Annotated in this window: 35 protein-coding genes, 2 pseudogenes and 1 riboswitch; of the genes and pseudogenes, 20 read left to right on the top strand and 17 right to left on the bottom strand. The window is 70.9% G+C overall.

All coding sequences use genetic code 11. From position 1 onward, the window contains the following. Positions 1–412: 412 nt before the first annotated feature. The 3 genes and pseudogenes from ACFW1I_RS17475 to ACFW1I_RS17465 form a co-directional block, all read left to right on the top strand. Positions 413–673, top strand: a pseudogene (locus ACFW1I_RS17475) (hypothetical protein); the annotation flags it as partial. A 217-nt stretch (positions 674–890) separates the two neighbouring features. Beyond that, positions 891–1097, top strand: a pseudogene (locus tag ACFW1I_RS17470) (hypothetical protein); the annotation flags it as partial. Positions 1098–1911: 814 nt separating this feature from the next. After that, the gene (locus ACFW1I_RS17465) at positions 1912–2244 is read left to right on the top strand and encodes a hypothetical protein (protein WP_384670559.1); all 333 of its coding nucleotides are present in this window, start codon (positions 1912–1914) and stop codon (positions 2242–2244) included. Positions 2245–3412: 1168 nt separating this feature from the next. Here the strand turns inward: ACFW1I_RS17465 and ACFW1I_RS17460 are convergent. The 5 genes from ACFW1I_RS17460 to ACFW1I_RS17440 all read right to left on the bottom strand — a co-directional run bounded on the left by ACFW1I_RS17460 (position 3413) and on the right by ACFW1I_RS17440 (position 8642). Continuing rightward, positions 3413–4549, bottom strand: coding sequence for a tyrosine-type recombinase/integrase (locus tag ACFW1I_RS17460; protein WP_384670557.1), 1137 nt, complete (start codon positions 4547–4549; stop codon positions 3413–3415). 453 nt (positions 4550–5002) lie between these two features. Further along, a complete protein-coding gene (locus tag ACFW1I_RS17455) occupies positions 5003–5179 on the bottom strand; it encodes a hypothetical protein (protein ID WP_384670556.1) in 177 nt (58 codons plus the stop codon). A gap of 249 nt (positions 5180–5428) precedes the next feature. Further along, positions 5429–5809 (bottom strand): hotdog domain-containing protein, encoded by a 381-nt coding sequence (locus ACFW1I_RS17450; RefSeq protein WP_384670554.1) that lies wholly within the window; start codon positions 5807–5809, stop codon positions 5429–5431. After that, positions 5806–7470: a flavin-containing monooxygenase gene (locus ACFW1I_RS17445; protein WP_384670553.1), complete on the bottom strand. Its 1665-nt coding sequence runs from the start codon at positions 7468–7470 to the stop codon at positions 5806–5808. Before ACFW1I_RS17445 ends, ACFW1I_RS17450 begins: the two co-directional genes overlap by 4 nt. Positions 7471–7670: 200 nt before the next feature. Beyond that, positions 7671–8642, bottom strand: a complete 972-nt coding sequence (locus ACFW1I_RS17440) for an alpha/beta hydrolase (RefSeq protein WP_384670552.1) — start codon at positions 8640–8642, stop codon at positions 7671–7673. 158 nt (positions 8643–8800) lie between these two features. On the opposite strand from ACFW1I_RS17440, the gene ACFW1I_RS17435 reads away from it, so the two are divergent. The 3 genes from ACFW1I_RS17435 to ACFW1I_RS17425 are packed head-to-tail and all read left to right on the top strand — an operon-like array spanning position 8801 to position 11596. Continuing rightward, positions 8801–9463: a hypothetical protein gene (locus ACFW1I_RS17435; RefSeq protein ID WP_384670551.1), complete on the top strand. Its 663-nt coding sequence runs from the start codon at positions 8801–8803 to the stop codon at positions 9461–9463. After that, a complete protein-coding gene (locus ACFW1I_RS17430) occupies positions 9456–10826 on the top strand; it encodes a glutamine synthetase family protein (RefSeq protein WP_384670549.1) in 1371 nt (456 codons plus the stop codon). The genes ACFW1I_RS17435 and ACFW1I_RS17430 overlap by 8 nt, the downstream gene beginning before the upstream one ends. Continuing rightward, on the top strand, positions 10823–11596 hold the full coding sequence (locus ACFW1I_RS17425) for a gamma-glutamyl-gamma-aminobutyrate hydrolase family protein (protein ID WP_384670547.1): 774 nt from the start codon (positions 10823–10825) through the stop codon (positions 11594–11596). The genes ACFW1I_RS17430 and ACFW1I_RS17425 overlap by 4 nt, the downstream gene beginning before the upstream one ends. A 69-nt stretch (positions 11597–11665) precedes the next feature. On the opposite strand, the gene ACFW1I_RS17420 is transcribed toward ACFW1I_RS17425, so the two are convergent. After that, positions 11666–12259, bottom strand: coding sequence for a TetR/AcrR family transcriptional regulator (locus ACFW1I_RS17420; RefSeq protein WP_079042178.1), 594 nt, complete (start codon positions 12257–12259; stop codon positions 11666–11668). Between the two features lie 352 nt (positions 12260–12611). Between ACFW1I_RS17420 and ACFW1I_RS17415 the strand changes: the two genes are divergently transcribed. The 7 genes from ACFW1I_RS17415 (at position 12612) to ACFW1I_RS17385 (ending at position 23776) form a co-directional block, all read left to right on the top strand. After that, positions 12612–13310 (top strand): transporter, encoded by a 699-nt coding sequence (locus ACFW1I_RS17415; RefSeq protein ID WP_384670545.1) that lies wholly within the window; start codon positions 12612–12614, stop codon positions 13308–13310. A gap of 171 nt (positions 13311–13481) precedes the next feature. Beyond that, on the top strand, positions 13482–15776 hold the full coding sequence (locus ACFW1I_RS17410; RefSeq protein ID WP_384670543.1) for an AMP-binding protein: 2295 nt from the start codon (positions 13482–13484) through the stop codon (positions 15774–15776). 54 nt (positions 15777–15830) lie between these two features. Continuing rightward, the gene (locus ACFW1I_RS17405; RefSeq protein WP_382808062.1) at positions 15831–16928 is read left to right on the top strand and encodes a Zn-dependent alcohol dehydrogenase; all 1098 of its coding nucleotides are present in this window, start codon (positions 15831–15833) and stop codon (positions 16926–16928) included. Positions 16929–16955: 27 nt separating this feature from the next. Then, positions 16956–18419: an aldehyde dehydrogenase family protein gene (locus ACFW1I_RS17400; RefSeq protein ID WP_384670541.1), complete on the top strand. Its 1464-nt coding sequence runs from the start codon at positions 16956–16958 to the stop codon at positions 18417–18419. Positions 18420–18547: 128 nt separating this feature from the next. Then, entirely contained in the window at positions 18548–20095 is a 1548-nt protein-coding gene (locus ACFW1I_RS17395) for a long-chain fatty acid--CoA ligase (RefSeq protein WP_384670540.1), read from the top strand. Positions 20096–20179: 84 nt separating this feature from the next. After that, positions 20180–21523, top strand: coding sequence for an NAD(P)/FAD-dependent oxidoreductase (locus ACFW1I_RS17390; RefSeq protein WP_384670538.1), 1344 nt, complete (start codon positions 20180–20182; stop codon positions 21521–21523). A 93-nt stretch (positions 21524–21616) separates the two neighbouring features. Then, entirely contained in the window at positions 21617–23776 is a 2160-nt protein-coding gene (locus ACFW1I_RS17385; RefSeq protein ID WP_384670536.1) for a SpoIIE family protein phosphatase, read from the top strand. Positions 23777–23809: 33 nt separating this feature from the next. On the opposite strand, the gene ACFW1I_RS17380 is transcribed toward ACFW1I_RS17385, so the two are convergent. After that, positions 23810–24370 carry a TetR/AcrR family transcriptional regulator gene (locus ACFW1I_RS17380; RefSeq protein WP_384670534.1) on the bottom strand — a complete coding sequence of 187 codons (561 nt, stop codon included), beginning with the start codon at positions 24368–24370 and terminating at the stop codon, positions 23810–23812. Between the two features lie 247 nt (positions 24371–24617). On the opposite strand from ACFW1I_RS17380, the gene ACFW1I_RS17375 reads away from it, so the two are divergent. From ACFW1I_RS17375 to ACFW1I_RS17365, 3 genes are all read left to right on the top strand, one after another. Further along, positions 24618–25523 carry an FAD-dependent oxidoreductase gene (locus tag ACFW1I_RS17375; RefSeq protein WP_384670532.1) on the top strand — a complete coding sequence of 302 codons (906 nt, stop codon included), beginning with the start codon at positions 24618–24620 and terminating at the stop codon, positions 25521–25523. 52 nt (positions 25524–25575) lie between these two features. Next, positions 25576–25719, top strand: a complete 144-nt coding sequence (locus ACFW1I_RS17370) for a DUF6126 family protein (protein ID WP_169749492.1) — start codon at positions 25576–25578, stop codon at positions 25717–25719. Between the two features lie 164 nt (positions 25720–25883). Next, positions 25884–26066, top strand: a complete 183-nt coding sequence (locus tag ACFW1I_RS17365) for a hypothetical protein (RefSeq protein WP_384670530.1) — start codon at positions 25884–25886, stop codon at positions 26064–26066. A gap of 28 nt (positions 26067–26094) precedes the next feature. Here the strand turns inward: ACFW1I_RS17365 and ACFW1I_RS17360 are convergent, their stop codons facing one another. After that, positions 26095–26796 (bottom strand): DUF1345 domain-containing protein, encoded by a 702-nt coding sequence (locus ACFW1I_RS17360; RefSeq protein ID WP_384670528.1) that lies wholly within the window; start codon positions 26794–26796, stop codon positions 26095–26097. A 238-nt stretch (positions 26797–27034) separates the two neighbouring features. Between ACFW1I_RS17360 and ACFW1I_RS17355 the strand changes: the two genes are divergently transcribed. Further along, entirely contained in the window at positions 27035–27925 is an 891-nt protein-coding gene (locus ACFW1I_RS17355) for an MBL fold metallo-hydrolase (protein ID WP_384670526.1), read from the top strand. A 9-nt stretch (positions 27926–27934) separates the two neighbouring features. On the opposite strand, the gene ACFW1I_RS17350 is transcribed toward ACFW1I_RS17355, so the two are convergent. The 9 genes from ACFW1I_RS17350 to ACFW1I_RS17310 all read right to left on the bottom strand — a co-directional run bounded on the left by ACFW1I_RS17350 (position 27935) and on the right by ACFW1I_RS17310 (position 40688). Next, positions 27935–29188 carry a cation:proton antiporter gene (locus ACFW1I_RS17350; protein WP_384670525.1) on the bottom strand — a complete coding sequence of 418 codons (1254 nt, stop codon included), beginning with the start codon at positions 29186–29188 and terminating at the stop codon, positions 27935–27937. A gap of 142 nt (positions 29189–29330) precedes the next feature. Beyond that, positions 29331–30668 (bottom strand): flavin monoamine oxidase family protein, encoded by a 1338-nt coding sequence (locus ACFW1I_RS17345; protein ID WP_384670523.1) that lies wholly within the window; start codon positions 30666–30668, stop codon positions 29331–29333. Positions 30669–31141: 473 nt separating this feature from the next. After that, complete coding sequence (locus tag ACFW1I_RS17340) at positions 31142–31363, bottom strand: hypothetical protein (protein WP_384670522.1); 222 nt, start codon at positions 31361–31363, stop codon at positions 31142–31144. A 187-nt stretch (positions 31364–31550) separates the two neighbouring features. After that, positions 31551–32765, bottom strand: coding sequence for an NAD(P)/FAD-dependent oxidoreductase (locus ACFW1I_RS17335; protein WP_384670521.1), 1215 nt, complete (start codon positions 32763–32765; stop codon positions 31551–31553). Between the two features lie 1361 nt (positions 32766–34126). Next, positions 34127–34294 carry a pirin gene (locus ACFW1I_RS17330; RefSeq protein ID WP_384670519.1) on the bottom strand — a complete coding sequence of 56 codons (168 nt, stop codon included), beginning with the start codon at positions 34292–34294 and terminating at the stop codon, positions 34127–34129. A gap of 192 nt (positions 34295–34486) precedes the next feature. Further along, positions 34487–35623, bottom strand: coding sequence for a tyrosine-type recombinase/integrase (locus ACFW1I_RS17325; protein WP_384670517.1), 1137 nt, complete (start codon positions 35621–35623; stop codon positions 34487–34489). Between the two features lie 236 nt (positions 35624–35859). Beyond that, entirely contained in the window at positions 35860–36861 is a 1002-nt protein-coding gene (locus ACFW1I_RS17320) for a proline racemase family protein (RefSeq protein ID WP_384670515.1), read from the bottom strand. 48 nt (positions 36862–36909) lie between these two features. After that, entirely contained in the window at positions 36910–38730 is a 1821-nt protein-coding gene (locus tag ACFW1I_RS17315; RefSeq protein ID WP_384670513.1) for an ATP-binding cassette domain-containing protein, read from the bottom strand. Next, a complete protein-coding gene (locus ACFW1I_RS17310; protein ID WP_384670511.1) occupies positions 38727–40688 on the bottom strand; it encodes an ABC transporter ATP-binding protein in 1962 nt (653 codons plus the stop codon). Before ACFW1I_RS17310 ends, ACFW1I_RS17315 begins: the two co-directional genes overlap by 4 nt. 449 nt (positions 40689–41137) lie before the next feature. Here ACFW1I_RS17310 and ACFW1I_RS17305 point away from each other — a divergent pair, with 449 nt between their 5' ends. From ACFW1I_RS17305 to ACFW1I_RS17295, 3 genes are all read left to right on the top strand, one after another. Continuing rightward, entirely contained in the window at positions 41138–42082 is a 945-nt protein-coding gene (locus ACFW1I_RS17305) for a transglutaminase domain-containing protein (RefSeq protein ID WP_384670510.1), read from the top strand. Beyond that, positions 42079–43566, top strand: a complete 1488-nt coding sequence (locus ACFW1I_RS17300; protein WP_384670508.1) for a class I adenylate-forming enzyme family protein — start codon at positions 42079–42081, stop codon at positions 43564–43566. Before ACFW1I_RS17305 ends, ACFW1I_RS17300 begins: the two co-directional genes overlap by 4 nt. A 95-nt stretch (positions 43567–43661) precedes the next feature. Next, positions 43662–43746, top strand: a riboswitch (ZMP/ZTP riboswitch). A gap of 40 nt (positions 43747–43786) precedes the next feature. Next, positions 43787–44938 (top strand): phosphoribosylaminoimidazolecarboxamide formyltransferase, encoded by a 1152-nt coding sequence (locus tag ACFW1I_RS17295; protein ID WP_384670579.1) that lies wholly within the window; start codon positions 43787–43789, stop codon positions 44936–44938. The last annotated feature ends 51 nt before the right edge of the window (positions 44939–44989 follow it).

The following is a 44989-nucleotide window of genomic DNA, read 5'->3' as shown; positions in this document are numbered from 1 at the left end:
CCTCGCGCGTGGGGGGCGCTTTTTTCTCTTGGGTGTGGGGCGCGCCTTGTGTTTCGCGCTGGTGGGGCCCGCGCGGGGGGGGGGGGGCGCCCCCCCCCCCCCCCCCCCTCTTCCGCGCTTGGCACGCCGTGGTGCGGATGCCGACACACGCGATGCGTCCACTTGGCGCATGGCGGGCGCGCCTCGACCCGGCCCGATGTCGAGTGCCGACCGGCCGAGAACGAGGATTGCATGGGTGGTAGCGATGTCCCTTCGTGCACCACGGCCCCGATGCCGGTGTACCGGCGCGGGGCCTCGGTGCTTCGCTCCTCCCCACTCGTGACGAAGCGAGGAGCACAGACGATGGACTTCACGGGAAGGCGGCACTCAGATGAGAGAAGGACCGTGCTCCTGGCTACGCTGAGCGGGTTCTGTGCCGGGGTGTCCGGGGCGGTCGTCAGCGTCGAACGGGCGCCGGCATCGCACGGGGCGCCAATGTGCCCGAGGGGCCGTGGCCGTCCTCTCGGCCCCCGGCGTAGCGCCGGGCGCCCACGAGGCCGCCGCGCACCGCGGGCTGCGGGGCGTGGATGCCACGTGTCCTCCGGTTTCGAAGGTTCACCGTGAGGCCCGGGCATTCGTGTCCATCGGCTACGACATCCTGCTGATCGGCGAGCCGGGTCACGACGAGGTGGTGGGGCTCTGGGAATCGCCCACGAGAGGATTCAGGTCGTGTCGGGACCGAACGCCCCGGGTCTGTCGAAATGGCAGACCTGGGGCGGGTGGTGTGACTCGCACAGACCACGCCAGCCGTGGACGGGACGACCCGCGTGGCCGACCTCCTGCGTCGGTGGTTCCCCCACATCATGGGTCGGCCGAGCGAAGAAACCTGCTGATCGGCGCAGAACTGGCAGGTGGGATGCACGAAACCTCGCGGAGGACGCCGATCTCTTCATCGTCGCCGGGCACTGAACTCACACAACTCCCGCCAGCTCGTCGACGTCTCCATGGCTCATGGCACCCCCGCTCACCTCGTGGACAGCGGACGGGACGTACAGGTGGACCGGTTGGCGGATGTCACCGTCGTCCGAGTCACGGCGGGTGCCTCGGTCTCTCGGCGTTCCATCCACGGGTGCTCGCGATCCTGGCCTAGTTCGGTCTCGGAGACGTACGCACGGTCGAGGCCGCCCGGGGGCACAGGCGTTCAGCCCCGCCGCGCACGTTGGATCAGACGACAGCCGAGCGTGTGGACGACCGAAAATCGATCCAGTCGACGTCATGAGCGAACCCCTGCTGACCTCAGGCATCCTGGAGCCCCTCCGGAGGCCAAGACCGGATGGACTCGTGCGCGCGGGTTCCGGACGTCCAACGACACATCGTCGGAATGTCAGCGGACTCATACGAGACGCCTTCGATGTGGATGCAGACTACCTCGCCGGGCGCCGCATACCTCCCCGCCTTCTCGCTGCCGCGGCGGGGCCGGACGTCACCGCCGGTCTTCTCCGCACCGCGCACGCGCTGGCGCTCGATCTGAGAGGCGGAAACGCCGTACGCCGACGGTGCTGCCCTGGCAGGATCTCGTCCTCACCGCGGACGTCGACCCGGCGGCGAGCTGGGAGCTGGGCAGCGCGGAGTCCGTCCTCCGCCCGGGCGGCCGTGTGGCCTGGGTGGGCAGCGGCACTCCAGGACTCGTCGGTGCGCTCCGGAAGTGGTTCGGTGACTGGCGTCCCGTGAAGGAACCCATACCAGGGGAGGTCCGCACAGATCGAGGACGTGACCGAAGGGGCAGTGAAACGCCGGACTCGTGGCCCATGCGACGGGTGGTGTCTACCGTCGAGGTGTCTTCGCACCACAGAGAGAGGCTCCGTTCACATGTCGCGCCTTCGCACCCTTCGAAAGACGTTTCTCACTGGACTTGCCGCGGCTGTCTCGGCCGTGGCCCTCACCTTGGCGGCCCCCAGCACGTCTTCGGCCGCGAGCACCGTCCCGTACCAGTTCACGCTGTGCGCGTACGGCAACTACCGGGTGTACGCCGAACTCCCGCAGCAGGCGAACTTCGCCACGACGATCGTGTACCCGGGGAACTGCACGACCATCGCCTTGCGTTCCGGCAGCACCTACGCCAAGGTGCGTGGGTACTTCAACACCAGCAGTTCGACGTTCTATGTCGGCACGTCGTACTTCGCCGCCTCCAAGGGATCCCTCACCTACGCCCTGGGCACCACGGCGAATGGCGGTGAGGGCGCTTACCTCTGGTACAGCGTCTGAGGCGCCCGTGAGCGATGCGCTGGCGCGTGGCGCTGACCGCCCTCCGAGGCGGCCAGCGTCCTGCCGCGTCCAGGACGACGCGGCAGGACGTCGGTACCTGGTGCGCCGCACCGGCTGGCCCCAGCCGTCGTCAAGGTCTCAAGCCCGATCAGGCCCCTGCCGAAGAGGCGATAGTGGACCAGGTCGATGCTGCGCCGGTGCTCGCACACGGTGTGGAGGTCGTGGCGCGTATAGTCGTCGGCCACACAGATCAACCGAGGCCACGACAACACCTGAGCCGCGGCAGTCGCCCCGAGGCGCTCACGGACCAGGTGCTCGAACTGGACCCGATGACCGACGAGCCAGCTCAAGTGGAACAGCCCCTGATTGATCACGCCCATCCGTGCCGCGCTTGTACTCGATCACGACAGGAGCCCCCGTTCGCATCGAGTCCCAACGAGTTTATCCGGCCGGCGTGAGCCGGCCCCGTGCCGTACTCGGACGCCAGGGAAGGGACCCCCAACAGCGCCTCCACGTTCGCCTCGACTAGACGCTGCACGTCCACCTCAGCCCAACGTAAAGCACTGCACACATATTTCCCCGCAAGGCTGCGATCACGGGTCGCGCCCAAACACCGTCGGCCGCGGTCAACACAGCCAGAACTCCACGGGGACCCGCATCGGAAAGCCGCCCTCCAGCCGAATATCCTTCTGGCTGAAGGGCGGCTCTCCGCTGCTGACGGCGGACCACTTTTGCGCGTCGTGCGGCGTCCGGACGTGCGCTACACAAGGTCACTCAGTATGCCCTTGACGGTACCTCTAATGGGTAACGCCCCGTGCCGGCATAACCCGCCGCAAAGCCACTTCCTGGGGAGAATCTGGGGAGTGCCGACGGCCCTGGGGAGCGCGTGGGGAGAATCGACCGCGTGATGCGGCACGCCGCTGAAAGACGCTGAAAGACTCATACGTACAGGTCAGGAGCGGCTTCACCCGCGTCAGCACAGGTCAGCGCCAACCCCCGGACAACTTCATGACGAAGTCCTCCAGGCCCCCGCCGACGAATGGCAGGACGCCAACACCGGCTGTGCCAACACAGCCGAGAAGCCCTCCGTAGCCTTCCGCGCGTCCCGGTCCGATCGATCCCCCCGACTTTTCTCCGTCGATTTCAGGAGCCAGCTCCGCGAGGCGTATCACGCTGCTTCCCAGAGACCGGCATCCAGAATACGGGCGGCCTTGGTGATGCTCCCCGGCATCAGGTGTCGGTACGTGCGGTACGTCTCCTCGATGGACTTGTGCCCCATCCACTCCGCCACGTCAGTGATGGGGATGCCGTTGCCGAGGGCGTTCGAGGCGAAGTAGTGCCGGAAGCCGTACATCCCCACCCCCTCCTCCGGCGGCAGGTCCGCGAAGAGCTTCTTCACCCGGCGTCGCTCCATGCCTTCGGTGAAGTAGCCGCCCGGGCCGCGCAGCAGGTAGCCGTCCTTCGTGGTGCCGTGCTTGGCCGCGTACCGCTCGATCACCTCCCGCACCGACCGCGGCAGGGGTACCTCCCGGAACTCCCCCGTCTTGCGGTGCTTCAGCTTTGCCGGCCTCAGCGTGTTGGAGTGGATCTGCTCTCGCACCCGGTAGACGTCCTGCGCCACGACGTTGTTGACGTTCACCGCCCGCGCCTCACCGTTGCGCAGACCGCATCCCGCCATCATGACGATCTCCAGCGCGAGGTCCTCGTCGGCGACCGTCAGCGCTTTCGTCACGTAGGCGAGAGAGGGGATGGCAACCTGCTCGCGCACATACTCCGGTTCCTGGACCCCCTTCACCGGGTCGTCCGCCATGGCTCCCTTGGCATACGCATCCCGAAGGATGGTCTTCAGGACCCGGAAGATGTTCACCTGGTTTCCCCGGCCGACTCCGTCGTTCTCCATCTCGTCCAGGAAGCGTTCGATCACCATCGGGGTGACCGAGTTCAGCTTCCGCGCTCCCAGGCGGGGGACGATGTGCACGTTGATCGAGCTGTCGACGTGCTCGCCGGTGGAGTAGTCCGTCATCCGGCGCTGCCGGGGCCGCCACTGCTTGGCGTACTCCTCGACCGTCAGCTGGCCCAGTTCACGGCGGGCCGCCGCCACGGACGGAGCCGTGGTCTTCTTTTCCGCATACAGCTGAGTGAGGCGTTCGATCGCGTCGTCCTGCGTGTCGTATCCGGACTCCTCGCGCTGCTTGCCGAGCGCGTCGCGGAAACGGATCGAGTAGGGGTGGGGGCAGCGGGTGGGCTTGGCGCAGCCGCAGTCCTTGAAGAAGGAGCCCATGCCGCGGGCGAGCTGTCGGGCCATGTCGCGAACCATCCGATCCAGCCCAAGAATCATGCTCAGGCGCCTGCTGCGGGTCGAAGGTCAGCAAGTGCGGACACCATGCGGACGCATGCTGACCGTTTGCTGACCTGAGGGGGGCACATGATGCCCCTGACCTGCGGCAACGCCAAATAGTCAGATCTTGGACTTGAACAGAGTACGCAGCACTTGGGACTCCTCGAAGACGGCTCCCTGCCTGCTTTGTGCAGGTCAAGGGCGGTCTCGACTGTACACCGGGACGTGTCGAACGATGTTTGTGAGGAACATCGCTCCGGTCGGGCTGGACGGCTTCCCACCTGGGCTTTCCCTTAGCACCGGCGCCAGTTGAGGCGATCGCCCCGGAACGCACGGGGACTCATGCTGACCCGATGCTGACTTGCCTGATGGCCCATCAGGCATGTGGCAGGTCCGTCCGCGCACACGGACAACGTGCGCCTACGCACCACCGACCTGCCACATCAGCCCGTCGCCGGTCGACCGCTCCGGAAGTCGGCTCGCTGCCCGCCTCCGGCCCGAGGCCGCGCGGAACCGCACCACCAGGCACGTCACCGCCACCACCGCCGACGGCGCGGCTGTCCAGCCGTCGCCGGCCATCGGGACGCCGAAACGCATCACGGAGACGAGTCCGAGATCAGCCTGACGGCCATGGCGGTTCCTTCTTCATGACCGTCGCCGCTCTGAGGGCAAACAGTAGACCCGGGGATGACGTGTCAGCGCGCGCTCGTTCTGACGCCCGTACTTCGCCGTCGTACGCAACCCGCGGGGTCCGAGACCGGCCCGCCGCCGACTGCGGGCCGGTCGCTCGTGGGGGGCACGCGGATCGGACTGCTCAGCGCCGACAGACACCTCCTCCCGAGGCGGTCACGGTGCCGTCGTCGCCGCGTCGGCCGGAATGACCGCCGTTCCTCGCGCCCGAGTGGCCACGATGGGCTCCGCCAGCACCTCGGCCCGGCCGCTGTCGTCGACGGCTCGGCAGATGATCCGCAGCTCGAAGTCGACGGTCCGGCTCCGCCTCCCCTTCGCCGCCAGGCGTGCTTCCGCCTCGACGACGTCGCCGCCGCGAACCGGTGCGAGGAACTCGACCGACGCGTATCCGGCGAACAGGCTCTCGTGGCCGTCGAGGGTGATCGCCAGGTGCGTTCCGGCGTCTCCGAACAGCTTCAGACCGAAGGCCCCGTCGACCAGGTTCCCCGCGTAATGCGCCTCGGAGTACGCGACGTAGCGCTGGTGTACGACCTTCACGCGATCTCCTCGTGGATACGGCCGAGGCGGCGGGCTACGGTCTCGCCGTCCAACGCGATGCCCGGGTAGCCGCGCTTGGCGAGTTCGGTACACATGCGGCGGTACTTGCCGACCCCGCCCACGTAGCCGAGGAAGGTCGTCGGCTTGCCGGTCACGTTCGAGCCCCGGTACCAGGAGTCGGTGGTGGCGTAGAGGGTCTGGGCGACCGTTCCCTCGGTGATCTTCACCCAGTCGTCCTGGGCTTCGGCCGTCGGCTCGATGACCTCGGCACCGCCGGCCTTCGCGTGGCCGATCAGATCGGTGATCCAGTCCACGGCCTGCTCGATCGTGACGACGACGTTGCTCGCGAGCGCGGGGCTCTGCGGTCCCGCGATCATGAAGAAGTTGGGGAACCCGGCGGTCATGACGCCCAGGTAGGTCCGGACTCCGTCGCTCCACGCGTCCTGCAGTCGGCCGGTCTCAGGGGTGGAGACGCCGAGCGCGTACAGCGGGCCGGTGAAGGCGTCGAATCCGATCGCCAGGACGATGGCGTCGACCTCGTGGGAGCCGGCGTGCGTGACGATGCTGTCGCTCGTCATGGTTTCGATGGGCTCGTCACGAAGGGAGACCACCGAGACGTTGGGGCGGTTGAAGGTCTCGTAGTAGTCGGTGCCGAAGCAGCTGCGCTTGGCGCCGAGCGGGTGGAAGCGGGGTTCGAGAAGCTCGGCGGTCTTCGGGTCGCGGACGATCTGGCGGATCTTCTCGCGGACGAACTCGGCCGCGGTCTCGTTGGCCCTCGCGTCGGTCAGGAGGTCGGAGAACTCGCCGCCGACGCCGTTGAATCCGCTGCGCTGGTAGGCCCGTTCGTAGCGCTCGCGCCGTTCCTCGTCGGAGACGTCGAACGCGGCGGCGTCCGGAATGCGGTCGGGAATGCCGCCGAGCGAGTGGCGGCACTCCTCGCGGATCGCCGCGTAGTTGCTCTTGATCTCGTCGACGTACTCCGCCGACAGCGGGGTATTCCGGGCGGGGAACACGTAGTTGGGGGTGCGCTGGAACACGGTGAGGTGCTTGGCCACCTCGGCGATGAGCGGAATGCACTGGACGGCGGACGACCCGGTGCCGATCACGGCGACGCGCTTGCCCGCCAGATCGCTCAGCGGAATGTTCCACCGGCTCGTCGAGACCGTGGTCCCGGTGAAGTTCTCCAGGCCCGGCACGTCGAAGTCCTTGGGCGCCGAAAGGCCGCCCGAGGCGGCGAGCAGGTGGCGGCCCCGCCGGGTCTCGCCGGAGTCGAGGGTCACCTCCCAGAGCCGCGCTTCCGGGAGCCAGGTCGCGGAGGTCACCCGGGTGCCGAAGGTGAAGTGCCGGCGCAGGTCGAAGCGGTCGGCGACGTGCTGGATGTAGCTCAGGATCTCGGCCTGGGGAGCGAAGCGCTCGCTCCACGTCCACTCCTGCAGCAGCTCCTGACTGAACGAGTAGGAGTAGTAGACGCTCTCGACGTCGCAGCGCGCGCCGGGGTACGTGTTCCAGAACCAGGTGCCGCCGACGTCGGGCGCGGCTTCGAATCCGGCGAAGGTCCAGCCCTTCTCGGCGGCCTTGTACGCCGTGTACAGGCCGGAGAACCCGGCGCCGACGCAGAGGAGGTCGACGACGGGGGCGGTGGATGGAGCGGTCTCGGTCATGCGTGTGCCTTCGGTTAGTCGAAATGCGGCTGGCATCCGGCCGTCAGGGCCTCGCCCTGGGCGGGGGTCCACACCCCCTCGATGCATCGACGTGCACGTTCTAGTCATTTGACTTAGTCAGATGACCAGGTGAATGTAGCCAGGGGTCCCCTTGCCGTCAATAGTCGAATGACGATCGGGTTCCTGTCCGCCGCCCGCGCTCAGGCGTCCGCCATGCCGCGCAGATGGCGCGCCACCTGCGCAACCGCCTCGTCCGTCTTGGCGAACACGCCCACTTCCGTGAAGAAGCCGTGGAACACGCCCGCATAGCGGGTCAGGGTCACCTCGACGCCGTCGCGCCGCAGCCTCTCGGCGTACGCCTCGGCGTCGTCGCGCAGCGGATCGACCTCGGCGGTGAGGACGAGCGCCGGGGGGAGGTCCCGCAACGACGCGGCGCGCATCGGGGCCGCGTAGTGGTCGACATCCCCGGTGCGATCCGGGCCGATGTACTGCTCCCAACACCAGCGGGCATCCTTACTGGTCAGCAAGGGCGCGTCGGCGAACTCCGTCCAGGACGGGCTGGCGAACGTGCCGTCGACGGCGGGGTAGACCAGCACCTGCGACACAGCCCGGGCGAGTCCGAGATCGCGGAGCTTGAGGCACAGCGCGGCAGCGAGACCGCCTCCCGCCGAATCACCCCCCACGGCGATCGTGTCCGGATCGAGGCCGAGGCCCGGGGCCGACCGTCGCAGCCAGGCGAACGCGTCGAAGCAGTCGTCCAGCGCCGCGGGATAGGGATTCTCCGGCGCGAGTCGGTACTCCAGCGAGAACACCGCCCAGCCCGATCGGGCGGCGATCGCGCGGCAGACCTCGTCCACCCCGTCGAGGGTTCCCAGGACGAAGCCGCCACCGTGCAGATAGACCAGCGTCGGCCGTGGGCCGGCGCCCGGGGGCGGACCGTCCGGGTGGTACAGGCGTGCGCCGATCCCGCCGGAACGGGTGGCGACGGTCAGGGATTCGACCTGGTCGAGAGGGGTGAGCGTCCTTTCGGGCGGGGGTGTCGCCAGGGTTTTCCGCGCCACTTCGGCGCCCAGTTCACGTACGGGTTTCCTGAGGGTCTCGGCGATGAATCGCGCTACCGACCGCGCATCGGGGTCCAGCCGCTCCCAGTACGGGGGCTTCGCTTCATTCACTGTGTGGCCTCTCCGAAGTCATTGACAGGTCGCGACCTGTACCCCACCATCCTAGTCACCTGATCTAGTCAATTGACCATGACGATCACGGTCCATCCGAGATCCGAAGCAGCCGATGAACGGCGCATGTGATCTCCCGAAGTCGAAAGGACCGACGGATGACCGAAACCACGACGGCTCCCGCGGCGCCCGGCGCACCAGCGGCAACCGAGGTCGACGTAAGGATCGAGGACGACGCGACTCCTCTCGTCCGGCTGATCGGCCGCACCCTGCGTGACTCCGCCCGTGCGGGGCACGCGCTCCCGGTGCTGCGTAGGCCGGCCGCGACGGTGGCGATCCGGTCCCATGACACGCCCCAGGCGGCGACGATCACCTTCGGCGACGGCGTCGCGGTCTCCAGCGGAGTCCTCGTCGAACCCGATGTCACGATCACCGTCGACCTGAACGCCCGGTTCGCCCCCGTCTCCGCCCCCTCGGGCGACGCCGAGCTCGCCGCGGACGCGCTGCTCGCGCTGTCGCCGCCGGTGCCGGACTGGCGGACGGCGGCCGCGCACTTCTGGAGTGCCGCGCGCTCCGTGCCGGGAATTCCGGACGTGCTCATCGCGGTCACCGAGGGCCCCGACGGCCTGGAGCAGGCCGTGCTCGGCGAGGGCGCGACGCACTACCTGATCGCCGGAGCCCCCGAGGCGCTCGCCGGCGTGTTCTCCGGAGCCGACGACCTGCTCGCCGTGCTCTCCACGGGTGCGCTCGGCATCCAAGGCACCATGTCCCAGCTGTCGGTCATGGTCGGCGCTTCCTGGAAGGTTCGTTTCGATGTCTGAACTCACCCTGCCCGCCCACGGCGTCGACCGCAGCGAGGAGGCCGTTCGGGCCGTTCGACTGGAGGCGACGAACCACGAGGGCTCGTTCCTCGGCAAGACGCTGACCCCGAAGAAGTTCGCCTCCGGCATGGACTCGGGTTTCGCCTTCGCCGATCTCCTCTTCGGGCTCGACCTCGGCAACGCGCCGGTCCTCGGGTTCGTCTTCCCCGACTGGCGCGGGCACCTGAACGACGTCTACTTCCGTCCCGACATGTCGACGCTGGTCGAGTGGGAGCCGGGGCGCCAGGCCGTCATCGGCGACTACTGGCTGAAGGACGGCACGCCGGTCCCGATCTGTCCGCGCAATCTGACGAAGAAGATGACCTCGCGGCTCGCCTCGCTCGGCTTCACCGCGACCGTCGCCGTCGAGATCGAGGCGACCGTCTTCGAGGAGTCCGTCCACGAGGCCCGCTCACGGGGATACCAGGGCCTGACACCGCTCGGAGGAAACGCGGGGACGGGCTACCACCTGGCGAAGTCGAAGGACTGGACCGGCTACATGGACGCCGTCGCCCAGCGGCTCGACGCGGTCGGCATCGAGTGGGAGGCATGGAGCGACGAGGACGCCGCCGGACAGATCGAGATCAATCTGGCTCCCGCCGACCCGCTCGCGGTCGGTGACGCCTGGGCACGGACCCGCCAGATCATGCGCGAGGTCGCGTTCGACCTCGGCCGCACGGTCACCTTCATGGCCCGGCCCACCGCGGGCTACGGGCAGGCCTCGCACATCAACCTGTCCCTCCAGCGCGACGGCGTCAACGCGTTCTACGCGCAGGAGGGGCCGTCGGAGACGATGCGCCACGCCGTCGGCGGCCTGCTCGCGACGATCGAGGGCAACACCTCGATCGTGCTCCCGCAGATCACCTCGTACCGACGCCTGGTGGACCTCAGCGGCCCGCCGGTCACCGCCACCTGGGGCATCAGCAACAAGACCACCGCGATCCGGGCGGTGTGCGGCCACCCGTCGTACTCCCGCCTGGAGTACCGGGTCCCCGGCGCCGACGCCAACCTGTACCTCGCGCTCGCCGGTGTGCTGGCCGGTGTGATCGCGGGTCTGGAGCGCGAGATCGAACCGCCGGAGCCGGTCGCGGAGATGGCCTGGTGCATGCCGCCCGGGGAGATCACCCGGCTGCCGGACACCATCACGAAGGCCGCCGCCGCCCTCGAAGCGGACCCGATCCTGCGCGACCTCCTCGGCTCCGAGTTCGTCGACTACTGGATCGGTTCGCGCTGGTGGGAGTGGATGCAGTTCCACACCGCGGGCGGCGATCCGTCCGCCGAGCTCTCCGCGTGGGAGTCCGCCCGCTACTTCGAGCTGCCGTGAGCGCCGCGGGCGAGGGGTCGGTCGCGGTACGGCCGCTGATCGGCATCACCGGCCGGCGGATCCGGCTGGACCTCATCAAGGGAGCGGACCGGCGGTACGGCGATCGCTGTGCCGACAGCTACATGGCCGACTACGCGATCCGGATCGCGCGGGCCGGCGGCCTCCCCGTGCACCTCTCGTACGAGACGGACGCGGAGGCGGTCTGCCACTGGCTGGCCGGCGTGGTCGTCACCGGAGGGCAGGATCTGCACCCGGCGTGCTGGGGAGGGGACACCTCCGTGGTGCGCGACGTCGACCCCCGCACGGACCCGATGGTCCACGACGCGGAGCGGGACGCGTACGAGCTGGTGCTCGTGCGCGCCGCGCTCGACCGCGGGATCCCGGTGCTCGCCGTGTGCCGGGGCATGCAGGTCCTCAACGTCGCGCTCGGCGGCACGCTCGTCGCCGATCTTCCGCCCGGTGAGGTGCGGCACCTGTCGCAGGAGGCCGCTCTCACCGACGGCACGGACAATCACCTCGTGACCTTCGAGGCCGGCTCGATCGTGGCGGGACTCTTCGGAGCGCGGGCCGTCACCAACTCGTGGCACCACCAGGCCGTCGACCGCTGTGGCACGGGGCTCCTCGTCACGGGCCGGACGGCCGACGGAGTGGTCGAGGCGGTGGAGCTTCCGGACGCACCGGTGCTGGGAGTCCAGTGGCACCCCGAATGGATGGAGAGCGACGATCCGACGATGACGTGGATCGTCGAGGAAGCTCTCAAACGCCTGTGAGGGGCCGGCCCGAGTGCGCGCCGACGGATGACGCACTCGGGTCCGGGCGGGGCACGGCGCGGACAGCGCTCAGGCGAGCTTCACGGCCAGCCACGCGTCGAACACGTCGACGACGGTCTGCGCCTGCTGCGCGGCCCGGGAACGGTCGCCGTACGTCAACCAGTTCACGACGAACCCATCGGAAAGGGTGCCGATGACATAGCCGATCTCGTCGATCGTCTCGGGCGGGACGTTCTGTCCGGCGGCCGCTCTCGCGAGGATCGATCGCACCACGTTGAACGCCTCGTTGTAGACGGTCACCGCCGGATGCTCTTCCTGGCGCTGCGCCCAGCTGATCAGCTCGAAGCTCGCGGACGCGAATTCCGGGTCGGACTCCAGATACCAGTCGAGGACGCCCCGGAGCATCGCACGCGCGGTCACGACCAGGTCGCCGTGCACGTCGTTCTCGATCAGAACCTCGCGGTACCGCTCCGTCAGCCTCTCGAAGACGGCCGTGAACAGCAGCTCCTTGGTCTGGAAGCAGTAGTGGAGGGTCGCAAGCGGAGCGTTCGCCTGTTCGGCGATCCGGCGGGTCGTGGCACCGTCGACGCCGCGGCTCGCGATCACCCGGATGGCGGCGTTCACCAGCTCGTCCCGCCGCTCGGCCGCCGGTACGCGTGCCACATCTACCCCCTGGTGAAGTTGGACGATTGATCAAGTCAGCGTCCAGGTTACCAGGCGGTATGTCCATATCGACCCGCACGCCGCCCTTCCGCAAAATAGTTGGTCATATGACTTGATCGTACGACCGTAATCAAGAAGCATGGCTCCCACCCCTCGCGAAAACCCCGTGCGGCCATCAGCCCACACGACGAGGGCTCGCCGGCAGCCATCTGCGCCCGGCGAGCGGCGGCGGACCGCTCGCCACGTTCTGACTCGTTCGAATCGCCCGGCCCGGGCCCCGTGGGACGACACCCCGGCTCGCAGCCTTCGGCGGAGATCCGGATACCGAAGAGACCTCAAGGAACCGAGGAAAATGGCACTCAGAGAACTGCTTTTCCTGCTCGCCGACGTCTGGATGATCGCTGTCGGATTCACCTTCGGGTGGAAGTTCATCCGGAACTACGGGAACTATCTTCTCGGCCTCGAATGGATCATCGTCGCCACCTCCGGGTCGAACTTCTTCGTCTACGCGGCCGTGGGGTCCACCGAGGAAAGCCCGATGTACACCCTGGCCTTCTTCTTCGATCAGTTCTCACGGTCGGTCGGCATCACGCTGATTCTCGTCCTGGGCCTGATGCGCGTGACGCACCGGTACAAGCCGTCCGTGGGGACGGACGTCGGGGTGTTCGCGTTCGCCACCGCGGTCGGCCTCGCTCTGCTGCTCTTCGGCGAGCGGCTCGGCACGGGGGTCGCGATCTTCCTGATCGCCGTCAACGTCCTGACCACCCTGTTCCTGATCTATTTCTCGAAGCGCCTCTGGGCGATCGGCGCGAAGGGGTGGGCCGTCGGCGCGGCGCTGGCGACCGCCGCCGGCTGCGTCATCGCGTGGACGTACGACTTCGTCCACATTCCGGGCGACGACGAGGCCCACACCCTCTTCTACATCGGCGCGCTGAGCACCTGGGGCTTCCAGATGTTCACCTACTACTTCGCCTACCGCGCCCTGCACCGCCACAACGAGTCAGTCGGTGCCGAACCGGACCTGCGCGAGCCGAGCCGAGCCGACGCCTGACCATCCGCGTTCAAGGCGGCGAAACGACGGACGACGTCCCATGCAGAGAAAGCAGCCGTGGTCGTGAAAGAAACACCTCAGCGGGAGGAAGACGTGACTTCTCGCCGTCCTCAGCCGGCCGTCAGGCCCGAGCGGATGGGAGAGGCCCCGCCCATCGCGACGCTGACCGAATTGCTGACGGAACGGACGCGGCGATCACCTGACCGTGAGTTCCTCCGTTTCGAGGACGCGTCGTGGACCTTCGCGGAGATCGACGCCTGGACCTCCAGGCTGGCGCACCGGCTGATCGAGGTCGACGGCGTCCAGCCGGGTGATCGTGTCGCGATCATGCTCCCGAACGTCGTGCACTGGCCGGTCGTGTGGCTCTCCGCGCTGAAGGCCGGCGCCGTGGCGGTACCGGTCAACTCCTCGTACAAGCGGGCGGACCTCACCTTTCTCCTGCGGGACTCGGGAGCCCGGGTCGTGTTCACCGACCACGAGCGGGTGGGCCTCCTGAAGGAGGTCGTCGACGCCGAGGCCGACTTGACGCATCTCTGCGTCGTCGACGTCGCCGACGACGGGTCCGCGGCCTTCCCGGCGACCGCTCCGGCGATGCGTCCCACCGCCGGGACCCTGGCGAACCTGCAGTACACGTCCGGCACCACCGGTTTCCCCAAGGCCTGCATGCTCACCCACGACTACTGGGTGCGGCTGGGCTGGACCTGCGCCGCGGGGACCGGCCTCGGGCCCGACGACGTCCTGCTCACCGCCCAGCCGTTCTCCTACATGGATCCGCAGTGGAACACCGCGCTCGCCCTGACGGTCGGGGCCCCGCTGGTCGTCCTGCCGCGCTTCTCCGCGTCGGGCTTCTTCGCCGATGTCCGCCGCCATCGAGCGACGTTCTTCTACGTCCTCGGATCCATGCCGACGCTGCTCTTCAAGCAACCGCCGGGCCCCGACGACCTGGACAACCAGCTGCGTCTGGTGCTCTGTTCGGGCATCCCGACCGGGATCCACGCCCAGCTGGAGGAACGCTGGGGCGCGCCCTGGCGGGAGATCTACGGCATGACCGAGTCCGGCGTCGACCTGTTCGGTCCCGTCGGGGACACGAGCTGCGTCGGGAGCGGGAACCTCGGGGTTCCGGTGCCGACGAAGCGGGTCCGTGTGGTCGATCCGCAGGGGGGCGATCTCCCCGACGGCGAGCCCGGAGAGCTGATCGTCTCGGGCGAGCCGATGATGCGCGGCTACTGGAACCGGCCGGAGGACACCGCCCGGGTGCTGCGGGACGGCTGGCTGCACACCGGCGACGTCGTCGTCCGCCGGCCGGACGGCGGCATCCGGCTGGTCGGCCGGATCAAGGACATGGTGCGCCGGGGCGGCGAGAACATCGCGAGCGCCGAGGTCGAGGCCGCCCTCGAACGTGACGGGGAGGTCACGGCCGCCGCCGTCGTCGCCGAACCCGACGAGATCCTCGGGGAGGAGGTCAAGGCATTCGTCCAGTTGTCCGCCGGGGTGGCGGCGGACCGTACGACCGCCGCGCGGATCGTCGACCGGGCCGGCCGTCAGCTCGCCCGCTTCAAGGTCCCGCGCTACGTCGAGTTCGTCGCCGACTTCCCGCGGACGCCCTCCGAGCGCGTGTCCAAACCAGCGCTCAAGGCCCGCGCCGAGGCGGAGCCCGGCATCACCTTCGATTTGGGCGGCCGGCGCGGGACCGGCGGCGGGTTCGCCGCGCCCACGGACTTCCTCGGCATCGACGTCGTCCGAGGCGTGGCGGTCCTGACCCTGCGCCGTCCGGAGAAGCTGAACGCCCTGGACGTCGCCACGCGGCTGCGGCTGGCGAGCGCCGTCCGGGAGGCGGGCACCGGCGAGAACGTGCGCGGGATCGTCCTGACGGGCGAGGGCCGGGCCTTCTCCGCGGGCGAGGACCTCCGGTCCGTGCCCACCTCGTACGCGGAGCTCCGTACGGCCTTCGAGAGCTTCCACGACATCACCCGGGCCATCGTCCAGACGCGGGTGCCCGTCATCGCGGCGGTGAACGGCCTGGCGGTGGGCGGGGCCTCGGAGATCACCCTCTGCTGCGACGCGCGGATCGGAACCCCGGCGACGGAGTACTACCAGCCGGAGAACGGCCGCGGCATCACGATCTCGAACGCGTCGAGCCTGCTGCTGCCCCGGATCGTCCGGAACCACGCGGTGCGCACGGTCCTCGGCTCGCCGCGGATCGGAGCCGAGGAGGCCCTGCGGATCGGCCTCCTGGACGAGATCGTCGCGCCCGACGAACTGCTCGACCGCGCCGTCGACCTGGTCGTCGAGTGGACGCCGGAGAACAACACGACGGCGCTCCACCTGGCGCTCCTGCGGCCGCGTCTCGACGAGATCGAGCAGGCCTTCGCCCGGGAGGACGACGCCGCCCGGAAGACCTGGGAGAGCGGGGTGTTCAGCGCCGGCATCGAGGGCTTCTGGACCGCCAAGGACGCACGGGAATAGCTGCGCCACAGGGGCCGGAACGGCCCTTCCCTGAAGAACGACAGAGGAGACGACGTGATCGAGACAGAGGCCGCGGTACTCACCGCGGTGAACGAACCGCTTGAGCTGACCACGATCCAGGTGGACGACCCCGAGCCCGACGAGGTGCGCGTCGCGGTCACGCACGTGGGCCTGTGCCACAGCGACCTGCACTACATGACCGGCACCGTGCCGACCGGCCTGCCCGTGGTGGTGGGGCACGAGGTGGCGGGGGTGGTGGAGGCGATCGGCTCGGCCGTGACCGCACTGCGCGTCGGCGACCGCGTGGTCGGGGCGCTGACGCCGTCGTGCGGCCTGTGCGCCAACTGCGAGGCCGGCCGGTCGACCCAGTGTCAGCGTGTGGCGGAGGTCCGGCGTCGCCCGCGCCCCGCGTTCCGACTGACGGACGGCGGACCGGTCGAGCGGCTCGGCGACGTCGGCGCCTTCTCGCGCCACACGCTCATGCGGGAGAACGCCCTGGTGAAGCTGGACGACGCGGTGCCGCTCCACGTGGGGTGCCTCCTGGCGTGCTGCGTCATCACCGGCGTCGGCGCCGTCTTCCGCGGTGCCCAGGTACGTCCGGGAAGCACGGTCGCAGTGATCGGCTGCGGCGGTGTCGGGTCGGCCGTCATCCAGGGAGCCAGGCTGGCAGGGGCATCGGCGGTCGTCGCGATCGACCTGGACGAGGCACGACTGGAGGCCGCGCGCGGCTACGGGGCGACCCATGTCGTCAACGGCGGCGTCGAGGACGTCGCCGCAGAGGTGCGGTCTCTCTTGGGCGAGGGGGTCGACTACTCCTTCGAGGCCGTCGGCTCGGCGCGCACCGCGGCCACGGCACTCGCGGTGCTGCGGCCGACCGGCACCGCGTGCCTGGTGGGCATCGCCCCGGAAGGCACCGAGCTCACGGTGCCCGCGTCGGACTTCTTCTTCGGCGAGAAGCGCCTCATCGGCTCGTACATGGGCTCGGGTCAGGTGCGCCAGGACATCACCCAGCTCGCGCGCCTGTACCAGCAGGGGCGGCTGCTGCTCGACGAGATGGTCACGCAGGTGATCCCGTTCGGCGAGATCAACAAGGGGTTCAAGGCGATGAGGAGCGGTGACGTGACGCGCATCGTCGTCGACCTCCAGGCCTGACCGACCACGGATGCAGAGGTGACTGACATGTCGAACGGCAAGACGGCGGTTCCCCAACCGCTGAACTACATCGCGGATGCCTGGAGCGAGTGCGAGACGGTCCCGGGCGAGTGGAACGTCGACCCGAACACTCGGGAACCGGTGCACCGCACGGTCACGACGGGACCCGGCGACGTCGAACGGGCTCTGAAGCACGCCGAGCGGGTGTACGGCGTCGGCCGCTGGGACGACGAGGCCCGCCAGGAGCGCGCGGACACCCTCGAACGCGTCGCCGCGCTCGCGGAGGCCCGGGTCGAGGACATCGCGCGCACCGACTCCCTGACCAGCGGCGTACCGATCGGCGTCACCCGGAAGGTGGCGGCGTTCCTGCCCGCCAGGATCCGGGCGACGGCGGCGGAGCTGCGGAGCATTCCCCGGGTACGGGCGCTGGCGGCGGGTGGCCGTGACGTCCGCCTGTACAAGGTTCCGTGGGGACCGGCCGCGATCCTCACGCCGTGGAACGGGCCGAGCTTCATCCCGGCGGCGAAGGTCGTGAGCGCGGTCGCGGCCGGCTGCCCGGTGATCCTCAAGCCGTCGGAGCACGCTCCGGGCAGCGCGCAGATCGTCGTCGAGTGCTTCGTCGAGGCCGGGCTGCCCGCCGGTGCCCTGCAGCTCGTGCACGGCCGGGGCGACGTGGGCGCCGCGCTGACCGGTGACCCGCGCGTCAAGGTCGTGTCCTTCACCGGCGGTCCGGCGGCCGGCCGCGCGATCGCCCGGGCCGGCGCGGAGGACTTCAAGGTCCTCCAGCTGGAGCTCGGCGGCAACAACCCCGTGCTCGTCCTCGACGACGCCGACGTCGAGGTCGCCGCCGACGGGATCTTCGAGGGCATGACCAAGCTGAACGGCCAGTGGTGCGAGGGACCGGGCAAGGTCCTCGCGCCCAGACGCCTGGTGGGGCCGCTGGTCGAAGCGCTGACCGAGCGCATCTCCAAGGTCGTGGTCGGTCATTCGCTCGACGAGGGCGCCGAGCTCGGCCCGATCTCGAACGCGCCGCACTTCGCGACCCTGCGGAGCCGGATCGAGGGACTGCGCGCCCTGGGAGCCACCATCCACCAGTCGGCCCGGCTGCCCGAGCTCGACGGCTTCTTCCTCTCACCGGCCGTCGCCGCCGGGGCCGACCCGGCGAAGGCCACCGCGGAGTTGTTCGGCCCCCTCGTCTCCGTGCACGCCGTCGACTCCGACGAGGAGGCGCTGCGCGTCGCGAACGCCCACCCCTCGGGACTCGACGCCTACGTGTTCGGCGGCGACACCGAACGCGCCATCGACGTCGGCTCGCGGGTCCTGGCCGGCGAGGTGCGGGTCAACGGCGCGAAGATCGCCGATCTCGGCGACGATTCCGCGCAGAGCTTCTGGGGGCCGTCCGGCATCGGCGGTCACGGCCCGGCCGAGTCGGTGCGCGTGTTCTGCGGGGACCGGGTCGTCGGTGTGGACGCGCCGGACCTTCCGCTGTGAAAAGCCCGTGAAACGAGCCGCTGCCATGGACCGAACACGGGTGAAGGACGCAGCGGCTGAGGGCTGACGTCTCCGGACCCAGCCGTCGAGATCACCCGACGCACACCCAGAGCCGCTGGAGAACCCTCATGCTCAACCTCTCGATCCTCCTCGAAGACTCCGCCCGCACGTTCCCGGACCGGGACGCGCTCGTGCTCGGCCCGCACCGGCTGTCGTACCGACAGGTGGACGAGGCGGCGAACCAGGTCGCCAACCTGCTGGTGTCCCGGGGTATCCGGCCCGGCGACAAGGTCGCCCTCAGCTGCCCCAACCTCCCCGCCTTCCCCATCGTCTACTACGGCGTGCTCAAGGCGGGGGCGGTCGTGGTGCCGCTCAACGTCCTGCTCAAGGGCCGCGAGATCGCCTACCACCTGGCCGACGCGGACGTCTCGGCGTACTTCTGCTTCGAGGGGACCCCTGAGCTGGCCATGGCCGCGGAGGGCCATGCCGGATACCAGGAGGCCGGAACGGTCGAGCACTTCTTCGTCATCACCGCCGACCCGGAGGCTCCCTGCCCGATCGCCGGCGCCGAGACGCTCGGCCGGGCTCTCGCCGGCATGAGCACCGCGTTCGCACCGGTGGTCACCGAGCCGAACGACACCGCGGTGATCCTGTACACCTCGGGGACGACGGGGCGGCCCAAGGGAGCCGAGCTCTCCCACGCGAACATCATGATGAACGTGCTGGCCGACAACCGGCTGTTCCGCAACGAGCCCGCCACCGATAGCCACGTGGTGTGCCTCCCCCTCTTCCACACCTTCGGCGCGACGGTGCAGATGCACGCCGGGTTCTCGGTCGCTGCCACCTTGTACCTCGTGCCGCGCTTCGCCGCGCGTGAGGTGGTCGAGCTGATGAGCCGCGAGACCATCACGTTCTTCGCGGGTGTTCCGACCATGTGGTGGGGGCTGCTCGACGCCCTCACCGAGGACGTCGACGTCCACCGCATCGCCGGGAACCTGCGGATCGGGATCTCCGGCGGCGCGGCCCTGCCGGTCGAGATCCTCCACCAGGTCGAGCAGCGCCTCGGCATCACCGTGCTCGAAGGGTACGGGCTGTCCGAGACGTCGCCCGTGGCCACGTTCAGCGATCCCCGGCTCGCACCCCGGCCGGGCTCGATCGGCGTCCCGATCTGGGGCGTGGAGCTGAAGCTGATCCGGCCGGACTGGACGGAGGTCACCCGGGCCGGGGAGATCGGCGAGATCGCGATCAGAGGTCACAACGTCATGAAGGGCTACTACAACCGCCCGGAGGAGACGGCCGAGGTGATCCGCGACGGCTGGTTCCGCACCGGAGACCTCGCGCGGCGCGACGAGGACGGCTTCTACTCCATCGTCGACCGCGCGAAGGACCTCATCATCCGTGGGGGTTACAACGTCTACCCCCGTGAGATCGAGGAGGTGCTGCTCACCCATCCCGCGGTGAGTCTGGCGGCGGTGGTCGGTGTCCCGCACGACAGCCACGGCGAAGAGATCAAGGCTTTCGTGATCCCCGCGAAGGACGCCGTCGTCACCGCCGACGAGCTCGTCGCCTGGAGCAGGGAGCAGATGGCCTCCTACAAGTACCCCCGCGTCGTCGAACTCGTGTCGAGCCTGCCGATGACCTCGACCGGCAAGATCCTCAAGCGCCGGCTCGTCTGAAGCTCCCACGAACCCCGGACCACCCGAGGCGGTCCCACCCCTCAGCCGCCGTCGTACCCGTCACCGCCCAGGAGGAGCAGCGAGATGAAGACGGACCACGTCGAATACACCACCTTCACCGGGTGGATCGACCCTCCTGGCGACGTCCGGCCCACCCTGGACGACGACGTCACCTGCGAGGTCGCGGTCATCGGCGGCGGCCTGGCGGGCATGTCGACCGCCCTGCGACTGGCCGACCGCGGCCGGGACGTGGTGCTGCTGGAGGCGGAGTTCTGCGGGCACGGCTCCGCCTCGCGCAACGCCGGGCAGGTGGCGGGCGCCCCGGGGGGCGACATCCAGCTCCTGAGCATGCTCTACCCCAAGAGGTTCCCCGGCATCGTCCGGTTCGCGGAGAACTCCGCGCACTTCTTGGAGCGGCTGATCGAGCGCCTGGCCATCGACTGCGACTACGAGGCCACGGGCAACGTCTGCGCCGCCGTGTCCCGCGGGCAGATGGGCCGCGTGCGCCGTGTGACGAAGCTCCTGCGCAAGGCCGGCGCGGACGTCGAGCTCGGTACGAGCGCGGAGCTCGGCATCCCGCGCGGATTCCTCGGCGGCATGCGCGAGTCCGTCGGCGGAATGATGAATCCGGGCAAGTTCAGCCTCGGCATCCGCCGTGCCGTCCTCGCGTCCGGCGCCCGGGTCTTCGAGCGGACGCGGGTCTCCGAGGTCCGCCCGACCGACGGTCACGTGGTGATCAGCACACCCGGGGGCGAGGTGCGCGCGCGGAAGGCCGTGCTCGCGACGAACGCCTTCGGCGGCGACCTGGCCATCACCCCGAAGCGGCTCTCCGTGCCGATCTGGGTCAGCGAGGTGGAGACCGAGCCGATCGACCCCGACCGCCTGGCCGCACTGGGATGGACCAGCCGGTCGGGTGTGGTGACCCAGCACAACATCATGGAGAACTACCGGCTGACCTCGCGCGACACCATCGTGTTCGGGGTCCGCCGGCTCCAGCGGGGCAGGACCTGTCCCCTCCCTCCGAGGAAGCCGGACGAGGCCGTCGTCGCCGAACTCGCGCGCGCCTTCGAAAGGCGCTTCCCCGCACTCGCCGACGTCGGGGCCGCCCGGGCCTGGGGCGGATGGATCGCGATCACCCCGTCCTGGCTCCCGGTCGCCGGCACGACCCGCGACGGCGTCTACTACTCGGTCGCCTGCAACGGACACGGCCTCGCCCAGGTTCCCTACGTCGGCTCCCTCATCGCGGACCTGATCGTGGACGGCCGGCAGCACGAGGACCTGAAGACGCTCTGGGCGGAGAAGCCCGACTTCCCCCGCCCGCTGATGATGGGCGCCGTGGGACTGCGGACCATCTGGACGGTCGACCGCTTCAACGACCTGATCAACGGGAGCCGACGGAACGCCCGGCGCGGCGCCGCTCCGAGCTGAGGCATGGGTGACCGCGAACCGTCCGTCGTCTCCGACGCCCCGCTCCCCGCTCACCCGGTGGCACGGGTCCTTCCGCTTCCGGACAATGCCCTTATGAGGACCGATGTCGACACCCTCCTCCACCGTCTGGCCCAGCAGCTCAGGCCGCGGACGGAGGAATCGGTCGAGACCCTGCTGCGGTACACCCGCGGCGAGCTGTCCGAGCCATGGGGGTACGACGAGGTCGCGGATCTCGTGGCCGAGGAGACGGCCGGGCACGTCGTCGCGTTCCTGGACCTGCTGGAACACGGCGCCGACGCCGCGGAGGCCGCGCCGCCGCCGCAGTCCCTGGAGCTCGCCCGCAGGCTCGCCCGGAGCGGGGTCCCGATCAGCACGCTTCTGCGCGGCTACCGGCTCGGCCACGTCGCCCTGCTCCAGCTGGTCCAGACCGAGGTCCTCACGCTCACCGACGATCCCGAGCTGGTCAACGCCGCGGCACTGCGCCTGATGGCGGCGGGGTTCGGTTACGTGGACCGCAGTTCCGCACACGTGGTCGCGGCCTACCAGGAGGAACGCGACCGCCGGCTGCAACGGCGGCTCCTGCTGGCCAACGAGGCCGGTCGCCGGATCGGGACCACACTGGACATCGACCGCACCGCGCAGGAGCTGGCGGACGTCGGCGCCGACGGCTTCGCCGACCTCGTCGCCGTCGACCTCGTCTCCTCCGTCCTCGACGACGAGGACGTCTCGCCGCCGTCGACCCCGCCGTCGCTCCGTCGCGTCGCCCGGCGATCCGTACCGGGCGGCGACGCCACGGAGCTTCCCGTACGGATCGGACGAACACACAGCTACCCCGCCGATTCGGAGCCGGCCCGCGCACTGGCGACCGGCACGCCCGTTCTGCGCCGTGGCGGAGCGAGCGGGGGCCTCGCAGGTGGTGACGGGTTCCACTCAGCCCTCCTCCTCCCCCTGGTGGCCCGCGGGGAGACGCTGGGCCTCGTCCAGTTCCTCCGTACGGGGAGCGGCGCGCCCTTCGACGACGACGATCTCCTCCTCGCCCAGGAGATCGCCGCCAGAGCGGCGGTGTCCATCGACAACGCCCGCCGGTACACCCACGAGCGTTCCACCGCGCTCGCCCTCCAGCGCAGCCTGCTGCCGCGGCACGCCGTGGAGCAGTCCGCCGTCGTCACGGCCTCCCGCTATCTGCCCAGTGGCTCCCGCGCGGGCGTGGGGGGCGACTGGTACGACGTGATCCCGCTGTCCGGAGCCCGCGTGGCCCTCGTCGTGGGCGACGTCGTCGGACGCGGACTGCGCGCCGCCGCCACCATGGGCCGCCTCCGGATGGCCGTGCGCGCCTTCGCGGACATCGACCTCATGCCCGACGAGCTGCTCACCCACCTGGACGACGTGGTCATCCGGCTCCAGCACGAGGAGGGGAAGGAAGCGGGCGAGACCAGCGCCACCTGCCTGTACGCGGTCTACGACCCGGTCTCCCGCGTGTGTTCGCTGGCCAGTGCCGGACACGTGCTGCCGGCCGTGGCCACTCCCCCGGACGGAGCGGGCGACGCGCCGGGCTCCCGGTCGGTCGAATTCCCGGAGATGCCGATCGGCCCGCCGCTGGGCCTGGGCGGACTCCCCTTCGAGACCGTGCAGTTCGAACTGGCCGAGGGGAGTCTGCTTGCCCTGTTCACCGACGGTCTCGTCCAGAGCCGGGCGCGGGACGTCGACACCGCTCGCGAGCTGCTGCGCGACGGCCTGGCCCAGGGGTCCGCGTCACCGGACGAGGTCTGCGACCGTCTGATCGCCGCCCTGGTGCCGGAGCGGGCCGTCGACGACATCGCCCTCCTCGTGGCCCGCACCCTGTCGCTCGACCCCGGTCACGTGGCCACCCTCGACCTTCCCTCCGACCCGGCGGCCGTCGCCGGGGCACGCCGCTTCGCCGCCGACACGCTGACCGCCTGGGGCCTCGACGGGCTTTCCTTCACCACCGAACTCATCGTCAGCGAGCTGGTGACGAACGCGATCCGCTACGGTCGGAGTCCGATCCGGCTGCGGATGATCCGTCAGTCCACGCTGACCTGCGAGGTGTCCGACGCCAACAGCACCGCTCCTCACCTGCGCCGCGCCCGCACCTACGACGAGGGCGGCCGCGGACTGCTCCTCGTCGCCCAGCTCGCCGAACGCTGGGGTACCCGCCACCACCGCGAGGGAAAGGTGATCTGGGCGGAACAGGCCCTGCCCGCGGACGGTCTCCTCGCTCTCCCGGCGATCTGACCTCCCCACCCGCGTGGCCGTGGGAAGGTCAGGTCAGGCCGCGTACGTCTTGAGGTACGCGATCACCATGCGACGTGCTTCGTTGATCGTGGCGTCGTCGCCGGCCGGCGACTGCCGGAACGCGACGTCGAAGAGGCGGTTGCCGACCTCGAAGAGGAGCTGCAGGGCGAGCCGGGGGGTGTCGGCGGACACCAGGCCGCGCTCGACGAGAACGCTCCAGAACCGGTCCGCCTGCGCGGCGTCGAATTCCCCGACCAGGACGGCGAGCGCCTCGCTGCGGCCCGAGAACCACAGCTCGACGCAGCTCGGATGCTCGCGGAAGTAGTCGCGCAGGGGGTCGATGACGGCGTCCGCGGCCTCCCGCAGCGTGGACAGCGGGGAGCCTTCCAGCGCCGCGGTGACGAGCTCCTCGATCACCCGCAGGTGCTGGCGCAGGAGCTCGGCGTCGACCTGGTGCCGGTCGGGGAAGTAGTGGTACATCGAGGCGACCGGGATGCCCGCCCGCTCACCGACGGCCTTCAGGGTGGCCGCTTCGTAGCCCTGCTCCCGGAGCAGCGCCTCGGCGGCGTCCAGGATGGCGCGTCTCCGCTCCATGCCACGGCGCTGCACGGCCGGACGGGCCGACGCCGGGGATGCGGACTTCTTCTCGAACACAATTCGAGATCGTATCAGCCGCGCACCGACCTCCCCCGGGCGAAGCGAGGTGGCAGCCCCCTGCCGCAACCGACGCCGATCACCACAACCCGGATTGACTACGCGCATTACCAAAACTTAAACTCGAATCGAATTTGACTTTAGGGTTCATCCCTGGCGCCGAAACCCCACGACGAGAGGAACTGGCATGGCCACATACACCGAGCACGACGTCGCGGTGATCGGCAACGGGCTCATGGGGGCGTCGATCGCCCGCGCCCTGGCGCGTTCCGGCTGGAGGGTGACCGCGTACGACCCGGACACGGCACGGGCTCGGGTGCTGGCGACCGAGCTGCCGGGGATCAAGGCCGAGGCGGACCTCGAAACGGCGGTCGCGTCCGCCCCCCTGGTCCTGACCTGTGCCCCGTCCTACGAAGCCGTGCTCCGAAGCCTGGAGTGCGTCGGCGACTGGAACGGCAAGACGCTCCTCAACACGGGGACGAGCTCGACGGCGGAGGCCGAGCACGCCGCCGCGTGGGCTGCCCGGAAGGGCGTCCCCTACCTGGACGCGGCGATCCTCTGCTTCCCCCAGGACATCGGCACCGAGCGGGGCTACGTCCTCTTCTCGGGAAGCCCCGAAGCCTGGGCGCGGCACGAGGAGCTGATCGCCGCGCTCGGTCCGGCGACGCGGTTCGTCTCCGAACAGGCGCAGGCCGCGAGCGCGGTCGACCTCACGATCGTCGGCGGGGTGTACGTCGCCGCGCTGGCCGCCTACGTCGACGCCGCGGCGTACGCCCACAGCCAGGGGGTTTCGGGCGACGTCCTCGACGAGGCCACGGACAAGGTCCTCGCGGCGCTGAAGGACGGGGCCAAGGAGGCGGTGGCGGCGATCGGCAGCGGTGATTTCACGACGGACCAGGCCACGTTGTCGGTGTTCACCCACGGAGGCGAGACGTGCCTCGACGGCATGAGGGGCGCCGGCTTCGCCGCGAACGTGCTGGAGGCCGCCGTGCGCAATCTCAAGACGGCCGAGGCCGCGGGGCTGGGCGGATCGAGCTTCTACGCCCTGGCACAGGTCGCCGCGGACGGCTCCACCTCCGGCCGGCAGCAGTAGCGGGGAACGGGTTCACCGCTTCCGACCACCACACCCTGAGAGGGGAACTGCTGTGCGCGACGAGGACCACGACGCGGACCGGACGAACGAGAGATGGAAAGCGAAGGGCATCGGTCTACGGGTGTTCTTCTACGTCGTCGGCACCTACCTGTTCGTCACCCTGGTGGGCCACCTGGGCGCGCAGGCCCAGGAATAGCCGCCCCGACCCCTCACACCTCTCGGGAGCACACCGAAATGAACACCGACGTCTGCGGCTCCACTCGTCACGTTCCCCTCGAGGGGTACTCCGGCAGGGCGCGGACGTGGCGGAAGGCGAGCTGGAGCCGGGTTCTGCGTGAGACGGCCGTCGGATGCCTGATCATGCTCGTACCCACCCTCCTCCTCGGCATCTTCATGTCGTGGGACATCGGCATCGCCATCGTGATGGCGACCGCGTCATCGGCGGTGCTCTCCTCGTTCGTGTTCTCCCTCAGGGGTCACACGCTCGGGTGCGCGGTCAAGAAGGGCATCGTTCTGACGCTGGGATGGTGGGAGCGGATCTGAGGGGACGCCCGGTTCCATGGTGGCTTCGTCACAGGCTGTCCAGGGCGGAGACGAGGCTGGCCACCGTGACGGTGTTGAAGACGAAGGCGATGCAGGCGTTGACCGTCACCGTACGGCGCATCTCCCGGGACACCACGGTGACATCGGTCGTGCCGAACGTCGTCATGACCGAAAAGGCGAAATAGAGGTAGTCGCTCCAGATCGGGGCCTCCTCGCCGGGCACGTCCAGCGCCCGTTCGCCCTCCACGAGGTTGTCGGCCTGGAAGGCGACGGCGAAGGACACGGCCACGCAGACCCAGGCGACGCCGACCAGGGTGAGTGCCACCGCCGCCCGGGCGACCGGCTCGAACGCGGAGCCGATGTGGCCGGGGCGCCACACCACCGCCACCACGAGTGCGGCGGCCGCGATGAAGATGGAGACCCCTGGCCCTGGCGCCGTTCCGTACACGTACCGCTGGAGGGTCGTGCCCCGTGTCTCCCGGTCCGCCCAGTCGCGCACACGATCGGGAGAGGCGGTCGAGAAGGCGATCGTCGTGATCAGGAGATAGGGAAAGAGATGGGCGAGCAGCATCAGCACGCACACGTCCGCCACCGAGATCTCCGCCCAGCTGCGGTCGAGGCCGAGGAGGAGCACCGCCGTGCACACAGCGATGACGAAGCTCACCGCCGACCGGCGACGCTCGGAGAGCCACTGGTTCCGACGGCGGCCCTGGGAACGTGACTGCGGCACGGAAGAACTCCTCAGGAAGCAGCGGCTACCGACCCGTTCGAGGGCCGACGCTACGACATCATGGCGCTCCGTCGACGGTGTGCCGCGGCCGTCGCCGTGGGGTGTCGGCCGAATCGGTGGACCGTTACCCTCGCGTCGTGGGCTTGCGGATCACCCGCGCGAACCACCCCACGCAGGGCCGCGACGGCCGCCACGCGATCCGACCACCACGCCACTCGCGGATGAAGGAGTGCCGACCGTGCACACGACGGGATACACGGAAGCGGAGTACGGCGGGATCACCGTACTGGTCGGCGCCGAGCGAGGCGCCTACCCGTACGCCAACTCCGTCCTCGTGCGCGGCACCGCCGAGACACTGGTCATCGACCCGTCGCTGTCGCTCGTCGAGTCGGCGCCTCCCGCGGACCTCGTGCTCGTGAGCCACGCGCACGAGGACCACGTCGCGGGTCTCGGACGGTACGGCGTGCCCGTCCACGCCCACGAGGACGATCTCGCCGCCGTGCGGTCCCGGGCGGTCATGGCCGCCGGCTACGGCCTCCCGCCGTACGCCACGGAGCAGACGGAGGCGATGCTGCGCGACCGGTTCCACGTGCGTGACCGCCCCGACGCTACGGGGTTCACCGATGGAGCCGTGTTCGACCTCGGGGGGCGCACCGCGACGGTCGTGCACCTTCCGGGCCACACCGCCGGTCATTGCGGTTTCCTGATCGAGCCGGACGGATTCCTGTTCGTGGCGGACATCGACCTGACCTCGTTCGGCCCGTTCTACGGAGACGTCGGCAGCAGCCTGACGGATTTCGAGGCGTCCCTGCGCCGATGCCGGGAGATCGGGGCCCGCTGGTACGGAACGGCCCACCAGAAGGGCGTCATCGAGGGTGCCGAGGAGTTCGGCCGACGGCTCGACGCCTTCGTCGGCGTGGTCGAGCGGCGGGACGCGACCCTTCTGACGTACCTCGACGAACCGCGGACCGTCGAAGAGATCGCCGAGCGCCGGCTGGTCTACCGGCCGCACGTCGAAGGTCCCCACGTGCGGCCGGTGGAGCGGCGGATCGCGGCACGGCACCTGAGCCGGCTGGTGGACAGGGGAATGATCGTCGAGGTCGAGGCCGGGCGGTTCCGCGCCACGTAGCGGTCCGCCTCACACGGTGTCGCGCACGGTCGTCGCCGGCGGCAAGCCTCCTTTCCCGACCTCCTCCCGCGGGGCGCGGCGGGCGAACCAGCGGGCGATCGGCTCCGCGGTGACACCGTGCGCGACGACGCTCAGCAGGACGGTCGCGCAGGCCGTCCTGGCCACGAACGCCGCTTCCTCGTCGGGCAGCTGCGTGTACGCGAGGACGGCGAAGACGATGGAGGTGACGCCGCGCGAGCCCAGCCAGCCGACAGCGGCGCGTTCGGCCCCGCTGAACCCGCTACCGGTGAGCGCGGTGACCACCGGAACGAAGCGGGCGACGGTGAGGGCGAACACCGCGTAGACCACGACCGCGAGGCTGACGCCGCCCGCGAACTCGTCCGCGATCAGCACCCCGAAGGTGAACCACACCGCCAGCGCCATCAGGTGGCTGACGTCGTGGACGAGCCGGAGGTGGTCGTCCCCCGCCGGACGCGCGGTGCGGGCGTAGCACAGGCCCGTCACGAACGCCGCGACGAAGCCGTTGCCCCCGACTTCCGACGAGGCCGTATAAGCGAGGAAGGGGAGGGCGAGGCCGGCCATGCGCAGGCCGGTGGGCCCCGTCCAGCCGGCTTCCCGGGACCTGCGCACCAGCCATGACGCCAGGAAGCCGAGGACGGCACCGACGAGCACCGCGTACGCCGCGCCCCGGGCGGCGTTCAGCAACAGGTCGGTGAACGTGTCCCCGTCCGTCGAGATGAGGTTGGCCACGCAGAACACGAAGAACGGCGAGACCAGGCCGTCGTTGAAACCGCCCTCGACGTTCAGGGCAGCCCGCACTCTCAGGGGCACGCGTTCGTCACGCAGCAGGTTCAGTACGGGGGCGAGGTCCGCGGGCATCACGACGAGGGCGGCCACCGCCGACAACCACCAGCTCGTGCCGGGAAAGAGCGCGACCCCGACAAGGGTGCCGAGCAGAACCGAGGCAGGCAGCGCCAGACCCAGCAGGCGCCCCTCCCCCACCGACCGGCCCAGCCGTTCGTATCCCCGGGCCTCGGTGGCGTCCGTGAACAGCATGACGGCCAGAACGACCTCGACGCACCTCTGGAAGGTGTGGGCGTCGAGGTCGAAGCCGAGCACGGGCCGGTCGCCTCCCGCCAGCGCCGCGCCCGCCACGGCGAACGCGATCGGCGCGGTGACGCTCCAGCGGGACATGCGGCTCGACACCAGCGACCACACGAAGAGCAGGAACAGCAGGGCGAGGACGGCGACCACGTGCGTCATCGCCTCGGACGGGTGACGAAGAGGATCACCGGTGACTCCTCAGGGGCCCGGTCAAACAGCATGGTGTGTTGGACGACGCCGTCGGACATGGCGTCGTTCGGCGCGGACACCGCCGGGCCCCCGTTCACCGCCACCGCCGAGGTCACCGCCCCATGCTCGCGAGCACTGCCTTGCCCGCGTTCTCGCCCGAGCTCGCCGCGTCGGCGAGCGAGGGCATGTCGAGCTGGTAGTCGCCGGCCAGGTGGATCGGCCCGAGGGGGTTCCTCAGCACGGGCAGCGACGCACGCCTTCCGGGCGCCCAGAAGGGCACCACACGGCGGTGCCGCCGCACGGCCCCCTCGTCGAGCTTCCCTTCGAGCTGGGGGTAGAGCGAGATGAGGTCCGCGGCGAACCGGGTGACGATCGCTTCATCGGAGAGCTCGAAGAGCTCGTCGGCCATCGCGCCGCCGGCGAAACACGCCAACGCGCCGCCGGGCTTCCGCTCGCCTCCCCTGCGGGTGGCGGCGGCGTGGTTGAACACCGCCTGGAACGAGAGCTGCGGCGTGGAGACGGCCAGGAGCTCGTCCCAGGACTGAGGCCCCTTCTCCTCGGTGAAGAAGCCGACGATCACGTACCGGCCGTAGCGGATGTCCTGGAACGCGTTGCGGTACGTCTGCGGAAGCGCCGGAAGGATCCGCATCGCGATGTCGCTGGGCACCGCGACGACGGCCCGCTTCGCGCGCACCCGTACCTCGCGGCCCGCTGCGACGTACTCCACGACGACCCCGTCCCCCTCCGCCCTCACCGACCTGACGGCTGCCCGGAGACGGAGACGTTCGCCGAGATCGGCGGCGAGAACGTCGGTCAGCGTCTGGTTCCCCCCTACCGGCAGAGCGAAGTTCGGTACCTTCGCCGGATCCGTCATGGCGATTCCCACGGACGTCACCAGCTGGGTCGCGGCCGTTTCGCCGGGCTCGCAGCCCATCCACTGACCCGACCACGACCGGACCATGTCCCGGGCCAATTCGGAGCGGACACCGCGCAGGAGGTCGGAGGCGAGACGCCGGTCGAGCCCGGCCCGCACCCGCTTCGCCAGGCCGCTGTCCGAGGCGAGGAACGGCACCGCGGCGAGGATGCGGGCTCCGACCACTGCCATGCCGACCTGGTCCACGAGCCGCATGCGCGTGCGGAACATGAGCGCGAAGAGATCGGCCGTGTCGACCAACCGGCCGTTGAGGGCCAGTGCCACGCCCTTGCCGGCCAACGACCCCATCTCGATGCCGTGGCGGTGGAGAGCGTCGATCAACGGCCCGGTCCCCTCGGTGAACTGCGTACCGAGGTTGATCCAGTAGTCGCCCTTCCGAACCGTCTCGACGCGTCCGCCCGCGCGATCGGCCGCCTCCAGCACGACGACATCGGTCTCCCGGGCAAGCGTCGTGGCGGCCATCAGGCCCGCCATTCCCGCCCCGACGACCACGACGTCGCAGGTCTCCTCGCGCACGGGGGGCACGGCGTTGACCGCGTCCGACTCGGGCTCCGCGTTCGTCATCCCTGTTCCTCTCTTCGTCGTGCGCAACAAGCTTCCGGCTGGTCTCGACGCGCACGGCGCGAGACCTCGCGGCTTCAGTCCGGTCCTGACGAACGGACTAATCGATTTCGAATCGACTTCGAGTTTATAGCAGGTGGGGTGGGGAGCGCACGAGACCCGCACGTCGGCGACTTCGCCTCCGCCGGCTCGCCACCGCCGGCTCGCCCGGATCTCGCACCGCGCACGCGGGCCCTCGGAGTGCTGCCGGACGCCCCGGCGGTGGTGCGTGCCCTGCGGGGATCTCGCTCCAGGGCCGCGGCGAGCCGGGCCTCGACCTCCAGCAGGGCGCGTCGGTGGCGGACACGACCCGAACGGCATGGCCGTGCCGTCCCGCCGCACGGACACCGAGGCACACGCCGGCGCCGACGGGCCGGCCCCTCGCCCCGTCAGGCGTTCACGGTGGCGGCGATCCACTGGCCGTAGAACGGCGACACGGCGGCGGCCGACCAGGTGAAACAGGGCGCGCTTCCGCGGAAGGCAGAGACACTCTGGGCGCCGTCACCGACGCTGGAGCAGACCATCGCCAAGAACTGCGCCCGGTGAGCGCCCTCGGGCCGTTCGAGGCTCGCGTTGCGGACCGTCATCTGCCGGGTCAACGCTCTCGCCACGGCAGCGGGGGTAAGGGCCAGGCCGGGGACGTCCTCCTCGCCGGGGGTCGCCGGCGCACTCGAAAACAAGGCGCGACCCACTCCGGACGTGACAGCACAGGCCTGTCGACGGCGGCCGTGATGTCACGTCCGGAGAGGTGCGCCGGAGGTGACGGTCAGCTCCTTTATTGCGCCTGGGCCTGGCTCCTCAGGGCCGCCGGCTCAGACGGTCCGAAATGCGGTCGAGCACCCACCCGGCCTTCAGCGCCGTCGCGCCGAGAGCGAATGAGGGCATGTAGGGCGGCCGCGGCCGCCAGATCGCACGCAGGTCGTCGTGGATCTCATCACCGGCGAGCCGGTCAGCCAGCAGTGTCCCGATGTAGGGGGACTGGGACAGCCCGTGACCGTTGCAGCTGACGGCATAGAAGACGTTCTTCGCGGCCTCGCCGGCGACCGGGAGGAAGGACGTCATCGCCACCCACCCGCCCCACGCCCGCTGGGGCGCGACATATCCGAGCGACGGGAACCGCTCGTGGAAGCCTTGGACCAGGTCCGCCACCACCGCGCGATCCGGCTCGTGGGCACCCAGCGCCGACGGCGCCGCCTGGAGCCGACGGGTACCGAACATGATCGTGCCGCGAGCGGTGCGCCGGTAGTTCTCGAGAATCGCGTGCGGGGTGATGATGCCGGTACGGCTCGTCCAGCCGATCGCCGCCAGACGGTCGGGATCGACCGGCTCCGTCTCCACCAAGCTGGTCCAGACGGGCGTGATACCGCTCGGGGCGATCTCGAGGTCGCGGGAGTGGGCGTTGGTCGCGAGCACGACCCTCTCGGCGCGGACGCGCCCACCGGGCACGCTGAGCACGACGCCCGCGCCGTCCGGCTCGACGGCCTCCACGGCCGTCCGCTCGAACACCTTCGCACTCGACGCCAGCAGTGCGGCCCGCAGCCCGAGGGCGAGCTTCCCGGGGTTCAGCAGGCCACCGCCCCGCTCGAAGATGCCGCCCAAGAAAGTTCCCGGCAGGCCGAAGTCACGGCCGTCGACAAATTCCACGTCCGCCCCCGCGTCGCGGAGGATCCCCATGTTCTTCCTCAAACGCCGGAGCTGTCCGATGGAGACAGCGGCAATGACGTTACCTGTGGGGTCGTACTCACAGTCGATGGCAAGGCGCCCGATCAGACCCTCGGTGAACCCCGCCGCGTTCCCGCCGTACCGGACGAGGTCGCGGAGCCGGCGTCGGTACAGCAGGCGCAAGAGCTGCGGGTCCCCGGCCAGGGCGTTCGACAAATAGCCCGCGTTGCGTGAACTCGCACCCCAGCCGCAGTACCCGCCTTCGAGCAGAGCCACATCGACGCCGCGCTCCGCCAGCCGGAGCGCCGCCGCCATCCCGACGAGACCACCGCCGACGAAGCGACATCGCACCGGACCTCACCTTCCAGCGCTGGCGCGAGATCGGTGGGCCGATCGGTCCACCCGGTGAACGCCGAGTAGGTCAAGCCGTCGGTAGACGCGTTCTTCGCCACGATGCCCCTCGTCTCCCCGTTCCCCGCGTGGGACGGAGAACGAGCGATGGAAGTAAGAAACTCGAATCGTGTTTGAGTTTAGCGCCTTCGTCCAGCTCACCCATCGTCGGACAGCAGTACGCACCCCGCACATCCGAGGCTGGTCGGCGCAAGGCATGCGCCAGCTCAGCTGCGGATCGGGCCGGAGGCGCCGATGCGACACATCGCCAAGCGGCACCGGCCACGCCGCGCGGAAACTCGCCCCTCCTCCTCGCCGACACCGGATTCGTCTCCAGCCATCGCCTCGGGTGAGTCCCGGCGAGGGCTTGCTGGCGTGGCACGCCGGGCCGGAGCGGTGATCACCGGCACGGCTGACGTGATCGCGCCGTCGGAGCCGTCCTGGATCCCCCGCTCGTCAGGCTGAGTCGTCGACAGTTCGGGAAGCCAGTGATCGTGCTGCGACACGAGGCGCGGATGCAGCCCGCCAGGGCCAGCCCTAGCGGGCTGCCGCTGGAGGGCCGGGCCGCCCTGCCCCGGGCGCACCGACCTGGCGCCGCGTCGGCTCGCCCCGCCGTTCGGGGTTTCCAGGTCAACGCCCACACCCGACTCGCCTCAGCGGTCGGCCGACTGCCGCCTGAGAACCGCACCCGACGGCAAGACGCGGAAGGAACCCGACGTCAAGGCCGCCGCCGGCAACCTCGCCCTTGCCGGACGAAGAAGAGGGTCACACCGAAGTCCTGCACGCCCGACGTGACATGAAGATCATTGACGGGACAACCCTTCGGCGCGGCCGACAGCGCACCCTCCCCACAGAGGCGATCAGCCTGGGGGATGCACGCACGCGCCGGCCGCCGCTCCCAGCGGTTCCATGTCGGAGAGTCAGCCCAGAGGCGGTCCGGGCAGGGCTCTTCAGGATCAGCCCCGCCCCGATGGACGACCACATTCCCCTCATCCACCCCCGGGACCCACATGCGCCACGATGTCTCGCCAGCTCGCGAGCGGCGCAAACCACGGCGCCACGACCACGCCCAGCACGGCACCGCACCGCACCGCACCGCACCGCACCGGCAGACTCCTGACGCTCTGCCAGGAAAGTCAGCAAAAAAGTCAGCATCCAGTTGATCAGATCTGCTCCCACGCAAGCACACCCTGGAAACACAATCGTCGACTGCACGACTGCGGGAGAGATACGACAGGACCCCTCCCCCAGTCGCGGCGACAGCTGCAAGAGGAAACCGAAAATCTCCGATGCTCCATCGGCTCGACAGGGAAATTCCCAGTTCAGCGCACTCGGCCTCGCGCCTTCAGGTGGGCCGCGGGGACCTCCGGCGCGTCCAGGCGGCCACCGTCGTACCCCTTCACCTCGCCGAAGCAGTCGGACGTCATCCAGTCCTCGCGGGCCTTGCGGATCTCCTCGTCCGTGCGGCCCACGAAGTTCCACCACAACACGGACCGCTCCACGTCGGCCCCAGCATCTGCTGTTCCTTCACAGGACACCTGAGCAAGCACCAAGATCCGGACCACTCCCGCACCGTTTCGCTTGTCGGAAGCATCAGCGCCACTATCCCCGCAGGCCAGCGCCTCGGAGCTCCTGCACCACCAGCAGACGAAGAACCTGCGGTTACCTCAAAGTGCCGAGAATCAGGCGGCTTCCCATAGGCCGGCGTCGAGGATCCGGGCGGCCTTGGTGATGCTGCCCGGCATCAGGTGTCGGTAGGTGCGGTACGTCTCCTCGATGGACTTGTGCCCCATCCACTCCGCCACGTCGGTGATGGGGATCCCGTTGCCGAGGGCGTTGGAGGCGAAGTAGTGCCGGAAGCCGTACATCCCCACGCTTGCCTCCGGCGGCAGGTCCGTGAAGAGCTTCCTCACCCGGCGCCGCTCCATGCCCTCGGTGAAGTAGCCGCCCGGACCGCGCAGCAGGTAGCCGTCCCTCGTGGTGCCGTGCTTGGCCTCGTACCGCTCGATCGCCTCCCGGACCGATCGCGGCAGAGGCACCTCGCGGAACTCCCCCGCCTTGCGGTGCTTCAGCTTCGCCGGCTTCAACGTGTTGGAGTGGATCTGCTCCCGCACTCGGTAGACGTCCTGCGCCACCATGTTGTGGACATTCACCGCCCTCGCCTCGCCGTTGCGCAGGCCGCACCCCGCCATCATGACGATCTCCAACGCCAAGTCCTCGTCGGCGACCGTCAGCGCCTTTGTCACGTAGTCGAGAGAGGGAATGGCAACCGTTCCCCGCACGTATTCAGGTTCCTGCACGCCCTTCACCGGATCGTCCGCCATCGCTCCTTTAGCATACGCGTCCCGAAGAATGGTCTTGAGGACCCGGAAGATGTTCACCTGGTTTCCCCGGCCGACCCCGTCGCTCTCCATCTCGTCCAGGAACCGCTCGACCACCATCGGCGTGACCGAGTTCAGCTTCCGCGCTCCCAGGCGCGGGATGATATGTACGTTGATCGAGCTGTCGACATGCTCACCCGTGGAGTAGTCCGTCATCCTGCGCTGCCGGTGACGCCACTGCTTCGCGTACTCCTCAACCGTCAGCTGACCCAGTTCACGGCGGGCCGCCGCCACCGACGGCGCCGTGGTCTTCTTCTCCGCATACAGCTGGGTGAGGCGTTCGATCGCGTCGTCCTGCGTGCCGTACCCGGACTCCTCGCGCTGCTTGCCGAGCGCGTCCCGGAAGCGGATCGAGTAGGGGTGAGGGCAGCGGGTGGGCTTCGCGCAGTCGCAGTCCTTGAAGAAGGAACCCATGCCGCGGGCGAGCTGTCGGGCCATCGATGAACCATCCGTTCCAGCCCAAGGATCATGCTCAGGCACCGCATCGCAGGTCGAAGGTCAGCAAGCGCGGACACCATGCGGACGCATGCTGACCGTTTGCTGACCTGAGGGGGGCACATGATGCCCCTGACCTGCGGTGACGCCAAATAGTCAGATCTTGGACTTGAACATGGTACGTATCAGCGCCCCACCGGGAGCCCCCGTGACGGTCGTCACCCCGGGGAGGCCGGGGGTCAGAGCAGGAAGCCCGCCGGGAAGGGGTCGGTGGGGTCCAGGAAGTACTGGGCGGTGCCGGTGAGCCAGGCGCGGCCGGTGACGGCGGGGACGACCGCGGGCCGTCCCGCGACCGTCGTCCGCTCCAGCACGGTGGCGGTGAAGCGGCTGCCGATGAAGGACTCGTTCACCAGGACGTCGCCGACGTCCGCCTCGCCCCGGGCGTGCAGTTGCGCGAGGCGGGCGCTGGTGCCGGTGCCGCACGGGGAGCGGTCGAACCAGCCGGGGTGGATGGCCATGGCGTGACGGGAGTGGCGGGCGGTGGATCCCGGGGCGACGAACTGGACGTGGTGGCAGCCCGCGATCTCGGGTGACGCGGGGTGCACCGGGCGCAGCTGCTCGTTGACGGCGTCCATGACGGCCGCGCCGGTGGTGAGGATGCGGGGTGCGGCGGCTCGGTCGAAGGGCAGGCCGACGCGTTCGATCGGGAGGATGGCGTAGAAGTTCCCGCCGTAGGCGAGGTCGAGCCGGACGGGCCCGTGCCCGGCGACCTCGACCACGGCGTCGAGCCGGTCGACGAAGGAGGGGACGTTGCGCAGGGTCACGCCGAGGGCGCGCCCGTCGGCGACCTCGACGTCGGCGACGACCAGGCCGGCCGGGGTGTCCAGGCGGATCACCGTCCGGGGTTCGGTGACCGGGACCATGCCGGTCTCGACGAGCACGGTCGCCACGCCGATGGCGCCGTGGCCGCACATCGGGAGGCAGCCGGAGACCTCGACGAACAGGACGCCCCAGTCCGCGTCGGGCCGGGTGGGCGGCTGGAGAATCGCCCCGCTCATGGCGGAGTGGCCGCGCGGCTCGTACATCAGCAGGGTGCGCAGGTGGTCGAGGTGGGCGAGGAAGTGCAGCCGGCGTTCGGCCATGGTGGCGCCGGGGATCGGCGCCACGCCGCCGGTCACGACCCGGGTGGGCATGCCCTCGGTGTGGGACTCGACGGTGTGCAGGACGAGTTGGCTGCGCATGGGGGATCTCCGGTGGTGCTGGGGCGAGTGGGGAGGGGGGTGGTGCGGTCAGCTGTAGCCGCGGGCCTGGAGCTCGACGAGTTCGCGGTACGGGCCGTCCTGGGCCATCAGCTCGTCGTGGCCGCCGCGTTCGCGGACGGTGCCGTTCTCCAGGACGACGATCAGGTCGGCGCGGCGGACCGTCGAGAAGCGGTGCGAGGTGAAGAGCGTGACGGCGCCGCGGGTGCGGGCGGCGGGTTCCGCCGTGCGGTCGAAGCCGCGGAAGAGCCGGTACTCGGCTCCCGCGTCGAGTGCCGCGGCGGGCTCGTCGAGGACCATCAGGAGCGGGTCACGGCGGATCAGGCAGCGCGCCAGGCCGAGCGACTGCCACTGACCGCCGGAGAGTTCGGCGCCGTCGCCGTAACCGCGCCCGAGGAGTCCGTCGAGCCCGCCGGGCACGGAGTCGAGGACGGCGTCGGCCCCCGCGGCGGCCAGGGCGGCCCGCACGGGAGCCTCCTCGCCGAGCGCGTCGACGGCACCGATCCCGACGCTCTCGCGGAGCAGCAGCTCCACCCGGGCGAAGTCCTGGAAGAGCGGCGCGACCCGGGCGTTCCACTCCCCCGGGGCCAGCCGGCGGAGGTCGGTGCCGTCGACGAGGATCCGCCCCTCGGTGGGCCGGTAGAGGCCGCAGAGCAGCTTGACCAGGGTGCTCTTGCCCGCGCCGTTCTCGCCGACGAGCGCGAGGGTCGCGCCGGCCGGGATCAGCAGGTCCACGCCGCTGAGCGCGGGCCGGTCGGCACCGGGGTAGCGGAACCCGACGCCCTCCAGCCGGATGCCGTGGTCCAGCCGGCGGGGGGCGGGAACGGTGGGCGTGGCGGCGGGGGCGGTGGCGCGCGGGGCGTTCGCCGGCGGGTCCTCGTCCGCACGGGACCAGGCGTGGAGCTGTTCCAGCCGGTGGGCGGTGCGGCCCGCGCCCTGGAGGAGACCGGACTGGGCCACGGCGCCGGAGACCTGCGTCGCGACCTGGACGGCGAGGGCGATGACCAGCACCACGTCGCCCAGGCCGGCCGTGCCGTCGGCGGCCCGGGCGACGACCAGCAGGACGGCGCCGCCGTAGGCGGCGGCGAAGCAGAGCTGGCCGAGGGCGCGCAGGGCGGCGGCCTTCGCCTCGGCCCGGGTCAGCACCCGGGAGGTCTCCCGCCAGGAGGCGGCGTGCTCGCGGACGACCTCCGGTCCACCGCCGAGCAGCCGCAGTTCGGTCACCGACCGGGCGGTGGTGGCCAGGCCCAGGAGGTGGTGGCCGTACCGGAGACGTTCCGCCGTCGCCTCCCGCGCGGCGTCCGTGAGCGCCTGGGCGCGCCGTCCCAGCCACACGGGGACGACGGCGGCGAGCGGGAGCAGCAGGAGGTACGGGTCGATGGAGCCGAGCAGCACCGTGGTGACCACCGCCTGCACGGCGAGGCCCAGGAAGTGGAGCAGGGCCTCCAGCGCGGCCCGGGTCCCGGCGAGTTCGTCGCGGACCAGGGTCACCGTGTCGGCGAACTCCGGCCGGTCGGCGTGGGCGAGGCCCGGCACGCCGTTCGACACCTGGGCGAGTTCCCGGTGGAGCCGGCTCTCCATCTGCTCGCCGACCTCGAAGTAGGACAGGTGGGCGAAGTGACCGAGCATCAGCTCGGCGAGGAGGAGTCCGGCGGTGGCCAGGGCGGCCGCGACCGCCGCCCCGCCGTGGCCGGCCAGTGCCTCGTCCGTCAGGCCGCGCAGGGCGAGGGCGGTGCCGGGGGTGGCGAGGTGGCCCAGCAGCAACAGGAGCACGGCGACGGCGAGTCGGCGGCCGCCGTCGCGGAGGGCGAGCCCGCCCAGCCATCGGACGGCGTGCAGGACGAGGCTCATCGGGAGGGCTCCAGGGTCGGCCGCGCGGTGCCGTCGGCGTCGGGATCGGAAGGGGTGGCAGCCGTCGCGTCGCGGGGCTCCGCGGCGGTGTCGTCGAAGCGGGCCGCCTGGAGACGGAAGAGCCGGGCGTAGGCGCCGTCCAGGGCGAGCAGTTCCTCGTGGGTCCCCCGCTCGGCGACCCGGCCGCCGTCCAGGACGACGATGTGGTCCGCCCGGCGCACGGTGGAGAAGCGGTGGGAGATGACGACGCTGGTGAGCCCCTGGGTGAGGGTCAGGAACCGGTCGAACAGCTCGGCCTCGGCGCGGACGTCGAGCTGGGCGGTGGGCTCGTCCAGGACGAGCACCCGCGCGCCCGCCTCGACCGCGTAGAAGGCCCGGGCCAGGGCGATGCGTTGCCACTGGCCGCCGGAGAGGTCCTGGCCGCCCCGGTAGCGCTGCGAGAGGACGGTGTCGAGGCCGTCCGGCAGGCCCTCGACCAGTTCCCGGGCCCCCGCCCGGTCCAGCGCCGCCTCCAGCGCGGAGGCGGGGAGTTCGGCGGCCCGGCCCGGCGCCCCCATGAGGATGTTGTACCGGGCGGTGGACTCGTACCGGATGTAGTCCTGGAGGATCACCGCGAGGCGGGCCCGCCACTCCTCGGTGTCGAGGGTGCGCAGGTCCCGGCCGTCGACCGTGATCCGGCCGGCGGTGGGCGCGTACAGGCCGGTGAGGAGTTTGATGAGGGTGGTCTTGCCGGCGCCGTTGACGCCGACGACGGCGGTGGAACGGCCGGCCGGCAGGTCCAGGTCCAGGCCGTCGAGGACGGTGCGGGACCCGTGCGGGTAGCGGAAGCCGACGCCCTCGAAGCGGACCGCGTCGACGGGCGCGGCGGCCGGAACCGGCTCGCGGGGCGGGGACTCAGACGCCGGAGCGGCGGTCCGGCCGGTGTGGCGTTCGAAATCGCGCAGGGCGTGGAACGCCTGGAGGCCGAACTGGGTCTGGGCGTCGCTCTCGGGGAAGTACACCCCGAAGCGCATCGGGATCAGGATCGTCTGGATGGCCAGGGCGAGGCCGAAGAGGCCGATCCCGCCGTCGAGGGCCCGGTCGGTCAGGGTCAGCAGGAGCACGGTCGCGCCCGCGAGCCCTGCGGCGGTGAACCAGAGGAACGGGGCGAAGAGCAGGCGCCGCCGCTCCTTCCAGAGGACGGCCAGGAAGCGGTCGCTCTCGGTGTCGTGGCGCCGGGCCAGCCAGTCGAAGGCGGAGAGGATCCGCAGCTCCTTGGCGGCCGCCGGCCCGGAGCCGAGGTTCCGCAGGTACGCCAGCTCCCTGCGGCGCGCGCCGAGACCGCGCCACATCCCGGCGAACCGCCCGAGCGAACCGCGCTGACCGAAGCGGATGACGAGCGCGGTGCCCCCGGCGACCAGGGCCGGCCAGGTCCCGACGGCGAAGGCCAGGACGACCACCGCGCCGGCGAGCTGTCCGTACCGCGCGATCAGCGCCAGGGTGCCGGCGACGGCGTCGCCGGGGGTCAGCCTGGAACTCTGGAACGCCTCGCGGGCGTCGCCGAGCAGGGCGAGGGCGTCCGGCTCCTCCAGGACCGGCAGCGCGACCCCGTCGGCCGACGCCGCCATCATCCGCCCGGCGCAGTGGAGGTCGATCCGCCGGGCGACGAGGAGTCCGGCCCACTTCTGGAAGGGGGCGAGGACCTGCTGGAGGGCGAGGGCGGCGGCGCCGAGGCCGAAGGGGCCGAGCAGCTCCGTCCAGCTGCCGCCGTCCGGGCCGAGCAGGCCGGACACGCGGGAGAGGGTCGCGGCCATGCCGATGGCGAAGCCCAGCGGCAGCAGGCCGAGGAGCAGGTTGAGGAGGGCCACCGCGGCGACCGTCGTGCGGCCTGCCGCCGGCATCAGCCCGAGGACGGGCAGCCACTGGCCGAGGCGGCGGGCAAGGAACGAACGCCGGGGCGGGGCGGTCGCGTCGGGCACGGCGGGGCCTTTCTCGCGGGTCTGCCGGATCCGCGCCGGACGGCGCGGAAAGGAGCGGAAGGGGGTACGGGAGGGGGCGCGCAGGGGTGCGGGCATCGGGCGGGGTCGCTCGCCGGGGTCCGGGGGCACCCGGCGCGGATCGCGCGCGTGGTGGGGTCACCGGTCACCGGAGGGCTCCGGACGCGGCCGGGCCGAAGGCGGCGACGGCGACGGCGACGGCGACGGCGACGACTTGGCCGGAACACATGTCTATACCAATCAAGCCGGTCTGGCGAGTCCGTTCCAGCCGCCCGCCGGGGCCCCGACTCCCTTTGTTCGAACGCTGGTTGCCGCGTCGGCGGGCAGCTGCCTACGGTTCCGGCGCCGACCGGCCGCAGCCCGTCGGGCGCGGGCCGGACATCCGGTACCGCCGGTCGGCGCGACCGCCGACAGAACCCAGGAGGTCCCCCGTGACCACCCCGGCCGAGCCCCCCTCCGAGCCCCCTTCGGAGTTCCCCACCCCGGCGCGGGTCCTCGCCCCGCTGCTCCGCATCCCCGCGTCCCGCCGGCACTTCCGGCTGCCGCTCCCCGCGCTGGAGAAGGAGTACGGGATGGGCGCCCCGCTCGTCGACGAGCTGACCGCCCTCGGGCTCCCCCGGCGGGAGACGCCCGACGGTCCGCTCTTCGACGAGAACGACGTCGCCTCCGTCTCGCTCCACCTCCGACTCCCCTCGGCCCGGCGCGCCGTGATGGCCTTCTGGCTGCGCACCCTGCGCCGGCTCACGGCGCCCGGCGACCCGCCCGTCCACCGCGTCGACGTCACCGTCGGCTGCCCGGATCCCGGTCACGACGGCGTGTGCCGCTACGAGGCCGACCTCGGCGACGGGGGAGCCGGCGGGGTCTTCGAGACCGGGCCCGGGCCCCAGCGGGTGCTGGTCTCCCTGACCCTCGGCGGCGCCGAGCGACCTCGTGAACTTCCGTCGGTCCTCAGGAAGTTGTGCGAAGAGTTCCGGGACGTCGACTACTACCTGCTGCCCGGCGACGCGGCCGCCGAGCCGGACCTCCTGCGCCGCACCGGCATGGCCGACTGCGTCCTGATCAGCCGGGCCCTGGTCGACGCGGCCCGCGCGCGGGGCATCGAGGCGCGGCTGTCCGGCGGCCTCCTCGTCGCCGTCCCCTTCTCCTCCACCCACACCTGGGCCGAGTGCCGGGTGGACGGCGTCTGGCTCCCGGTGGACCCGCTGCTGCCGAAGGCGCTCGCGTCCTGGGGCGTGCCGGGGGCGGAGCTGTGGTCACCGACGCTGTCCCCGGTGGGACTCTTCCACCGGCTCGGCGGGGCGCCCCTGCGGCCGGTGACCCACGGCGGGACGCCCTGCGGCGCCTCGCTGCGCACCCGCGAGGAGGCACCGGCGTGAAGCACCCCGAGGCCACCGGCGCGGTCCACCTGCACGACCTGCTCTCCCACCGGGCCGCCGCCACTCCGTCGGCGCCGGCCGTGACCGCCCCCGACGGGCGGCACGACTACCGGGAACTGCACCGGGCGGCCGGGGCGGTGGCCGCCCTGCTGGTCCGGCACGGAGTGCGCCCCGGCGACCGGGTCCTGCTGCACGGGCCCAACTCCCTCGCGCTCGCCGCGGCGGTCTACGGCTGCTCGCGGGCCGGCGCGGTCCTCGTGCCGCTGCACCCGGGGATCCGGCGGCCACAACTGGACCACGTCGTACGGGACTGCGCCCCGGTCCTCGCCCTCGTGGCCCCGGACCACGCCGAACTGCACCGGGGCTCCGGGGTGCCGGCCGTCCCGCTCGCCGTACCCGTGCCCGGGCCGGGCGGCCTCGGCCTCCCGGAGCCCCCGTACGACCCGGACCGGCCGGCCGCGCTCGTCTACACCTCGGGGAGCACCGGCGCGCCCAAGGCCGTGGTGTCACCGCACGCGGCGATGCTGTTCGCGGTCCGCGCCATCGCCGACCGGCTCGGCTATCGCGCCGACGACACCGTCTTCTGCCCGCTGCCGTTCTCCTTCGACTACGGGCTCTACCAGCTCTTCCTCGCCACCCTGGCGGGGGCCTCGCTGGTGCTGCCGTCGCCCGCCGAGACCGGGCCGCGCCTGCTGCGCGCCGTGTCCGGGAGCGGCACCACGGTGCTGCCGCTGATGCCGGCGATGGCCTCGGTCCTGGTGCGGCTCGCCGAGCGGGCCGGCGGGGGGCCGGAGCGGGTGCGGCTGGTGACCAGCACCGGCGCCGCCTTCCCCGAGCCGCTCGTCGACGCGCTGCTCGGGGCGCTGCCCGGCGCGGGGGTCGCCCTGATGTACGGGCTCACCGAGTGCAAGCGCGTGTCGATCCTGACGCCCGGGGAGCGGGTGGACCGACCGGGCTCGGTGGGCCGCCCGCTGGCGGGGACCGGCTGTGCGGTCGTGGACGACGAGGGGCGGGAGGTGCCGCCGGGGACGGAGGGGCAGATCGTGGTGCGCGGGCCGCACCTGATGGCCGGCTACTGGGGAGCCCCGGAGACGAGCGCCGCCCGCTTCCCGGTGCGGCCCGACGGCACCGCCGAGTTGTGGACCGGCGACTACGGGCGGCTCGACGCGGACGGCTACCTCTATGTGACGGGCCGCCGGGACGACCTGTACAAGCAGAACGGCTTCCGGGTCGGCGGCATCGAGGTCGAGCGGGCCGCGCTGGCCGTCCCGGGCGTCGCCCAGGCCGCCGTGGTCCCGCCGTCGGGGGACCGACCCGCCCGGCTCTTCCTGGTGACCGGGCTCGGGCTGCCGGAGTTCCTCGCGGGGCTCGGGGAGCGGCTGGAGCAGTACAAGGTGCCGCCGCTGGTCCGGATCGTCCCGGACCTGCCCCTGACCGCCCACGGCAAGGTGGACCGGGCGCGGCTGGCCCGGGAGGAGGGGTGAACGCCCTCGGGAGGAGTGCGGAGGTCGTCCGGACCAGAGGTGAACGGAGGTTGTTCGAACGGGCGTTGTCGGTCCTCGGCGGCCGCGGCTACGATCGCCCCGGTCGTGACTGGCGAGAGTGGAGCACCACAAGGAAGCGGCCCCTCCCCGGATCCGACGTCGACCGCCTGGGCGTCCTCCCTCCAGCCTCCCCAGCACCCCGAGGAGACCCGGCGTGGACATGCGTTACGGAATCAACCCCCAGCAGGCGGCGGCCAGGGCCGTGCCGGTGGACCCGGAGCGGGTGCCGCTCCGGCTGCTCCAGGGCCGCCCCTCGTACATCAACCTCCTGGACGCGCTGAACTCCTGGCAGTTGGTGCGGGAGGCGGCGCGGACCCTGGGCCGGCCGGCCGCCGCGTCGTTCAAGCACGTCTCCCCCGCCGGTGCGGCCCTGGCGGGTCGGGTCGACGAGGCGACCGCCCGCCTGTACGGCGTGGACGCGGCCTCCGTGGGCGAGCTGACCAGCGCCTATCTGCGGGCCCGGGACGCCGACCCGAAGTCCTCGTACGGCGACTTCGTGGCGGTCTCGCACGAGGTGGACGTGGAGCTGGCGCAGCTCCTCACCAAGGTGGTCTCGGACGGGATCGTGGCCCCCGGCTACGCCCCCGGGGTGCTGGAGATCCTGGCGAGGAAGAAGAACGGCGCCTTCCTGGTGATGGAGGCCGACCCGGCGTTCGAGCCGCCGGAGGAGGAGTCCCGGGACGTCTTCGGTCTGCGCCTCGTCCAGGAGCGCGACCGGGTCGGGCTCTCCGCGTCGGTCCTCGCCGACGTGCACGTGGGCTCCCTCTCCGAGGAGACGCGCTCCGACCTGCTGCTCGGCCTGGCCGTGCTGCGCTACACCCAGTCCAACTCGGTCTGCTACGTGCGGGAGGGGCAGACACTGGGGATCGGGGCGGGCCAGCAGTCCCGGGTGGACTGCACCCGGCTCGCCGGAGGCAAGGTGGACACCTGGTGGCTGCGCCGCCACCCGCTGGCGCAGGCGCTGGAGTTCCGTCCGGGCGTCCGCCGCCAGGACCGGGTGAACTGGCAGGTCCGTTTCGTCGAGGGCGACCTGACCGACGACGAGCGCGCCCGCTTCCGCGAGGCGGTCGAGGCGGAGCCCGGCACGCTGGACGCGGCCGAGCGGGCGGCCTGGCTCGCGAAGCTCACCGGGGTGTCCTTCGTGTCGGACGGATCGCTGCCGTTCCGGGACAACGTCGACCACGCCCGCCGGCACGGGGTGACGAGCATCGCCGAGCCGGGCGGTTCGATCCGCTCCGGCGACGTCGAGGACGCCTGCCGCGAGTTCGGCATCTCCCTCGCCCGGACCGGCCTGCGCCTGTTCCACCACTGACCCGTCCTCCTCCCCCGGTTCCTCCCGGAGGCCGGAGCGCCGCGCACCCCG

The sequence above is a fragment of the Streptomyces sp. NPDC058955 genome (assembly GCF_042741435.1).
Taxonomy (GTDB): Bacteria; Actinomycetota; Actinomycetes; order Streptomycetales; family Streptomycetaceae; genus Streptomyces.
This window is presented reverse-complemented; position numbering and strand designations above follow the sequence as displayed.

What these genes read in the sequence shown, in the direction of transcription:
- ACFW1I_RS17400 (WP_384670541.1), top strand. Translation starts at nt 16,956, where the DNA reads ATGTCGAACGGCAAGACGGCGGTTCCCCAACCGCTGAACTACATCGCG.
- ACFW1I_RS17385 (WP_384670536.1), top strand. Translation starts at nt 21,617, where the DNA reads ATGAGGACCGATGTCGACACCCTCCTCCACCGTCTGGCCCAGCAGCTC.
- ACFW1I_RS17445 (WP_384670553.1), bottom strand. Translation starts at nt 7,470, where the DNA reads ATGACCGAGACCGCTCCATCCACCGCCCCCGTCGTCGACCTCCTCTGC.
- ACFW1I_RS17325 (WP_384670517.1), bottom strand. Translation starts at nt 35,623, where the DNA reads ATGGCCCGACAGCTCGCCCGCGGCATGGGTTCCTTCTTCAAGGACTGC.
- ACFW1I_RS17435 (WP_384670551.1), top strand. Translation starts at nt 8,801, where the DNA reads ATGACCGAAACCACGACGGCTCCCGCGGCGCCCGGCGCACCAGCGGCA.
- ACFW1I_RS17295 (WP_384670579.1), top strand. Translation starts at nt 43,787, where the DNA reads ATGCGTTACGGAATCAACCCCCAGCAGGCGGCGGCCAGGGCCGTGCCG.
- ACFW1I_RS17455 (WP_384670556.1), bottom strand. Translation starts at nt 5,179, where the DNA reads ATGCGTTTCGGCGTCCCGATGGCCGGCGACGGCTGGACAGCCGCGCCG.
- ACFW1I_RS17395 (WP_384670540.1), top strand. Translation starts at nt 18,548, where the DNA reads ATGCTCAACCTCTCGATCCTCCTCGAAGACTCCGCCCGCACGTTCCCG.
- ACFW1I_RS17415 (WP_384670545.1), top strand. Translation starts at nt 12,612, where the DNA reads ATGGCACTCAGAGAACTGCTTTTCCTGCTCGCCGACGTCTGGATGATC.
- ACFW1I_RS17380 (WP_384670534.1), bottom strand. Translation starts at nt 24,370, where the DNA reads ATGGAGCGGAGACGCGCCATCCTGGACGCCGCCGAGGCGCTGCTCCGG.
- ACFW1I_RS17390 (WP_384670538.1), top strand. Translation starts at nt 20,180, where the DNA reads ATGAAGACGGACCACGTCGAATACACCACCTTCACCGGGTGGATCGAC.
- ACFW1I_RS17315 (WP_384670513.1), bottom strand. Translation starts at nt 38,730, where the DNA reads ATGAGCCTCGTCCTGCACGCCGTCCGATGGCTGGGCGGGCTCGCCCTC.
- ACFW1I_RS17365 (WP_384670530.1), top strand. Translation starts at nt 25,884, where the DNA reads ATGCTCGTACCCACCCTCCTCCTCGGCATCTTCATGTCGTGGGACATC.
- ACFW1I_RS17375 (WP_384670532.1), top strand. Translation starts at nt 24,618, where the DNA reads ATGGCCACATACACCGAGCACGACGTCGCGGTGATCGGCAACGGGCTC.
- ACFW1I_RS17460 (WP_384670557.1), bottom strand. Translation starts at nt 4,549, where the DNA reads ATGGCCCGACAGCTCGCCCGCGGCATGGGCTCCTTCTTCAAGGACTGC.
- ACFW1I_RS17320 (WP_384670515.1), bottom strand. Translation starts at nt 36,861, where the DNA reads ATGCGCAGCCAACTCGTCCTGCACACCGTCGAGTCCCACACCGAGGGC.
- ACFW1I_RS17350 (WP_384670525.1), bottom strand. Translation starts at nt 29,188, where the DNA reads ATGACGCACGTGGTCGCCGTCCTCGCCCTGCTGTTCCTGCTCTTCGTG.
- ACFW1I_RS17430 (WP_384670549.1), top strand. Translation starts at nt 9,456, where the DNA reads ATGTCTGAACTCACCCTGCCCGCCCACGGCGTCGACCGCAGCGAGGAG.